The sequence below is a fragment of the Exiguobacterium sp. BMC-KP genome (assembly GCF_001275385.1).
In the GTDB taxonomy this organism is placed as follows: domain Bacteria; phylum Bacillota; class Bacilli; order Exiguobacteriales; family Exiguobacteriaceae; genus Exiguobacterium_A.
In genome coordinates, this window is sequence record NZ_LGIW01000015.1 from 56498 (window position 1) to 114168 (window position 57671).

Sequence of the window (57671 nt, forward strand, 5' to 3'; positions counted from 1 at the left end):
GACCGGAAATATGCCATTTCTGGTGCCCAACCAGTCGAAGCATTTGAACAAGTTTTCGCGAAGATGCGTCAAGAACAAACACTTGAAATCATCGCGGAAGGCGATGCTTGTGGTGTTGACGGCTGTAACTGATCGTATTTTGATTCCATTATAAAAGGAGCACGAATCCCCAATGAAATTCATCTTCCATCCTGAGATTCGCGATGCGCGAATCAATCTCGCTGTCGAAGAATTCATCTTGAACAACTTGAACGTCAATGAAGAAGACTATTTCTTGTTTTATATTAATGGTCCGTCCATCATTGTCGGAAAAAATCAAAACACGAATGAAGAAGTCAATTTGAAGTATGTCGAAGAAAACGGCATCCACGTCGTCCGTCGTCTTTCCGGCGGTGGTGCTGTTTATCATGACGAAGGAAACTTGAACTTCAGTTTCTTGACGAAAGATGATGGCGATTCTTTCAACAACTACAAAAAATTCACGGAACCGGTTGTACAAGCATTGCATAAGCTCGGTGTCGAAGCAGAGCTTTCTGGTCGCAATGATATCCATGTCGGAAGCCGAAAAATCAGTGGTAACGCTCAGTTCACGACAAAAGGACGGATGTTTAGCCATGGTACATTAATGCTCGATTCAAACATCGAAGAAGTCGTCAATGCGCTTGTCGTTAGCGAAGAAAAAATGCGCTCAAAAGGCATTAAATCAGTTCGGAGCCGCGTCGCGAATATCTCGGAATTTCTAACAGAACCGTTGACGATGGAACAATTCGTCGACCATCTTCTTGCCTCGATCTATGAAGGGAAAGAGATTGAACGGTACATCTTGACAGAGGAAGACTGGGATAAAGTACGCGCCATTTCAGCAGAACGTTATGGCAACTGGGACTGGAACTTCGGGAAATCCCCGAAATTCGACGTCATCCATAAGAAGCGTTTCCCGATCGGGACGATTGACTTCCGATTGAACGTCAAAAAAGGCATCATCGAAGATGCAAAGATTTATGGCGACTTCTTCGGGGTCGAAGACGCGGAAGAAATCGCACGGGCGCTAGAAGGTTCACGTTATGATCGCGCGTCACTTCGTGAAGTTCTGGGTCGTTATGAATTGAAAAAATATTTTGGAGCTGTCGAACTCGACGAGGTCCTAGACGTTTTAGCATAAGTCTTTATGGGAAAACTCCTTCTATCAACTGCATAGGGGGAGTTTTTTTCATGGGCTACAATAAAGATAACTTTTTAGAAGGTTCTTTGACGGACTTTATTAATTTTGAACGCATTTCTGAAGAGTTACCAAAGACTGAGGACGAGCAGCCGTTACCATATTATGAACGTGATGATTATAAAGCAGCGGGAAAACTAGAAGGCAAGGTCGCAATCGTCACAGGAGGTAACTCTGGGATTGGACGCGCTGTCTCAATTGCTTATGTCCGAGAAGGGGCAAAAGTCGTGATTGCCTTTTATGGCGATCAAGAGGGGGCGGAAGAAACGAAGGCGCGTCTTGAAGAATTGGGAGGCGAAGTCCTACTTTCTAAAGGAGATATTGGGGACGCAGACTACTGTGAAACACTTGTTCAAAAAACGATCGACCGTTTTGGTCGCTTAGATATCGTCGTCAACAATGCGAGTATGCAAAAACCAGAAGATAGTCTGAAGGACATCACGGATGAGTCGATGGAGAAGACATTTAAAACGAATATCTTCGGAATGATGCGTCTTGCGCGTGCTGCTTTACCGCACCTTTCACTTGGCTCTGCTATCATCAATACGACTTCTTCGACAGCATACGAGGGGAACGCATTATTGATCGACTACTCTGCTACTAAAGGAGCAATCGTCAGCTTCACGCGGAGTCTTTCAATGAATCTGGCAAAAGAGGGCATTCGTGTCAACGCCGTCGCGCCAGGTCCAATCTGGACACCGCTCATCACGGAGACGTTCCCGGATGAATCAGTCAAGACATTCGGAAAAAACACGCCAATGGATCGTCCAGGTCAGCCGGCTGAGATGGCATCTGCTTACGTGTTCCTCGCCTGTAATGATTCGAGTTACATGACAGGACAGGTCCTTCATTTAAATGGCGGTGTCATCGTTAACGGTTAAAAAGAAACTCGGTGAAAACGTTTCCAAAAAGTGTTACACTATCCATACGGTCGCTTTTGACTACGTATGGATTTTTTTTACGTAAAAAATGAATAGTCATTCATTCGAAAGGGGAATTTTGCTCATGCTTGGATTGATTCAATCCGTTGAGGAAACAGCTCGGACGCATCCGGACTCAACGGCGTATGTGTTTGAGGACACGCAAGTCAGCTATCGTGAGTTCGTCGAGAAGTTTCACCGGGCAGCCGGCGCGCTCGAAGCGAACGGAATTCGAAAGGGTGATCATGTTGCGCTTATCTTAGGAAACAGTCCATCCTTCCTAGTCGCGTACTATGCCATCATGAAACAAGGAGCTATTGCGATTCCGATTAACCCTACATACACGCCAGATGAAATCGGGTATATCCTGATGAACGGTGATGTGAAAGGGATTTTAGGAATTGCGCCGCTCGTCGAAGCAGCAAAAGATCGTCTTGTCCATTTACCAAACCTCAAGATCGTCGTATCTGTTCCTTACGCGGGTCAGGAAGGACCAAACGAGACGCATCAACAAGTGACATTCATTACACTTGATCGCTGGCTCGAAATCGAGCATCCATTGACTGAAGTAACAAATGAACTGGACGATATCGCTGTCATTCTCTATACGAGTGGGACGACAGGAAAACCAAAAGGCGCGATGTTATCGCATCGAAATCTGACATCAAATGCGCGCTCGATCGGCGATTATCTACATGTATCGAGTAGCGACCGGACACTTGCTGTGTTACCGATGTTTCATGTCTTTTGTTTGACGGTCGTCGTTAATGCTTCACTCGCACATGGGGCATCAATCATCATTGCGTCACGTTTCTCGCCACAAGAGACATTCGAGTTAGCGAAAAAAGAACAGGTCACAATCTTTGCAGGTGTTCCGACGATGTATAATTTCTTACTGCAAACTGTGAAAGCACATCCGGAATATGCGACTTATTTTGAGTCGACGCGTTTGTTCGTCTCAGGGGGAGCAAGTCTTCCGGTGCCGCTTCTTGAAGCATTCGACCGGACGTTCCAGTGTCATATCCTTGAAGGGTACGGTCTGTCAGAGGCGTCACCTGTTACTTGTTTTAACCCGGTCAATGGTGTCCAGAAGCCAGGCTCGATTGGGACATCGATCGTTGATGTCGAAAATAAAGTCGTCGATGAACTCGGACAAGAATTACCAGATGGTCAGGTCGGAGAATTGATCGTTCGTGGTCCGAACGTCATGACGGGCTATTATAAGATGCCAGAAGAGTCACAAGCGACGTTAAGAGATGGCTGGTTGTATACGGGTGATCTAGCACGTCGAGATGAGGATGGCTATTTTTATATCGTAGATCGGAAAAAAGACATGATCATCGTTGGTGGTTATAACGTCTACCCACGCGAAGTCGAAGAAGTGCTCTACCAGCATCCGAACGTCATTGAAGCAGCGGTCATCGGCATACCAGATGAGGAGATGGGAGAGGCTGTTAAAGCGTTCGTCGTCGCCCGAGAGCCCATGACGGAAGAGGAAGCACAGACGTTCTGTGCGACATCACTTGCCAAATATAAATGTCCGACACAGATTGAATTCATCGAACAATTGCCTCGTAATACGACCGGTAAAATTTTACGGACCGTGTTGAAGAAACAACCGACGAATTCATAAGTGGCTTAAGAACTTCAGGTTTCTGAAGTTCTTTTTCTGTGCATAGACAAGAAGGAGGGGATACAGATGAATATCGCTTTGATCGCGCATGATGAAAAAAAAGACGAGATGATGGGCTTTACTCGAGCTTACGCAGAGTTTTTCAAGAAAAATACATTGTATGCGACAGGAACGACTGGGCAACGAATCATGGAGGCGACAGATTTGCATGTCCATCGCTGTAAATCAGGTCCACTTGGCGGTGATCAGGAAATCGGAGCACTCGTGGCGCAAGGAAAGATTGATATCGTGATTTTTTTACGCGATCCGCTGACGGCGCAACCGCATGAACCGGATGTCTCGGCACTCATTCGATTATGCGATGTGTACGATCTGCCGCTCGCAACGAATGTCGGGACAGCTGAAATTTTAATCAATGGACTCGAACAAGGGCAATTCGATTGGAAGGAAATCATCCGAAAACGTCATGAACTGGAACAAAAAAAGTTTTTAGACGATTAATTTTATGAGAACGCTTCTCATTTTCGTTTAAGCATGCTATAGTCAGGTTGAGGATGATACTGATTATCAATTGCGATGGAAAAGGTGGCGAAGAAAATGGAGATTCTATTAATGACGGGTGTAACGGTATTACTAGGAGGCGGCGTCGGATTTTTGACGCACGTCGTAAAAATCGAACGGCGTCAACAGGTAACACCTGTGACTTCAAAGAACGAGCAAGTAGCGTATCCAGCGCTCCGTCTCGTCAAATAATAGAAAATTTATGACTTCGCCTTTCTTTTCTTTTGAAAAGAAAGGTTTTTTTGAATTATTATCCACTCTCCCATAATTTTGCGGAATTCCTTTGATACACTGAAACAAAGCACATTAGTCGAGGAGTGAGAGCCATGCATACAATCTATTTGGTTGATGATGAAGTGAACTTGAATCGTGTACTCGTGAAGTACTTGGAACAAGAAGGATGGCAAGTTAAATCGTTTACGTCTGGTGAGGCAGCAGCCTCTGCCATCGTAGAGAAGCCAGATTTATGGATTTTAGATATCATGTTACCGGATATGGATGGTTTTCAATTGATTAAACGAATCAAGGCACATGATGAAACGACACCCGTCATTTTCATCTCAGCGCGTGATGAGGATATCGATAAAATCATTGGTCTCGAGATGGGGTCGGACGATTATATCGCGAAGCCGTTCCTTCCGCGTGAACTGGTCATTCGTGTCAAAAAAATCTTGGCACGCACGTATGCGACACCGAAAAGTGGCGTCATTCAATACGGCGATTATATGATTTATCCTGAGAAACGAATCATCGAGGAAAATGGTCAAGAAATCGATCTAACGTCGAAAGAGTATGATCTTTTAATTTTATTTGCGACACAAATCGGGACGCCGATGTCTCGCGAGCAGATTCTAGTCAGTGTCTGGGGTGACGATTATTTCGGTTCGGACCGCGTCGTCGATGATCTTGTCCGTCGTGTCCGTAAAAAATTATCGAAACTAGAACTCGAAACGATTTACGGCATCGGCTATCGCCTGGTGTCTGCATGAAAAATCGCAGTCTCGGATTTCAGATTTGGGCGATGTTTCTGCTCGTCATCGTCACGCTTTCTGCAGTCATTCTCCTTGTCATCCGTTCATCGATTGGAAACTTCATCGATGAACAAGTCTATGCGACGCTCGAGAATAGCGAAGTATTCTTCTCAAAGGATGCCTCTGTCATCGAGATGCTACAAGATAATCCGATTGAATTCGATCGTCGAAAACAAGAATCCCGTTCCGTTAATATTCTTCTCCTTTCAAAAAACGGAAAACTTTATTACGGTGGGGCGCCGCAACAACTGATTAATCAGATGTATCGTGACGCGATTGATCAAAAAACGATTACGGCGAAATATACGACACGTCTTGATAAAGAAGATGTCTATTATAGTATTCGTAAAATGGAAGAAAGCGGCGAAACCTACTATCGTGTCTCATACGTATGGGATGCTTATCGACAAGAATTGATTACACAACTCTTTTCAAAAATCGGCTTTGTCGTGATCATTGGTAGTATCTTTACGTTATTCATTGCTTTTTGGTTGGCGCGTCGTCTGACGCATCCGCTCGTCGAAATCGAAAGAGCAGTTGGAAAAATCGCGGCTCAAAAATGGGATACACCACTACCGCTCGATCGTGGGGATGAAATTGGACGACTGGCACGATCCGTCGATGCGATGCGGATGGATCTTGAAAAACAAGATAAAGCACAAAAATCACTACTTCAAAACATCTCGCATGATTTGAAGACGCCAATCATGGTCATTCGAAGTTATGCTCAGTCCATCTCAGATGGTATTTACCCCGACGGTGATTTAACCGGATCCGTATCGGTTATCGATGAGGAAGCGGAACGGTTGGAGAAAAAAGTCGCAGCACTTCTTTACGTCACGAAACTCGATTATTTCGAACTCGACCGTTCGACGTGGGATAATGTTGATATTGACCGGATGATCCATCTGTTGCAAAATCGCTTTTCCGGAACGAAGTCACTAAAATGGCATGTCAGTGGAGAAGCTGGAATTGTTCTTGGGGAAGGGGAACAATTAAGAGTTGCACTCGAAAATGTCATGGACAATGCGATTCGTTATGCCGAAACACAGATTGACATCCGATTGTCTGGAACAGCAGATCACGTTCATATTGAAATTGAAAATGATGGACCACCGCTCGATGCCTCTTCACCACTGTTCCATCAATTTTCACGGGGCAAGGAAGGGAAGTTTGGTCTTGGTCTCTATATCGTCAAACGAATCGTCGAACGTCATGACGGTACGGTAGCAATTGAGAATCGGTCTGCGGGAAATGGAGTCGGAAAAGTTTGTGTGATTTTTAATTTTCCACGTCATTTTATTGAACAGAATGAAGAACAAGATGAAAAAAATAGGAAAGAATACTAAAAACGGGATCTTTTGATCTCGTTTTTTTGAGTAGGAAATAATCGTCATATTCATGCAGAGGCAACGGAAATTTGATATAACCAATTTAATCCAAGAAGGGAGCGAAGAATATGTCATATCCGATCACTGAAGAGACACTTGCCCTCATTCCACGATATGGTCAGTACGGAGAACCACAGACACTTGTCATCAAAGAGCACTCTGAAAGTATTTTAGAGGGACATCCGATTAAATTGATTGAAGAATCGTGCTTATATTTTGGTTCATCAATGCGTGGTAGGATTGAAGCGGCAAGACATGTTCTTGGACCAAATCGAAAAACACCTGTTTTAATTGATTGGCAGGCGCAGACAATCTTTTTTCCGACGACAGCTAAGGAAAAAGAAGAATGTGTGTGGATTAATTTCAAGCAGATGAAGACTGTTCAGAAAAAATCCGGTAAAGTACAGGTCGAATTTCAGACTGGTCAATGCATTGATACGGACGCATCTGCTTACAGCATCGAACGACAACGGATTAAAACACTTGAGTTAGCGTATGAAATGCAACGTCGTTTTCAGATATCTGAGTTTAAGAATCGATGAAAAGTGGAATCACATAACAGGAATCTTACTTACGTAAGGAGAAACAGTAGAGAGAGAAATCATAGGGAGGTGAAGCGGTAACTTTTACCGCGACACAATGAATGAATCATATGAATGGTTAAATCGCCGGAAATTACAGCCTGGATTTGGTGCGACAGGTGGCAGACGCTTTATCAGTTCCCGCATCGTGCGTCCAGAAAATACACCGGGTAAACGAATCAAGGGAATTAAACGAGCACGACAATTGGTCGTTGATGATGGTGGAAATCGTCGCTGGGTCACGAAACGAATCGTCGTGACAGATGCTGCGAAACACGTCACGATGAATCGTCGGACATCAATCGCTTTAAAAGAGACGAACACATCGCGTCTCGAACAGGTCAAACAAAAACTTACATCAAATAAAAAAGTCTTATTCCCAATCTTGGCAGCAACAGGAATCGCTGTTGCTGGTGGTGTTTTGGCTTACGTCCTCCGTCGTAAGAAAAAGCAATCCGAGCAATAAAAAAAGAAGCCGTTCTCCCTTAGGAGTGCGGCTTCTTTTATGCATTAAAGGAATCGCTTCCGTAAAGAAGTCGAGAGTGCTTTTTCTGCGATTTCTTCTAGTTCCGTCAAGTTTGTCGGATCAAAGCTATCATTGTAGAAACGACCTACGAAGTCTACACGATCGTAATCAAGTTCCTTGAAAATCAGATGTTTATGGTCGTCATAAAAAACGACACGATAGTAATCAGATCCGCGTTCAAGTGTTACGAGACCTTTAATATGGTCTAACTTTTTTTGTTCCTCGGTTTGCTCTTCTTCGAGTGTATCGTCCTGGTTCGTCGATGCTTCTGCTTGCTCGATCGCATTCTTTACGAGTTCCGGTCGTTGTTCTTGTTCTTCCGTCATGTTTTATCGCCTCCATTTATTATTTTACATGGAATTGGACAGATGAGAAAGGAAAATCCCTCAATCCATCTGGTGTGCTTCACAAACGCGCAACACATTCATCGCACCAATCCGTAGTCGCTCCATGAGTTGTCCCCGTGCCTCTATATTTGGAATCGCATCGACGGAAGCGACTTCCATCAATTCTAACCATCGAATGGCGTGCTCTTCATGAATCGGTAAGAGACGGTGAATCATTGCTAAACTCGTTGGTTCTTGATCCGGATCACGAGGACCGCCCGTCAACTGGGTCAAGAAAGAGAGCTGTGCTTGTTCGACACGATGTCGATCGTCAGGAAACAACGGACGCAACAACGAATCATGGTAGACTTGATGATAGAACGAACGAATCAAGGATGCGAGAACGTGCTCGCCGCCGATCATTGCATAGAGTGACATGGACCATCACCAACTTTACATAAGATTTGTCCTGATTATAGCAAATGCGGATGGAAAAGACATTCGTCAGAAACAGTACATTTGTTCTTGTTTATGCGATACTAGATGTAGATAAAACGAAGAGGAGGTTTTCTTGATGAACCATATGCACATTGGACGTGCCGGTAGCGGGAAAACGACACAGTTGATCGAACGCGTCGTACAAGAACTCGAGCAACGACCACTCGGTGAGAAGATGTATTTTATCGTTCCAGATCAGATGTCATTTGAAATGGAGCGTCGGATTGCGACGGACGAACGGATTGCTGGTCTTGTTCGCCTCGAGGTCATGAGTTTACGTCGGTTTGCGTTTCATATTTTACGCGATTACGGGAATCAAGCCATTCCATTTCTTGATGAGACGGGGACGCAGTTATTACTCCGGCAAGTCGTCGAGGAATCAGAAGACGAACTGAAAATCTTTAAACGAACGAAAAATATGCCGGGATTCTTCCAAGGACTCGATGAACTGATTGCATCATTTAAACGTTCGTTGATTGAGCCAGACATGTTACGCCAAGTGAGTGATCGCTCCCTCGAACGATCGCCAAAATTAAACGATCTCGCTTTGATTTATGAACGCTTTACGGAGCGTATTGTGAATAAAGCACTTCATGCAGACGACTACTACACGACGTTACTCATGCTACTTCCTAAAGCACGACTGAATCAAGCGACGATCATCGTTGATGGATTTTACGAGTTTTCGCTCCAGGAACAGCAAGTATTGCTTGCCTTAATGCAACAAGTATGTGAGATGCACATCAGTTTTACGATGGACGCAACGGATCCATATGCGAAGCAAACCTCGTTTGGCGTTTCGCAGCGGTGCTATATGCAGTTGATTGGTCAAATGCAAGAACAATCAATTCCATACGAAGAAGTATTGTATGAACAGCCGGTTAAGTTCCGCTCTGAAGGGCTAAGACATTTGGAGCAGGCACTGTTAAAGCCAGGATATCCATCTGTCGATCACGACGTCGACGGCTTTCAGATGACAGCTGCGGTCAACCGTCAAGTTGAAGCAGAGGCGGCTGTTCGGAAGGCCATTCAACTCGTGCGGCAAAAAGGATATCGCTTCCATCAAATGGCATTCGTCGTGCGACACTTAGAGCCGTATGCGGATCACTTGGAACGAGCCTTCCAAATGTATGATATCCCGTATTTCTTGGATCAACGTGAGTCGATGGTACATCATCCGCTCGTTGACCTCATTCAATCCGCTTTAGACATTGTGACATCGGGATATCGGGAGGAAACGGTATTTCGTTTGCTCAAAACGGAGCTACTACCAATTCCAGCAGTAGATGCGCGTCTAGCGCTCGATCGTTTCGAGACATTCGTACTCGAACGAGGAATCAAAGGATCGATGTGGCAACAACCGTGGCAATTAAAGCGGCGCTTAGCAGAAGAAGTTCGCTTGACGGAAGAAGAACTCGTACAAGAAGAGGAATTGAATCGACTCCGGACTTTCGTAGTCGAATTGATTGAACCGTTGCACCGTCGATTAAAGCAGGCGAAGACGATGAGTGCCTATACGAAAGGTCTCTATCAATTCCTTGAAGAACAAAAAATTGCAGAACGTTTGATGGAGTGGCGTAAACAAGCACTAGAGCAAGACCAGCTTCTTGCTGCCCGAGAGCATGATCAAGTGTATGAAGCGATGCTGCACCTATTTGAACAGTTGGAAGCTGCTGCACCCGAGCATACGTTATCGACAGACCTATTCGTTCAAATGGTCGAGACAGGACTCGAGAGCCTTCGTTTTGCGCTTGTTCCTCCATCGCTCGATCAAGTCATCGCGACGGACTATGTCCGTGGACGGCTCCAACGGGTGAAAGTCGTCTTTTTACTTGGCGCAAATGATGGACTGGTTCCGTTTGTTCAAGATCAATCGAAGTTACTGTCTGAAAGTGATCATGACTTTTTACACGAACATGGGATTCCGGTCGGAAAGGCGTCCCTCGACGTGTTTGATGATGAGCTGTTTTATCTCTATCAAGGAATGATGGCTCCAAGCGAAGCATTGTATGTTAGTTATGCACTTGTCGATGAAGAAGGAAAGGCGCTTCAGCCAGCAGCCATCACGAAACAATTAAAGCGACAACTGTTGCTGGACCGTCCGATTAAGACACACTTTGCGGAGGCTGGTGAACACGTCCCGCAAGAACAACTCGATTTCGTGACGAGTCCGGGTCGTGCAGCAGCAGCGACAGCAATCGAACTCCGTCGTCTTCAACGACGTTATCCGATTCAGCCGATTTGGTTCGAAGTATACAATACGCTTCTTGAGAACGGTCAGGGACGCGAACGAATGGGACTATTCTCGAGCGCATTGTTCTATCAAAATCAAGCAGAAGCCTTGCCAGAAGGGTTAGCGCATCGTTTATACGGTGATTCGTTACAAGCGAGCGTTTCGCGTTTTGAAACGTATAACGCCTGCTCGTATAAGCATTTTGCTCGGTATGGTCTTCGTTTACGCGAGCGGAAGCTGTATAAATTCGAAGCGCCGGACATCGGGAATTTGTTCCACGGTGCACTAAATGATCTTTCACTCAGTATCAAGTCTTCGGGACGACATTGGAAAGACATTGATGGAGAAACATGTGGAACACTCGCGAAGGAAGCTGTCGAAAAGGTGACACCGGAAATTCAGAACGCGATCTTGATGAGTTCGAGTCGGTTCGGATATATCAAGAAAAAATTGACGGATGTCGTGGAGCAAACAGCAAAAATGCTCGTCGAACAAGCAAAACGAACAGATTTTGAACCTGACTTATTTGAAATCAGTTTTGGGAATGCGACCTTCCCACCATTACGCTTTACGTTACCGGACGGAACCGAAATTGAATTCACGGGTCGAATCGACCGGATTGATCAGGCGACGATCGGTGATCAGTTATACGTTCGAATCATTGATTATAAGTCCAGTGCACGAGGACTAGATTTCGCGGAAATCTATTACGGGCTCGCCATTCAAATGTTGCTTTATTTGAAGACGGTCGTAGAACAGTCGGAGTTACTGTATCAACAGCAGGCAAAACCAGCTGGTGCACTCTACTTCCACGTCAAAAATCCGATGTTGCGGGGCGATCTATCTGCTGACGAAGAAGAGCGCAATCGATTGTTACTCGAGTCCTATCAGATGCAAGGCGTCATCCTAGAAAATGACGAGGTACTACGAGCGATGGATCATATTGCGTACGACGAACGAAAAAAATCACCGCTTGTCAAAGTGACGTTTACGAAAAATGGACTTCATAAGACACAAACGAAAGGTGTCGTACAAGAGGAAGACTTATCGGCATTGATGAATCATGCGTGGGAGGCATTAAAAGAGAGTAGTCAAGATATTTATGACGGAGATATCGCCATCAATCCATTTGATTATCAGGAGCGGACACCATGTAGTTTTTGTGAGTATCGCTCAGTTTGTCAGTTCGATGAATCACTCGGTAATCACTATCGCCCACTAAAACCGATGTCTGAAAAAGAAGTACTGGAACGGCTGAAGGAGGAAGAAGAATGAGTGTACGTTGGACGGAAGAACAACAACAAGCCATTTCAGCAAGAGGTGGACATATCCTAGTCTCAGCGGCAGCAGGGTCAGGGAAGACAGCCGTCCTGGTCGAGCGACTGACACAACGATTGATTGATCCTGAAGATGAGTTATCTGCAGACCGGATTCTTGTCGCTACCTTTACGAATGCGGCAGCACGTGAAATGAAGACTCGGGTCATCGAGGTCATGGATCAGCGTATTAAAGAGGCACCGGACGATCTATATTTAAAAAAACAACGTCAATTGATGAACCGAGCCCAAATCACGACGATCCACTCATTCTGCTTATCGATTCTACGCGAAAACTATTACCGGATCGGTCTGGATCCGGCGTTTCGAATCGCTGATGAATCTGAACTACTATTATTACAAGACGATGTTTTAGAAGCAGTCTTTGAGTCCTTTTATGCCTCTGAGGATTCAGGATTCTATGATTTGATCGATAGTTATACGTCAGATCGAGATGATCAAGCAATGTTGTCACTGATTTCGAATCTTTATCGCTTTTCTCGTTCCTTACCGGATCCAGAAGCTTTTTATGCACACTTAATCAGTCAGTACGATCAGCCGATTGACCCGGATGATTCTCCACTCATGCAGCGACTGGTCGAACTAGAATGGGAGAGTCTCTCGAATTTATTAGGGCGTTACCGAGAACTGGCGTTTGAGCTGGAGCAATCTGGATACGTGGAAATGGGAAACATGATGCGACAGGATATTGCGCCTTTTACCTCACTTGAGACGTCGGTACGACAATGGTCGATGGTTGCACTTGCTTTTCAAGCATTAGAATTTGGTCGCTGGAAGAGTCCACGCGGAGATGAAGGCATCAAACCGTTTCAAACAGAGCGAACGCGACTTGTTGCAGAGTTTAAGAAAATGAAAGAACTATTCGTTCAAAAAACTGGCGTCGATTATTTAGAGGACTTACGGTCTCAGCTCCGACATGTGGAAACGATCGTCACACTCGTACGTCAATTCGCAAGCGATTATCTCGAAGCGAAACAACAACGTGGGATCGTCGATTTTTCGGATTTGGAACATTTTGCACTAGAGATTTTGACGGAAGAAGATCAACCGTCAGATGTAGCAAAACTTCTCAAAGAACGCTTCGTTGAGGTTCTCGTCGATGAATATCAAGATACGAACGAAGTCCAGGAACGAATCATTCAATTGGTCTCGAAAACAGATGAGGCGACAGGAAACTTATTCATGGTCGGTGATGTCAAACAATCGATTTATAAATTTCGTCATGCTGAACCGGGATTATTCCTTGAGAAATTCAAACGATTCCAGCAGACCGATGTCGGAACACGCATCGATTTAACAAAAAACTTCCGAAGTCGTCTTGAGGTGCTGGATGGAACGAATCAAATCTTCCGCCAAGTCATGGATGAGACGGTTGGCGAAATTGATTACGATGAAGCGGCGCACCTTCGACTCGGGAATCTGAGTTATCTAGAATCGGAGCAAGTAGCGCCAGAGTTGCTATTGATCGATCCACTTGATAGTGAAAAGGAAGAGGTGGAAGCACGAGCGATTGCGACACGAATTCTCGAACTTGTTGATTCGAAGCATCCGCATCTCATCTATGATGCAAAAGCAAATCGATTCCGAACCTGTGAATATCGTGACATCGTCGTGTTAGCACGCTCACGCGGCAAGCGCGTTCAGGCACTCGTTGAAGTACTCGAACAGTATGAGATTCCTGTTTATGCAGATACAACCGGTGGCTATTTCCAAGCGACGGAAATTCAAATCATGATGGCATTGCTCAAGACGATCGATAATCCACTCCAAGACATTCCATTTGCGAGTCTACTCCGATCTCCGATTTTCGGAGTGGCGGATCGTGATTTGGGACGGATTCGTGCCAAACAAAAAGAGGGAAGCTTTTATGAGGCAGCGCTAGCAATGGCGACAGAGGAGTCTTCTCTCGGTCTCCGAATCGATGAAATCATCCGTCAGATTCAAGCATGGCGAACAGAAGCACGTGGAAGTGCACTGCCTGCTTTCATTCGTTCGCTCTTTGATCAAACTGGGTATTTTGAATATGTTGGTTGCCTCGCCGGAGGGAGAAGTCGACAGGCGAATTTGAATGCCCTGTACGAGAGAGCAAAGCAGTATGAGACGTCCGGTTATCGTGGACTATATCGTTTCCTTCGTCTGATCAATCGATTGATTGAACGAGGAGAAGATTTTGCTGAAGCTCGCTCACTTGGAGAAGACGAGGACGTTGTTCGAATCATGACGATCCACCAATCAAAAGGGCTTGAGTTTCCAGTAACAATCGTCAGTCAATTGACGAAACAATTTAACAAACAGGATCAACTGCAGGCGATTCAGTTGCATAAGACATATGGTATTGCCTTAGACGCTATCGATCCGATTCGTCGTTTGCGATCTGGGACACTTTTGAAGGAAGTCATTCGCCGCGAAATGGATCGAGAGATGAAAGCAGAAGAGATGCGGGTTCTGTATGTTGCGATGACGCGAGCGAAGGAAAAATTAATTCTTGTCGGAACCGTCAAGGATCTAGAAGATCAAATGGTAAATTGGCAGATGACGCCACCGGATGAAGTTTTACTACCTGAAAATGACCGAAGGCAAGCTAAAAGTTACGCGGAATGGGTTGTTCCGGCAGTGTTACGCAGCAGCTTATTGCGCCCAGATGAGACGGATTGGTCCATTCGTGTGATGTCCCTAGAAGAATTGGCACCGTATCAAGAAATTTCAACACTTGTAGAGCAGCTTGAACATGTCCAGAAGCTTGAAAAAATTGATGTGCCAGTTAATTCTCAAGTGAAAGAACTTGTCGAATCGGCGTTTGCGTATCAGTATCCACACCTACTTGCGACGGAAACGGCAGCGAAGCAGACCGTTACGGAACTCAAACGTGCGGAACAGCTTGAGCGTGCGGCATTTGAAACGACATATCGTCAGACGACGTATTACCGAACACCACAATTCCTCGGACCTATTTTAAGTGGGGCGGAACGAGGAACGGTCTTACACTTAGCGATGCAATTGTATGAACCGGATGAAGCGATTGCGCTACAAATTGATCAATGGGAAGCGACTGAGCGGATCACGCCAATCGAAGCGACGACGATGCGGGAGGCAACAGTGCAATTACAAGGATTCCTTGATTCAGAAATCGGTCAGCTGTTCTGTGAACGATTGCGGACGAACCAAGTCTATCGAGAGTTGCCATTTACCTATAAAATCGAAGCGTCACGTTTCCGGAAAGATTGGGCAGGGCCGTCAGATGATGCTGTCATGCAAGGAATCGTCGATTGTTTGATTCAGGATGGAGAATCGTATATTCTACTAGACTATAAATCGGATCAAATCGTTACGACTGAAATCGGACAGACACCTGCTGACATGTTACGGGAACGGTATGCGACTCAGTTGAACCTGTATCAAGAAGCATTAGAAGCGATTCTGCATATTCAAATTTCACGCAAAGTCATTTATGCGTTTGCTTTAAACGAAACGATTGATTTAGTTTGATTTAGTGTTGCTACTATCGAAACCTCCTTCGTCCTCCTACTTAAGGTAGAGACGAAGGAGGTTTTAGTATAGGTCGAAAGAGGGATGAGGAATAAAGGGATAAAATCAGATTCTTAAGTGATTTCCATTTCTTATTGTGAAGGAACTGTGTAAAATAAAGAAGATATGTCACTTTGATGATGGATAATTTTGGGAGGTTTTAATAGATGGCACGTATTTTATTAGCGGAAGACGAAGATGTCTTACGAATGTTGGTACTCGATACACTAGAAGATGAAGGATATACAATCGATGAAGCGACTGACGGAGACGAGGCGTATCAAAAAATTATGAACGCAGAATACGATCTCGTTCTACTCGATTATATGATGCCTGGAATGACGGGAATTGAAGTCATCGAGAAAGTACGACAACATCCGGATAAGCAACATCTGAAAATCATGATGCTGACTGCTAAGAGCCAACAATCAGATCGAGAACGAGCAGAAGAAATCGGTGCGAACTATTTCTTCTCAAAGCCATTTAGTCCTTTAGAACTGATTGATGTCGTGGGAGGAATACTGAGTGATCACCAAGTGGATTAATCGAAAAATCGGACGCCAACTCATGGCATCCTTTTATGTCGTATTAGCTACATTGATGATTTCATCATTGATCGTCTACAACTATACTGACACGAAATTGCAGGCGACACGGGCGAAACTAGAAGACATTCGTGATCGGAGCGCGCGTGCGGGTGCATTATGGGAAGAATGGCAGGATGTCCAGTTCAACATGCGTGGATATGCCTTGATGGGAAATGGAGAATTATACAATCAAGTCATGACTCAACAAGATAAGATTGATCAACAGACAGCGTGGTTCGAAGAAAATGCCATTTATGCTCAAGGAAAGGCATTCGCCCAGTCCTCGAGAGAATTGTATCAGTATTACTTCGATGCCATCTTGCCGCTGATCCAATCCTACGTTCAAGCGAAAGAGTCAGGAGACGTCACGGAATCATTTTTAAAAGGAACAACGCTTGCTGAGTTACCGCTCGGTCGGCAATTGTTAGCTGAAGGTCAAATTCAATTAGATGCTCAAGGAAACATTGACGTACTGTCAGAAATCAATAAAAGTGAGTTAGCGCTCGGTGGCTATCGTGAGTTCTTGGAAGATTGGGCCCAGCGGACAAGTGATCAGTTAGAACAGGAAATCCGTACGACGCAACTGATTTGGTTAGCGAATATCGTCGTTTTGATTGCTGTTTTGATTTTCTTTATCTATCCATTCATTCGCCGGATTACGATGGAATTGCTATCTCTCGTCAAAAATAGTCAGCGGCTTGCAAACGGTGAGGACGTTTCGAGTGTAAAAGTGCCAAATCGTAAAGATGAAATTGGTATTCTCGCGTTATCCTTCAATCAGATGGCAAGTTCGATTTCTGAGAACAAACAGCATTTGTTAGCGAAAAATGAAGAATTACAGGCGCAACAGGAAGAATTACAGGCGCAACAAGAAGAACTTCAAGCACAGCAAGAGGAGCTCGAAGAAGCACTCGAGTTGACGATGCGTAATGAGCAACATCTTCAATATCGTAATGATTTGACGGAGACATTAGCGGCACGTGAGTCGTTGACTGCCTATCCGGAAATCATCGAGAAGCTCGTCACGATCACGGATTCTGAGATTGGTGCATTAGTATTTGTTGATGAAGAAGATAGTTATTCTGTCGTTACGTATGGAATGACGGATGAATTGGCAGAACAATTACTTCAAAACGATGCGTCACTCTTAAAACGAGCCGAATCGCTGAAAGCGCCTGTCCATTCTTCTAAACAAGTCGCAAGTAATCATCCCTTACCTTACCCGTACTATATGTACGAAACGGCGGTACCGATTCTTGAACCGACGTCAGGTGATATCATCGCCTACATCTATTTAGTTCGTTATCGTGATCAGTTCACGAACGAACAGATGCGTGATGTCATGTCTTTCTCCCGGCAATTATCGCTATCCCTTTTACGGATGCGGTTATTTGACGAAATGACGAAAGAGAAAACAAAGACGGAGCGGATTCTCGATTCGATTCGAGAGGCTGTCATCTATCTTGAACCGGGTAAAGAAGAGGTCTTCGTCAATCGACCTTTATATGATTTATTCCCGGAATTACGCTATGGTGTTGAGACTGAACAGGAGACATTGCAATCGTGCTTAGAAGTCATTCGATCCGTTGTCGACGAACCGGAAGTCTTCAGTCGATACGTCGATTCAGTTCTTCGTGGAAAATTACCGACGGATAGTTTACAGTTCTCGATTCGAAACGAAACAGTATTCATTCAATTTTATGTCGAGGTGATCCAAATCCATCACGTGCATAAAGGAACGATGCTCGTCATGCGAGATGTGACGAAAGAGACTGAGATGGATCGATTGAAATCAGAACTCGTTTCAACTGTATCGCACGAACTTCGGACGCCACTCTCTTCGATTTATGGTTTTACAGAGCTCATGCTCAACCGCGATATCGAAGAATCGCGTCAAGATCGATATTTACGAACGATTCATTCGGAAACGGAACGTCTTGCGAATCTCGTCAACGATTTCTTAGACGTCCAGCGTATGGAGTCAGGGACACAATCGTATAAAAAAGCAGCGGTGAACGTCTATACGATTGCTGAAGAAACGACACAGTTTTATGCCGCTTCGACAAAAGCACATCAGATTACATTCCGTCATGAAGGAAGTCAGTTGCCTGTCATTGAAGCAGATGAAGAAAAAATCAGACAGTTGCTCAATAATTTATTGAATAATGCGGTGAAGTATTCACCGTCTGGTGGTGCGATCGATGTTGTACTGACGACATCACTTGATCAAGTCATTCTTCAAGTTCAAGATGAGGGAATCGGAATTCCAGAACAGTCGCTCAGTCGTCTATTTGAAAAGTTCTACCGCGTCGACAACTCAGATAGTCGAAAAATTGGTGGTACTGGTCTAGGTCTAGCGATTTGTAAGGAAATCGTTACCGGTCATGGTGGAGAAATTCATGTGGAGTCGGTTGTGAAGGAAGGCAGTCTTTTCACTGTCAAATTCCCACTCGTCCAGTCGACACATGTGACAATCTCCTGAAAAAACCATATATCAACAAAATAACACTAGGTGTTCGCCTTGAAATCAGATACGATGAAATAGGAAAAGAAAGGAGGAAATGAAATGCCAATCACAGCATTCGTTCACACACACGTCTTACTTTGGGTACTTTTATTGGTCACGTTCTTCGTTGCATTTTCGATGTACAAGAACAATAAGAAAGCCGCAAAAGGCATTCATATGGCGTTCCGTCTTCTACTTTTATTGACGTTCGCAACAGGTCTTTATCTGTACATCAAAATCATGGGGATGTCTGAAAATCCAGATCCACTCTACCATGCGAAGATCACAGCAGGATTATTGACGCTCATCTTCGGAGAGTTGACACTTGTTCGTGTTAAAAAAGGAAAAGCTTACTCCGGTTTCGTCATCGGTTTCATCGTGCTCGTCCTTGTTACCGTATTCCTCGGTTATTCACTCCCATACGGTATGAAGTTCTTCTAAGTTCATGCGGGATCAAAGAGTCCTTTTCGACCTCACAGGTTGGAAAGGACTCTTTTTGTCGTGTCGCTTAGTAATTTTTGTTTACAAGTGGTTGTTATTTGGGAAAAGGGATGTATTACACAGTAGAGAGGGGAACGCTTGTGGCACAGTTGAAGGAATGGACGAAAGTTTTCCGGGCACGAAAATGGATGAAACGCGCAGAACCGGTGTTACCACTTTGGCATGGGTATATCGGTTATAAATATGGATTATTCGATGCTCTTCAAACGGGAGCGACACAAGCAGAGGCGCAGCTACGGATGCAGCGTCCGCTGACACAGGAAGCATTATCCCGCTGGTTCGAAGTTGGGGTTGCAGTCGGTCACTTGAAGAAAAAAGACTTACGATATACGGCGACGCGCCAAGTTCTTCCGGAACTCTCTCAATCAGACGATCGAAGTATTGGATTTATGTTATCTGAAATGATGGAACTACATTTACCAGCACTCTTCTCTTATCCACAGTTTTTAGAAGATGGTCAACAGAAGACTTTTAATGGAGAGGAACATGGAGACATCGTAGCTGAAACTTCAGCTCTCGTTGAGACTGTTGCTTTTCCAGCCGTACGCCATATCATTCGGAGTCGCAATCTAACATCTCTGCTCGATATCGGTTGTGCGTATGGTGGATATCTTCGCAAAATTCACGAGGCGTTGCCTGACTTGCGACTTGCCGGAATTGATATCGAAGAGTCAGTCATTGCAGAAGCAAAACGACGAGACACGAGCGAGGAGATTGATTTTGTTGTCGGTGACATCAAGACCTATGATGTCAAAGAGACCTATGATGGAGTCATGATGAATAATATTTTGTATTATTTCCCGCAACCGGAACGACTTGCGCTATTAGAAGGAGTTCGTCGTTTCGTCAAGGATGATGGTACGGTCATTCTCGTCACACCATTACGTGACAGTTCACATGGCGCACCGTTCTCGGCAGCTTTCAATGCATTCATGACGTTGCATGAGAATCTGTATCCGTTACCAAGTAAGGAAGAATTGAAAGAAGATTTATCAAAAGCTGGGTTTGAAAACATTTCGATCACACCGTTCTTAAAAGAAGGTGCCTGGTATATTGTCACTGCAAACGCCACTTCCTAAGCGAAGTCTGGCGTTTTTACAGTTAGAAGACAGTTTAAATTTGTTGCTTTTACTATGTGCTTAGTATAATAGTTGAAACGATGAGAGATAAAAAGGAGAGATTTGGGTGAAGCGACGCGTAGCAGTGATAGGAGCAGGACCTGGGGGACTTGCATGTGCCTTGTTATTAGCAGGAAAAGGAGTAGACGTCACCGTTTACGAAAAACAAACGCAAGTCGGTGGACGAACTTCTGCCGTCAAGCTAGGTGACTACACGTTTGATCGAGGACCAACGTTCCTTAATATGCCGCATATTTTAGAAAATGTTTTTCGTGAATCTGGTCTACAGTTAGAAGATTATTTAAATCTAAAGGCACTTGATCCAATGTATACGCTCTATTTCAAAGGCGGGACGGAGCATTTCACGATGACGACGGATCGGGATCGAATGAAAGAGACGATTGAACAACACTTCCCTGGAAATGGAGAAGGATACGATCGATTCATGGCAGAGCAAGCACTTAAGCTTGGAAAACTCATGCCAATCTTGCAGACGCGTCACGATCGGCTGACGGATTACTTATCATCGCGTGTCTTAACGGCACTTCCGCGTCTTTCGCTCGGTCGATCCCTCTATGACGTTTTATCCGATTATTTCACGAGCGAAGAACTGAAGTATGCCTTTACGTTCCAAGCGAAGTATTTAGGCATGTCAGCTTGGGAATGTCCAGGTGGCTTTTCTATCTTGTCATATATGGAACATGCTTACGGTGTCCACCATCCGATTGGCGGGATGCATCAAGTACCGCTTGCAATGCAACGCGCAATCGAAGAGCTCGGTGGGACAATCCAGTTAGGTGCGGGAATTAAACAGTTGATCTTAGACGGGAAAGCCGTTGAAGGAGTCATCCTCGAGTCAGGTCAACATGAGTTATTCGATGAAGTCATCATCGGTGCTGATTTTGCACATGCGATGAATCATCTCGTTCCAGAAGGTGTGTTGAAAAAATGGTCCCGACCAAAAATCGATCGTAAAAAGTTCTCGTGTTCGACGTTCATGCTATACCTTGGTGTCAACCGAACGTTTGATGCACCTCACCACACGATTTATTTTGCGGAAGATTACGAGAAAAACGTTCGGGAAATGACACAAACCTTAGAACTCTCAGATGACTTTTCATTTTATGTCCAAAATCCATCCGTCCTTGACCCGACACTAGCACCTGAAGGTAAGTCTGCTATGTATGTCTTAGTGCCAGTGCCAAACAATTACTCTGAACTCGATTGGTCGATTGAAGGACCAAAACTACGTCGTCGTGTTCTTGATGCGCTCGAGACGCGCTCACCGTATCAAGGCATTGAAGCGGCAATCGAAGTTGAAGAGATGTTTACACCGGACGACTGGGAAGCGATGGGGATTCATCAAGGGGCAACATTCAATCTCGGTCATCAGTTGACACAGATGATGTATTTCCGACCGCACAACAAATTCGAAGAGCTCGATCACTTGTATCTCGTTGGCGGGGGCACGCATCCTGGGAGCGGCTTACCGACGATATTCGAATCCGCTCGCATTACAGCAGAACTCGTGCTCAAAAAAGAAGGGGTGCGGACATGAATATAGGATTCGTAGGAGCAGGCGTTGGTACATTGCATGCAGCGCTTTTGTTGACAGCAAGACACCCTGGAGTCGAGATTACGATTTTTGAAAAAGAATCACGAGTCGGTGGACGATTACAATCCGTCGATTTTGAATCGGGTGGACGAATCGATGAAGGACCAACAATCGTCTTGATGCCAGGTAAGTTAAAAGAACAGTTGGCAGAAGCCGGTGTAACGGGAGTACAACTTGAGCGAGTTGATCCACTATATGATCTTCACTTTGATGATGGAACAGTCGTTACGAAAGTAGCGGATGTCGTGGATCAAGCCATCGCGATTGAACGCCAATTTGGAGAAGGTCGTGGATTTTACGAATTCATGCATCAAAAAGAAAAGGATTATGAGACGAGTGTATCGAAATTTTTAGAGCGTGGATATCATCGCAAAACGGAGTTGTTGCATCCAGAAATGATGCGTCCATTATTACAGATGCATGCTTTAGAAACAGCACATGACCATTTGAAGCGTTATTTCAAAAGTAAATATTTACGCATGGCATATAGCTTCCCAACCTTCTATATCGGTGGGAACCCCTATACGACTCCATCGATTTATGGTCTGATTCCATACCGGGAACAAGCAGAAGGTGTTTGGTATGTAAAAGGCGGTTATTTCTCGCTTGCTGAGCGTATGTATGACACGTTGGTCGAGCGCGGTGTCCGATTCGTCTTTGAAACACCAGTCGAACGGATCGTCGTCGATCGAGGACGGGCAAAGGAAATCGTCTTACAAGATGGAACACATGAGGCATTCGATCAAATCGTACTAAACGGTGAGTTTCCATTGATGGAGCGTCTTGTGGAAGGTAAGAAACCAAAAACGTATGCTCCTTCAGGCGGCACGTTGTTGCTGTATTTCAAAATGAAGGGGAAAGTCGATTTGCCGGTGCATCGTTTCTTGATGCCAAATGATTTGGAACCACTCATGACGAACATCTTTAAAAAAGGACGTTTACCAGATTATCCGGCAGTATACCTATTCCACCCGAGTCAGATTGACTCTAGTTTGACAGGGACTGAGGATAGCGTCGTCTACTCATTGATACCTTCTCCGCGTGGTTACGGCATAGAAGATTATGAAAAAGTTGGCTTCATCGAGACTGTACTTGGAAAAATTGAGCATCATCATCCGGGATTCCGGGAAAAGATACAAGAAATGAAGGTTCGTACACCGAATGATGCACAGGCCTTTGGATTATATCAGGGAGGCAGTTTTGGGATTGCTCCGACGATTCGTCAATCGGCTGCATTAAAGACACAGGCAAAACCGTATCCTGATATTGATCGACTGTATGCCGTTGGTGCATCGGTGCATCCGTGTGGAGGGGTACCAGTCGTCATGATGGGTGCAACGATACTTGTAGACCGAATGGAACAAGAGATGGGGTGGAAACATGAATTCAGTGACGATCCAGAACGCGTATATCAAATGTGAGGAAGTCATTCAATCCGGATCTAAGACGTTCTATAAAGCCTTTTCACTCTTACCAAAAGCAGATCGACAAGCTGTTTATGCCATCTATACATTTTGCCGATTCCTCGACGATACCGTCGATGAATCGGACACACCAAAAGAAAGTTTGATGGCTTTCTTGAATGAATTCAAACGATTCCGTAATGGTGAAGTACTCGATAAGCCATTATGGATTGCTTTAGCAGATGTATTTGAACGCTATGAAATGGATGAGACACCTTTCCTCGAACTTGCGGAAGGCATGCGCTGGGATATCGAGAAGAATCGCTACCAGACGCTCGAAGAGACGGAGCAATACAGCTATTACGTAGCAAGCACCGTCGGTTTGATGCTATTACCGATTCTTGCGCCGCAACAACCAGATCTCCGAAAGTCTGCCATTGATCTTGGAATTGCGATGCAATTGACGAATATTTTGCGAGATGTCGGTGAAGATGCCAAGCGTGGTCGTATCTACTTACCACATTCTTGGATGGAAACGTATGGTGTCACACCAGAATCGTTACTCGCTGGTCATCCGTCGGGAGACTTCATTGGGCTCTGGGAAGAGGTCGCACTCCGAGCAGAGCATCTATACGATGCGGCAATTCCATCGTTTGAACGGTATCCACGGGAGAGCCGTCGCGCTCTAAAAGCTGCTGCATTCCTCTATCGTGGTATTCTTGATGCGGCGCGGGACAATCACTATGATGTTTTTACGAAACGTGCTTATGTCAGCCGTTGGCAAAAAATGAAGTTACTCGCAACGATTTAATCTCAGACCATAGAAAAAAGACCTCGGCGGGGACCAAGGTCTTTTTTCTATGGTCTGAGACCGGGGAGTCTCAGATTACTTCTACACCAGAGCGAACATCTGGACTACGGAGATAGGTCTGTTTCGACCACGGGGATGGTCTTTTCTTTATCGAGCTATCTGTGGTCCATTCGGATGAGACGATCTAAGGGGGAACGTCGTAAGTCATGCGAATGAACACACGATGAGTCACGTGATGAAATGGGTGGGTCCCATTTGATTTCGCTGGTTAGAAAAAGTAAGTTCTTCAACGCTCTTGACTCGGGGAAGTCACCTTGCGCTTGATTGAGGATGTGGGGTCAATCACTACCTCTTGAACTCGAAGTAATCGTATCAAATCTCAGTTGTCCGTACAAGTGATTGATATGCAATTCACATAACGTTCACAGGGTAGCGGCGACAGCAGATACAATTCGTTCACTCGCTAATTTTCCTGAAAGCGTCACCATTGGACTACCACCACCAGGATGCGTTGATCCACCAACAAAAAACAAATTGTGAACATTCTTTGAACGGTTGCTAGGACGAAGGAAAGACGAGCGTATGCCATTGGAAGACAAGCCGTATAAAGAACCGTGATAGGCAAAGAAGGTTTTTTCGATATCCTGTGGTGTGACACGTTGTTCGAAGACGACATCAGACGAAATATCAATTCCAAATGACTGGAGTCGTTGATTGATGACTTGGTCATACGTATCAAAATCAATCGCATTTCCAGTATCTGTTGCCGGTGCATTGACGAGTACGAATAAATTGTCACCCGCTTTTCCCATTTCCGGTGCTGTGACGGAAGAGTTTGAAATATAGATCGTCGGTTCCTCCGCGTAACGTTTTTCATCAAATAGAGCCTTGAACTCAGCTTCATAATCAGAAGAGAAGAAGACGTTATGATGAGCAAGGCCTTCAATACGCCGCGAAAGACCAATACAGCGGACATAGGCAGAAATCGAAGGTTCCACTTGAGCAGGCGTTGGGTTTTTAAAGTCAGGTCGTACTGTTTCTGAGATGAGACGTGGATATTGTGTCAACAAATCGCCATTCATGACGACAAAGTCGACTGGTAGATATTCTAAGTGATTCAATTCAATTTCCGTCGCTTGTCCATCGACGACTTCGATTTGTGTCACCTCATCTCCGAGTCGGAAAATGACTCCGAGTTCTTTTGCACGCCGAGCGAATCCTTCTGCGATTGCTGTGTTGCCGCCGTTCGTGAAGTAAACACCATCATTCAGCTCTAAATGAGCGATTAAACTGAAGGTAGCGGGCGTTTGATATGGACTACTACCAATATACGTGGCATAACGATCAAGTGCTTGAATCAATCCTTTATCCTTAAAATAATGTTTATGAAGACCGTGAAGGGTTTGGAATGGATGCACTTTCAACATGTCTCGCCAAAGGGAAGGGCGTAGAAACGAATCGATATTCGTAAAGAATTGTCGTTTCGCAATCGTATGCAACTTTGCTACTTCCTCTTGATAACCTGTAATATCATTTTTCGCTAACTGACCGTTCGTAAAACGATCTACTTCCGTTCGCATCGCTTCGCGTCCAGACGAAAAGGTTAAGGTGCGTCCGTCTGAAAAATGATTAACCGTATGGCGCTCGAGTTTCGTAAATGTAAAGTATTCATCGGGATCCGCGCCGGATTCGAGAATGACAGACTGAAAGACTTCCGGCATCGTAATCGTGTTCGGACCAAAATCGAAACGATGTCCTTCCGTGACGATCGGCATCATCTTACCGCCAATGTGTGTATTTCGCTCGATGACCGTAACGCGGAACCCTTTTGCCGCTAATGAAATTGCAGCGCTTAGTCCACCGAGACCGGCTCCGATGACAGCTATATGTTTCATGGTACTGATTCCTCCTTATGAATAGGTCCTACCCTTCCATGTGATTTCCCGTTTCCTGAAACTTCGAACCATCGCACTTGCTAATAAGACAACATACAAGAGTGTCGCTAGCGGATGGAGCCACCAAACATGCCGAATCCTTGCAGCAGCATCGATCCGGAATCGAGCCAAGTAAAGAAGAATCAGTGCTCCTCCCATTTGCCAAGAGGGCTGAATGATGAAAAGAGGAAGAACGCTTGCTTGTATAAGGTAAAAGAAAAGAAAGTACAAACCGACACTATAAGAATCGTTCATCCCACGAAAGACATTCTTTAAAAAACCTTGCCAGACTTCTTCGTTCGTCGCGTACATATCACAAGACACTGCTGGAGCGACTTCGACAAGTGTCGTCGTCAATCCGTGCCGTTTAAATGTACGACAAAGTTCTAAGTCGTCAACGAGAGCGGCTTGAATACTTTTGTGTCCACCGACTTGTTCATACGCCCGTCGTTCGACGAGGACGACCATCCCGTTAGCAGCAGCAAACGCTGGATGCTTCACTTTACGAAAAGGAATCGGGAGATGCTGTGCTATGAGAACATGTTGCATCGGAATCAGACATTTTCCGAGAAACGTCGGTACAGGAAATGATGGGAATCCGGAAAGAAACACGGCTTGTTCTGCTCGTAACGTTCCGTACAAGCGACAAATCGCATCAGATTGCAAGGTGACATCCGCATCAAGAAATAACAAATGATCTTCTGTTGTCCGTTGCGCAAGCTGATGGCATGCATGAACCTTTCCAGCCCAGCCTTCCGGTAAAGGGAGACCGTCAATGATCGTAAAACGATCGTCTTGACCAATCCGTTCTATCAGTAGCTCACGCGTTCGATCGGTCGATCGATCTTCATATAAATAAACGTGCATTCCTTGAGTCAGTGCAGGCGCTAATGAGTCTAATAACTTTTGTACATTGCGTTCTTCATTACGTAAAGGAATACAAATCGCTAGACTGTCTGGTTGGACTTGGTCCACTAACCGAGGCAGGAAAGCCAAGTTAATCCATGTGTAGAGACAGACTGCTAGAGCGAAGAAAAGAAAGAACCAACTCATGGACGGAGTGCCCGTAACCAGCGCTCCGTTCGAGCGGGGAGTGGCTCCCTTCGTGTAGTGACACGACGATATAAATCAGTGCGTTCCATGATGGCATCCGCCCGAATGTCGTCGTACAAGGCAGTTAGTTCAGCTGTCAGACGTTTTGCCTGATCGCTCGAGCGTTCGTTGGGCATTGGGTGAAATCGTCGCGTCCGGATGTAGACATCCGGTTGCTGTTCATGTCCATAGGAATAATAAAAAGCGACGAGAGACACGTGATCCGTATGTCGTGTCAAATGTGTCGCGCCACTCGCTAAGCGAAGTGGACGTTCCTCTTGATGGCGCTCTTCACCTTGAGGAAACATCCAGACGCTACTACCGTTTAGCAGTTGTTCTTTTGCATAATGGAGGCTTTTCTTAATATCAGCGAACGATGTTCGATCAACAGAGAATGCGCCTAAGCGTGAGAAGAAAGGAAAGCGAGCAAGACCCGCTTGGTCAATCATGACATATGGATCTTGACGAAGACAGGTCTGGTCCAAGTGAAATAAAATCATGCCATCCCACCAAGAACCGTGAGTGGCAAGCATAAGTCCCGGAAGTGGTAAATCGTCTGCACGATATAAGACGCGATGAAAGTGACGACGGATTAAGGCATGATCCACATACGTATGAAATACGGACTCAGCTAATTTGCTTTTGTTTGCTTCTTTCAACGATAACCCCTCGTTTCACAATGAAATAGATGATGAATGCACTTAAGCTGACTAGGGTGACACCATATAGACCGGCAACACCTGCCGTCACGCCAAATAAGGTGTGCAACATTAAAAAGAGATACTGATTGTTTTGCTCGAGTACGTTGTCTGTCGCTCTTACTTGATAACGATGGATGAAAATCGAAAAGACAAGAGCCGTTCCGTACCATCCGAGAAAGTTTTGTGTTGGAATATCGTAATACCATCCACCGTCTTGCCAGAGCCAATAAGACTTTACGTTAGCAGCAACGGGATCGATCGCTAAATCGAGCCAGACGGCAAACAGTGGGACAAGAATCAGCGTACTATAACGAAACGAGAACAAACGAGAGAAGGCGAGACTCGCGCCCATGACAGAAAGCCATGCTGCCCCAATCGTAATCGGTACACCGAGTAATTGCACCCCAAAATCAGACTCATAACGATACGTTCCAAACGGCCAACCGGTATGAACACCAATCGATTCGATGATGATGGAACCGAAGAAGATGAATAGGATGACGAGACGTCCTTTCGGTAAGACATGCCAAAAGTAAAGTGCTGCGTATAATCCGGAAGCGAATAGAAAGACGGCATTTGCCCACTCAAGCCAAGGGGGGAGTAAAGAAAAACCGACTAGGATCAAACCGATGGCGAACCAAATCGAGAAAAAAATCCAAAGACGTTTATGGAACTGTTCCATGCGTGACATTCCTCCATTTCAAAGATAGCTTCTGTCATAAGTATACCCATATATCTTAAAAACGAGCGAGGGAGAAGCGGTCCTATTAAAAAAGTGGTCTAGCTTCTCATGCGAGGAACTAGACCACTTGATATCATCATCCGTTTGAATGTTGTTTTTGTTTCTTCTTTTTAATGAACGAGAAGAGAAGAAACGCGATGTACAATGGAACAGCAACGAACCAAAACGTTGACCATTCATTGTTGCGAGCAATCATGACATACGTTACATATAGTAGCGTAAAAGTAATGACGAATGTATGACGTGGAACGGGAATGTCTTTGAAGCTCGGAATCTTGACACGACTGACCATCAAGAAAGCAAGACCTGTGAAGACGAGTGGAACCATCAAGTCATTCATTCGTCCACTGAACAAAGTGACGACGGCGAGGATACCCCCAGCAGCCGTAATCGGTACGCCAGAGAAGTAGGCGGAAGCGACATTCGTTGCCGATAAATTAAACCGGGCAAGACGAAAGGCACCGAACAGTGGGAACAGGGCTGAAATCAGTAAACCAATTTCTCCGAATTCATAAAAATACGTATAGTAGGCCATCATCGCTGGCGCGACACCAAATGTCACGATATCTGCCAATGAGTCCAGTTCTTTTCCGAAGTCGCCTGCTACACCAAGCATACGAGCTAGGCGTCCATCAAGACTATCAAGCATCATCGCAATGACGATCAGTAAGGTGGCGTTTTGAAAATCACCTTTTGCTGCCATGACGATGGCTAAAAAACCACAATACAGATTTCCGAACGTAAATAGATTAGGTATTGAATTACGAACACGATCTTTCCACAAAATGATTCCTCCTGCCACTTCATCGATACTACTCATCATATCATAGTTAGGAGGTGGAATTCAGCCGTTCGTAAAGAGAATCCCTTGAGTAAAAGCTAAAAAATCATAAGGACTCAACCGAACTTGATGTCCACGCTTGCCGGCAGATAGGATGATGAATGCTTCATTCATAGCACGATCCGATAGGAGGACCGGAAAGTTCTTTTTGGCACCGATGGCAGAGACGCCACCTCGAACATAACCAGTCAATCCTTCTAAGTCTTTCATCGGAACGAGTGCGACTTTTTTCGAGTGCAATGCTTTAGCCGCCGCTTTCAAAGAGAGTTCTTCTTCCCCCGAAATGACGACGAACGCATATTTATTTTCGACCATTTTCAAAACAAGGGTTTTAAAAATGGTCGAAAGCGGGTAATTAATCTTTCTAGCTACAGCTTCAGCAGATAAATCATCGAGATCAACAGGGTAAGTGAGAGATTCGAAGTCAATTTTAGACTGCTTCAGTAGCCTCTCGACGTTCGTTTTGCTCATGTGTTTCTCCTTTGACGAGTGAGTATTGGACCCATTTCCGTCCATGCCAACGTTTCATGGCAAAAACGCCACGGAACCATTCGTCAGCAGAGAAGGCAATCCAGATTCCAAGTAAACCAAGACCGAAACCGAGACCAAGCGTGTAACTCAACACGACTGCGATACCCCACATCGACAAAATACCAATCGCGACAGGGAAACGAACATCTCCTGCAGATTTAAGAGTTCCCATAAGCACGATATTCATTGCACGTCCTGGTTCAAGAATGACGCTTGCCCAGAGTAATGGAATACCGATTGCGATGATTTCAGGACTCGATGTGAACGCTGATAAAATCGACGAACCGAACGAAGCGAGAGCGACAGCTGAGATGAAGCTTGCGAAGACAGCGATTTTTAATGTCTTCACAGCACGTCCGTATGCTTGTTCGAATTGTTGAGCACCAACTTGGCGTGCGACGAGGAGTTGCGTTCCTTGAGCAATCGCAAGTGTAAATAGGAAACAAAGCATCGTGATGTTTGATACATAGACACGAGCCGACAATGCTGCTTCACCGATTGTTGCGATGAATCCAGTGATGATGAGTTGTGAAAATTGATACGAAATCCCTTCTCCTGCAGATGGAATTCCGATGTTCATGATCCGTTTTACATCTTCACGATCGAAATGAATCAAATCTTTTACTGTAAAACGTAATGAAAGTTTGCGGTAAACGACAAAAAACAAGACGAGGACAGCAATTGTCCGAGCGATGACGATCGACCAAGCGACACCGGCAACACCGAGAACCGGGATGCCGAAGAGACCGAGAACGGCGATGACGTTACCAAAGGCACTGACGAAATTCATGAGTAACGTGACGTACATGGCGTTTTTTGTGAATCCGTGGCTTCGAAGAATCGCGCCAAGTGTCAGTGAAATTGCTTCTAAGAAAAGGAATAGACCAACGATCTTAATGAACGTTTCGCCATAGACGAGTGTCTCTCCTTCTAAAGAGAAAAATCCAAGGAGTTGTCTTCCGAACAACACGACGGTCAGAGAAACGATCAAACCAGTATACAAGTTAATCGCAAAAGCAGAACGAGCAGTTTGACGAGCGTTTTGCGTTTTTCTTGCACCAAGGTACTGACCAATAATGATCGTTGCACCGACCGAGGTGATGTTAAATAGAATAATGAAGATGTTCAAAATTTGATTAGATACGCCAACTGCGGCAGCAGCGCTATCTGAGTAATAACTTAAAATCAACGTTGCAATGATCCCGAGGCTCATGTGCAATGCGATTTCAATAAATAATGGCCACGTAATGTGGAATAAGCTAGGTTGCTTGACTGTTTTCATAAATAAATCCCCTTTGTTTCATAAAACGAATAGTGTTTCTTTATCTTTTTGAAACTATACGCCTTCGATTTTCATAATGAAAGAGGCTTTTTTGTCTTTCATTAAAAAAAAAGAGATTTAAAAGGATTTTCATAAAATATCACGAATACATCATAATGAACAATCATTCATTTTTAAAAGGTAGGGGAATCCGATGAAACGAGAAATGAATTATGTCGTCAAGGATCAGGTCGCAACACTCACCCTTGCTCGACCAAAACAACTGAATGCCTTAACTTCGAACTTATTAGAAGAACTCGCAGACGCCTTAGAAGAAGCGAATCAGGATGAGGAAGTACGTGTCATCGTTCTGACCGGAGAAGGACGAGGCTTTTGTGCAGGGCAGGATTTAAAGACGGTTTCACCTGAACTTGATCACGGTGAATACCTCAAACAGTACTACCATCCGGTCGTCCGTGCGTTAGCTAAATCGAAAAAACCAACAATCGCTGCCATCAATGGCGTTGCAGCAGGAGCTGGTTTATCCTTAACGCTAGCTTGTGATTTTCGACTAGTCCATGTGGAAGCAAAATTGTCGCTTGGTTTCATTAATATTGGTCTTGTCCCAGATGCAGGTGCGCCGTATTTCTTGCCTCGTCTAATTGGAGCCGCCAAAGCAATGGAACTTGCGTTACTTGGGGACACGATTTCAGCAGACGAAGCCGTTTCGCTCAATCTTGCGACACGTCGCATTGAAGCTGATCGCTTTGACGAGGAAGTCACGTTGTTTGCTCAATCGCTTGCTAATCGTCCGACGAAGGTGATTGGATATATTAAGCAACTTCAAGCAGCGAGCTATGAAAATAATTTAGAAGAGATGCTTGCTCAAGAAATCATCTACCAGTCACGTGCAGGAAAGACAGAAGATCATCGCCATGCGGTCGAATCGTTCATTGAAAAAAAGCGACCTGTTTTTGTCGGACGATGAATTGAAAAACATATATAGAAGAAAGACGTCGGAAACGCACATGCGCCGACGTCTTTTTAATTCAATTTCTTTTTGATTTTTCGTGCAGTCGCATGTGTACGATTCGTCAATCCCGTAGAGATACGGAATAGTAGAATTCCGAGAAAAGCGGAAACGAAAATATATATCCCGGTCAACGTCACGAATGCGCCACTAGCGAGTGTAATGAAGAGAATTGAAAATTCACCCCGTGGTCCAAGACAAAAGCCTGATTCGATCGCATGATAATTGGATAAACCAAAGGACCTTCCGCCGAGGTAACCGACTAAGAATTTAGAGACGACTCCCCAAATGACAAGAGCAAAGAAAAAGAAATCAATCGGTAATCCCTCAGTTAACTCGAAGGACATTCCGAACGTGATAAAGAACAATGGTAATAATAAGTCTTGGAACGGAGTGACTAGCCGTTTAAGATAACGCGTCTCATCCAGTTCGGTTAGCAGAATACCGATGATGAAGGCACCGAGTACTTCCGATAGACCAAATAAGATTCCAATTCCAGAAAACAATAAGATCAAGCCGATGATCCCGATCCCAGCATCGGGATGTCGATAGAGGGAGTCGACTAACCGCCCACGTCTTCGGATAAACAACGTCATGATCATCAGAGCAATGAAGAAGAAGGCGAACCCGAGAAAGATGATACTGATTTTGGCAACTGAGAACGTCGCAGTCCCTAAAACGAACGGTGCCGTCGTCAGTAGGATTGGTGCCATCAAATCTTCGAAGACGAGTAAGGACAGCACGAAGCGATTCACGTCTTGGTGTTTATCTGGTTCACGGTCGAGCAGCCGAGCAGAAATCGAAGAACTCGTCGCATACAAGACACAGCCGATCAAAAACGATTCGGCGACTGAAAAGCCAAACGATAGGGTCAACAGGATTGTTCCACCAAACGAAAGTAGAATATCGATGACTCCCGCTTTCCAAATGGAACGGAGCTGAATCAGCAAGTCCGCCACTGAAAATTTTAGACCGAGTAAAAAGAATAAGACGATGATTCCTGCTTCACCACCGAGCTTTAGCTCTTCTGGTGGATCATAGTAAAATCCGAGAACGATACCAATCAGGATGAAGGCAAGAATGCTGGGAACATGGAAACGCTCACTTAAATAACTAATACTAAACAAGCCGATCAGAATTAAACCGGCGTAAAAGAAAATTTCCATGGAGGATGTCCTCCTTTCTGTACCCTATACCCTAATTCACTGACATTCATTAACTCGTTTCTATCCTAGAGAACGGATACAGAAAAAACCTGGACACAAAACTTCTATATTAGAAGGTAAGTGTACAGGCTTTTAGATGGTTATAAGACTTGAACAATCGTTCCTGAATACGCAGGGAGAGAGACATCAAGCGTCTGCTGATGTAAATTCGTTAATAAGTCGAGTCCACGACCGGCTTGTGGGGCAGTCAAGGAAACGGCAACATCTGAATTGTTAAAGTAGATGTAATACAATCCGTCCTGACTCATGCGGCGCATGATGATTGTATTTGTCTCGTCATTAGCATGAACAAACGAGATATGCCCTTGATTCGCAAGCGTCTTATGTTGCTTGCGAAGCTGTAATAAATGTCGCGTATAGGCAAACAATTCTTGATCCTGATCCTCAGGATCCCATGGCATACATTTTCGACATCCCGGATCTTGATCTCCATCCAGACCAATCTCATCACCATAGTAAACGACCGGACTACCGGAGAATGTCAGCATCGAAAGTAATAAGAGACGTAACTTACTCTTATTATTCCCTGCACGCGTCAATGCACGCGGTGTATCGTGAGAACCAATCAAATTAAAGGTCACTTCATTAACATTCATCGTGTTTGAGAACAACACGTGTGACATATCATTCGCATACGAGGTTGCTTTAGTCTTATCTAATGCAAAGAAGTTCAAAGCAGCATTTGTAAATGGATAGTTCATGACAGCGTCAAATTGATCTCCAAGTAACCATTCCTGTGAATCGTGCCAAATTTCACCAAGGATATAGGTTTCAGGATTAACGTCTTTGACGACTTGGCGGAAGTCACGCCAGAACGCGTGATCAACTTCATTGGCGACGTCGAGACGCCAACCGTCTATTCCAAATTCTTCGACCCAGTAGCGCGCGACATGGAGTAAGTATGACTTTACTTCATCGTTTTCGGTATTGAATTTCGGCATCTCAGGTACGAAAGCGAATGTATCATAATTTGGGAGTGGCTCGGTCACGAGCGGGAAGTCGCGCAGGTGGAACCATTCTTTATAGGTGGAATGACTACCATGTTCACGGATATCAGCAAATGCTTTATGGTGGAAGCCGGCGTGATTGAAGACCGCGTCTAGCATGATTCGAATGCCATGTGCATGTAATAAATCAACCATTTCTTTGAATTTTTCCTTTGTGCCGAACTGTGGATCAATTTCTAAGTAATCAATCGTATCGTATTTATGATTCGACTTTGCTAAGAAGATTGGACAGAAGTAGATTCCGGTGATACCGAGCTCAACGAGGTAATCAATATGGTCGATGACACCTTGAAAGTCTCCACCAAATAGATTTGTCGTCGTCGGTTCGGTACTGTTCCATGGAAGCGTACCGGCTGGATCATTCGCAGTATCACCATTTGCAAAGCGATCTGGGAAAATTTGATACCAGACCGTATTCTGGACCCAATCTGGTGCAGTAAATACATCGACTGCGTTAAGAAAAGGGACACAGAAATAGTATCCTGTATCATCGAGTGGTTTTTCATCGAACCAGCCACGCTCCGTAAAGACTTGGCTGGTTGCACCGTCATGGAGGCGGAAACCGTACCGTAAACGACGAAACGGAGGAACAACATCGATGAACCAGTAATCGTATAACTCATCTGAGCCACTACGCTTCATCGGTGTTTCAAATGTATTCCAGTAGTTTGATTTCGAAGGGTCAAAGTTCCAGTCGGCAGCATCTGGATTTTCAGTATGCCAATCATACGGATCACCCCAAATCAAATCGACGCGATCAACGTCATTTTTTTTCGTTTGTAGGCGGATGTGGATTGTTCGCTCATCGTACTTGTAGACGAATGGAGACATCGCACGGTGGAACACAGCTTCTTTGAACATGGCAGTCACTCCTTAACGCAATCGCTTGCATCGTATTGATTATGTCTTCGCTCTAAGAATAGTAAAGCGCTTTCTTAAAGTCAATTGCAATCCTATGAAATCAAGGATTCCTGATAAAAGTCGAGAGTATGATGCAATCGTTTGCATCATGTTGTGCAAACATTAAAAATGAAAACGTTTTCTTTTTGCTCACTTATTCAAGATAGCATTTGATTCAAATAATGAATTCAGAAATAAAAAGTTTTTGAAATGTAAGAAAATAATTGATCAAAAGGTCTTGTCAAAAGGATTTTAGATTGTATAATAAAAATGTAAAGGTGATGCAAACGTTTTCATAAAACGCTTACAACCTCTCGGTTGTTATCATGAGAAAATGGTTGTGCCTTTATGCAAACGTTGTGCATTAAAACTTATCATTTATAAGTTAACTTGGGGAGGAAATTTCAATCATGGAAATGAAAAAATTCGTAGCAGGTCTTTCTGTATCTGTCATGGCAATCGGTGCTCTTGCAGCATGTGGCGGTGGATCAGATTCTGATTCTTCATCTTCAGAATCAGGTAGCAAAAAACCATCTAAAATCGTCGTTTGGGAAGATACTGATAAAGCTGAAACGACAAAAGCGGCAGCAAAAGCATTTGAAGAAAAAGAAGGCGTGAAAGTCGAAGTCAAAGAAGTCAAAATGACGGATCAGCAGAAGAAAGTAGCACTTGACGGACCAGCAGGTAAAGGACCAGATATCATGCTTCTTCCACACGATCAGATTGGTACAGTCGTCGACCAAGGGTTGATCGCTGAACTTAAAGATGGTGAAAAAGCACTTGACCCGTTCATTGATACAGCGAAATCAGCAGTTACGTTTGACGGTAAAGTCTACGGATATCCAAAAGCAATTGAAACACCAATCCTCCTTTTCAATAAAGATGAACTAAAAGAAGCGCCAACTTCAATGGATGACTTATACAAACTGTCTACTGAAAAGAAAAAAGACGGTCAGTACGGTTTCCTCGCACTTTGGGATAACTTCTACTTCGCACACGGTCCAATTGGTGGATACGGTGGTTATGTCTTCAAAGACAACGGTGGTAAATTGGATCCAGCGGATATCGGCTTGAATAATAAAGGTGCAGTCGAAGGAATGGATTACATCGGTAAATGGTACAAAGAAGGTCTCTTCCCGAAAGGGCTTATCGGTGGTGGCGGTGGTCAAGCTATGGACCAACTCTTCGGCGATAAAAAAGCTGCAGCTGTTATGAACGGTCCTTGGGCTGTCGCAGGGTACAAAGAAAAAGGCATCAACCTTGGAGCGTCTGAGCTTCCGAAACTTCCTAACGGTGAGCCAATCAAAACATTCGTTGGTGTAAAAACGTACGCGATTTCTGCATACTCGGAAAATGCAGAGTGGGCTGAGAAGTTCTTAACTTCACTTACTGGTAAAGACAATGCGAAAGCAATGTTTGAGAAATACAACGAGATCCCACCAGTTACTGAGCTCCAAGAAGATGCAGCAATCAAAGATAACGAAGTTGCAGCAGCAGTCTTCGCACAAGCGAAAAACGGTGTACCAATGCCGAACATCGCTGAAATGGGTCAAGTTTGGGAGCCAATGGCAGCAGCACTCCAGCTTGTTGCAACGAACAAACAAGACGCACAAAAATCAGCTGATGACGCTGTGAAACAAATCAAGCAACAAATCGAAGCAAACAATCAATAAGCGTAAGTGGAACGCGTGAATCCATGACAAAGAGATAAAGAGAGGGGGATCTTGGATTCCCCCTCATCTTTATGGTTGGAAGAGAAGCCTGAGGTCAGACATGACCTTTGGAAAGGAGAACGGACGATGGCTGCGATTGCAACACCACACCCGACGAATCCAACGCCTGAAAAAAAGACGAACCACCGCACGATTGCGGCGCTGATGTCGATCATTCCAGGAGTGGGACAACTATACAATAAACAATTCCTTAAAGGCGCGACATTTTTTGTCGTTGTACTTTCATATTTCCTCGTCAATTTTGAATTGTTCTTTAAAGGAGCCGGAAATGGTCCTGGCGATCGCGGAGCGATCTGGGGCTTGATTACACTCGGTGAGGTACCAGGCGTAAGAGGGGATCACTCGATCTTTCTAATGGTCGAGGGCATCATTGCCTTGATTTTACTTATCTTTGGTATCGCCATTTACGTCTGGAACTTTATCGATGCGTATCGAATCGGTAAGTTACGTGATATGAACCTTGAAGTACCTTCTTTGAAAATGCAACTTCGCAACTTCCGCGATAACGGATTCCCATACGCGATGTTGATTCCTTCGTTAGTACTTTTAGTGTTCACGGTCGTCTTACCGTTGATTTTTACTTTCTTGATTGCCTTTACGAACTATAAATTTAACAACTCACCACCAGCGAAGTTGGTCGAATGGATTGGGATTCAAAACTTCCTGAACATTTTTACGGTCGATATTTTCCGTGATACGTTCGTCAGTGTTCTTGGTTGGACGCTTGTCTGGACTGTCGCTTCAACGACAGGAGTCATCGCAATCGGGATTGGACTTGCTGTCTTACTGAACCAAAAAGGACTCAAAGGAAAACGATTCTTCCGTTCAATCTTGATTCTTTCATGGGCAGTACCAGCCTTCATCACGATCTTGATCTTCCGCTCGATGTTCAATGAAACATTTGGTGTCTTCAATACGACGTTACTACCAGCAATTGGTCTTAATAATGGTATTGATTGGATGACGGATCCGACCTATACGAAGCTTGCCTTGATCGGAATTCAGTGGTGGTTAGGATTCCCGTACATCATGACGTTGACAACAGGTATCTTACAGTCGATTCCAGAGGATCTCTATGAAGCTGCTACGATCGATGGCGCTACATCAGGTGAAAAATTCCGCTTGATTACATTGCCGATGATTTTGTTTGCAACGGCACCGATTTTGATCACGCAGTATACGTTTAACTTCAATAACTTCAATATCATCTATCTTTTCAACAACGGTGGACCTGCAGTACCAGGTCAATCGGCAGGTGGAACGGATATCTTGATTTCATGGATTTACAAATTGTCACTTGGCTCCAATCCACAGTATGGATTTGCAGCAGCTATCACGCTTGTGTTGTCGTTCTTCATCATGACGATTGCCGTCATTCAGTTCAAGCGTTCAAAATCATTCAAAGATGAGGATATGATCTAATATGAGAAAACAAAACCGAATCAATATGGCGTTGTCATATCTCATTTTGACGATCGCCTCCATCATTATCGTCTATCCACTTCTTTGGGTTGTGGGTACTTCACTCAACCCAGGGAAAAGTATTACATCGGATATCTTCCCAAGTAATCCGACATTGATTCACTACTTTGATTTATTTGATCCGTCGAAAACGGATTATAGCATGTGGTACTTGAATACGATTAAAATCGCTGTCATCACGATGGTCGTTTCTGTCGCTTTGATCACGTTAACGGGATACATTTTTTCACGTTACCGTTTCGTCGGTCGGAAAAACTCACTGATTCTGTTCCTCGTCTTGCAAATGGTACCGCAATTCGTTGCGATCATTGCGATCTATGTCCTGCTTAATATGTTAGAATTGTTTGATACGCATCTGGCGCTTATTTTGCTCTATTCAGGTGGCGCGATTCCAATGAATACGTATCTTGCAAAAGGATATTTCGATACGATTCCAAAAGAACTTGATGAGGCAGCACGGATGGATGGTGCCGGTCACTTACGAATCTTTTGGCAAATCATCTTACCGCTCGCAAAACCGATGGTCGCCGTCATCGCGTTATTCAACTTCATGGCACCATTCAACGACTTCATCTTAGCATCGCTTGTTCTGCGTTCTCCTGAGAAACAGACGCTTGCGGTCGGGTTGTACAACATGGTGTCGGAGCAGTTCGACAATAACTTTACGTTATTCGCGGCAGGTGCCGTATTATCAGCAGTTCCAATCGTTCTTCTCTTCTTCGCATTCCAGCGTTTCTTCGTATCTGGTTTGACAGCTGGTGGAACGAAAGGATAATCATAAGGGGGAAATCAGCGGCATGAGACGAGGCATAATGCTTCTCCTCTTGCCGCTTCTCTTGTCTATCGGACTTCAACCGATGACCGGAGAAGCAGCAAGTTGGGAAAAGGAACGGATGTATTTCATCATGGTCGATCGCTTTGAGAATGGTGATCCGAGTAATGATAAAGAGGCGGATCCTGAAAATCCAAAAGCCTTCCAAGGTGGAGATTTAGCAGGGGTGACGAAACGTCTTGATTACATTAAGGAAAAAGGCTTTACTTCGATTTGGTTGACGCCAATCTTCAAGAACCGCCCAAATGGCTATCATGGATACTGGACGGATGATTACTACGAGATTGATCCGCACTTCGGAACAAAAGAAGAGTTCAAGCGTCTCGTCAAGGAAGCGCATGAACGGGATATCAAGGTCGTTCTCGATCTTGTCGTCAATCACTTAGGACCGAATCACCCCATGGTCAAAGAAAAACCGGACTGGTTCCATAAAAATCAACCAATCATGAACTGGAATAATGCATCGGAAGTCGAAAATAATTGGTTATTTGATTTACCAGACTTCAATACGGAAAATCCGGAAGTCGTGGATTACTTAGTGGATGTTGCGAACTACTGGGTCGATGAAACGGGTATAGACGGTTATCGACTGGATACGGTTCGCCATGTGCCAGCCGCATTTTGGAAAACATTCATTCCTGCAGTAAAGGAAAAGCATCCAGACTTATTCTTGTTAGCAGAAGTCTTTGATGGAGATCCACGAAAAATCGCGTCTTATTCGAAATTAGGTTTTGATTCCGTGACGAACTTCCCGTTTTATTATGGCGTGAAGGATCAATTTGCTCGGAAAAATGGTTCGGCGGAAGAGTTAGATTCAGTTTATAATCGAGATACTACGTTTAACCCGAATGCTAAGAGACTTGCAACCTTCATTGACAATCATGATGTTAAACGTTTCATCACAGAAGCAAAGGTTGGTGGAGCGGATGAAGAGGAGCGTCAGTTGCGGTTAGCATTGTTCGCACTCTACGCTGCACCTGGTATGCCGATCGTCTATCAAGGAACAGAAATCGCGATGCCAGGCGGTGAAGATCCCGGAAACCGGATGATGATGATATTTGATCAAAACAAGAAGATGCAACAGTACGTCAAGACGTTGAACGAGATGCGTCAAGATTATCCAGCGTTTGCAACAGGGAAGCAACGCTTGATTGCAAAGACAGATCATATGGCAGTCTACTCACGGGAGACGAAACAACAACAAGTCGTTTACGCCATCAATCTTGGAGAGAAAAAAACGAGCTTGCGCGTATCTGCGAAAGAAATCGGTGATGACAAGCGCCTAAGAGGTCTATTGTTCTCAGACTTAGTGCGTCAAGATGGTGACGCTTATGAAATCACGCTCGATGCGAGTAGTGCGAACAGCTATGTCATTGAAAAATCACAAGTCAACTGGTGGTCGATCATCGCAATTGGTGCAATTGCTCCGATTTTAGCACTCGTTCTTCTTCTCGTTCATCGTAAACGCATGCAACGTCAAACAAAATAAAATACTCAAGTAGGGGAAATGGTGAGGTGAAGGGGATGCAAGTAACAATCAAGGATGTAGCACGGGAAGCGAATGTCGCACCCTCGACGGTATCACGCGTCATTGCGAACAGTTCACGCATCAGTCAAAAGACAAAAGAACGTGTTCGGCAGGCGATGGATGAACTCGGATATTATCCGAACGTTCATGCACGTAGCCTAGCAAATCGGACGACACAGGCGATCGGCCTCGTCATGCCAAGTGCAGCAACAAAAACGCTTCAAAATCCATTTTTTTCGGAAGTCATTCGAGGGATTAGTACAAAAGCACATCAAAATGGTTATTCATTGTACATGACGACAGGTGTTTCGGAAGAAGAAGTGTACGAAGGAGTCGTCTCGATGGTTCAGGGTCGTCGAGTCGATGGTGTAGTTGTCCTCTATTCACGTACGGATGATAAAGTCGTCCAATTTTTGCAAGACTCGAAATTTCCATTCGTCGTTGTCGGAAAACCATTCAGCGATTCATCACATGTCACGTATGTTGACACGGACAACTATCTAGCAGGACGTGAAGTGACAAAATATCTTCATCAACTCGGACACGAATGCATTGCATTCGTTGGAGGAGCACAGGACTTAGCCGTGACGCAAGAACGTGTTGGTGGGTACAAGACAGCTCTGATGGAAGAGGGCATTCCGATTCATGAATCCTATATCGTAAGTGCACCGTTCATGACGACAGGTGGCGCAGAAGCAGTTAAACGATTGATGTCACTTGAACATCCTCCGACTGCTGTCGTCGTCAGTGACGATATGATGGCACTTGGTGTCATGAGTACACTGAATGAGATGGGGATCAGTGTTCCTGATCAAATGGCCGTTGTCAGTTTCAACAATTTGTTCATCGCTGAATTTTCAAGTCCACCACTGACTTCTGTTGAAATCAATATCTTTGGACTAGGTTTTGAAGCAACGAATTGTTTAATTGAACAAATCAATGAGGATGCGACACCTTATGGAAAACGCGTCATCGTTCCACATTATCTCGTTGTCCGACAGTCATGTGGCGGAAAAGTTGAAGCATGAAATAAAGTCTATTTTTAAACCGAATGGTTTGGAAATAGACTTTTTTGCTTAAGTTTAAACGCGTATTTCTAGTAAAAGGAAGCGGTTGCAGAAAAAGAAATTTATTTTCGTGCAAACGATTGCATTGAATCTTTTTATGTGTACAATAAAGGATGTAGAGTATAGATGAAACGCTTACATGAACGGTGAATCCGGCATGCGTAGCATAAAAGGAGCGACTTGACGATGAAACGACTTTTTGAGGTCAATGAGTGGAAAATTACAGAGCTTGGTTTTCATCCAGAAGATAATCGACTAGCAGAGTCCATGACATCGATTGGAAACGGTCATATGGGAATGCGTGGTACGTTTGAAGAAGAATATACAGGTGATACGCATCAAGGAATGTATGTTGCAGGAGTCTACTATCCGGATAAAACACGTGTTGGTTGGTGGAAAAATGGTTATCCGGAATACTTCGCGAAAGTACTCAATGCTATTAACATCATGGGCTTGAAAGTATCTGTCAATGGTAAAGCTGTTGATTTGAATACATGGGAAGTCATCGACTTCAAACGTGAACTAGACATGCAACATGGCGTATTGACACGGACGATGCTATTGAAGAATGGTGTCGAAGAAACAAAAATTGAATCAAAGCGTTTCTTTTCGATTGTCGATAAGGAAGTAGCCGCATTGCAATATACAGTGACACCAGTCAATTTTGAGGCAGAGATCGTCATCGAATCGTATCTTGATGCGGATGTTGAGAATGAAGACTCGAACTATGATGAAAAGTTCTGGCTCCCCGTTGAACATGGGATCGAAGAGCGTTTCGGTTACGTCACATCAAAGACAAAAAAGCTCGATTGGCACGTAACAGCAGCGATGATCACAGATGTTGAAGGCGCACAGTGTGAAGTCGTCGATGGCAATACGCAATATGTAGCGAATCGCTTCACGAAACAAGCAGCAGTTGGCGAAGGCGTCACAGTCGAGAAATTCGTTGCGCTCGTAACGAATCGTGATCATGACATCGAGGCGTTACTCGAACAAGCGATGAAACGGGTTCATGTTGCTTTTGAATCAGGTTTTGAACCATTACTTGCGACACATGAAGCAGCATGGTTACACCACTGGGAAGAAGCAGACGTGAAGATTGAAGGAGATGTTGAAGCGCAGCAAGGAATTCGCTTTAATATCTTCCATATGTTCCAGACCTACACAGGTGAAGATTCTCGCCTCAATATCGGTCCAAAAGGATTCACAGGCGAGAAGTATGGTGGTGCGACGTATTGGGATACGGAAGCATACTGCTTGAATTTCTATCTTGCGACATCAAAACCAGAAGTGGCTTGGAACCTCCTTAAGTATCGTCACAATCAATTGCCGCAAGCGAAAGAAAATGCGGATAAGAATGTTGGAATGAAGGGTGCTCTTTATCCGATGGTGACGATGAACGGAGAAGAATGCCACAACGAGTGGGAAATCACTCACGAGGAGATTCACCGAAACGGTGCGATTGCACATGCAATCTATAATTACACGAACTACACGGGAGACACGTCGTATCTCGGACAATACGGATTTGAAGTATTGGTTGAAATTTCTCGTTATTGGGCAAGTCGTGTCAATTACGTGCCGCATAAAGACGTCTACATGATTCTTGGTGTGACGGGACCGAACGAATACGAGAACAACGTCAACAACAACTGGTATACGAACCTGATTGCGGCATGGTGTCTCGAGTATACACAGACCGTTCATCGTCATCTAGCACAGGAAGAACCAGGACGTCTACAAGAACTGATGCATCAATTAGCGTTGACGGATGAGGAACTGGCGAAATGGGCGGATATCGATGCGAAGATGTATTATCCAAAAGACGAAGCAGCTCCTGGCATCTTCATGCAACAGGACGGCTTCATGGATAAAGAACAAATCTTGGTCGCTGAACTCGATCCAAAACATCTCCCGCTGAACCAGAATTGGTCTTGGGACCGGATTCTTCGTTCTGTCTTTATCAAACAGGCGGATGTTTTGCAAGGTCTCTACTTCTTGACGGATCGCTTCAGTCTAGAAGAGAAAAAAGCGAACTTCGATTTCTATGAACCACGTACCGTTCACGAATCGTCATTGTCTCCATGTATCTATTCGATTATCGCAGCAGAAGTTGGCTATGAGGAAAAAGCAGTCGAATTGTATCAACGTTCGGCGCGACTAGACCTTGATAACTACAACAATGACACGGAAGACGGGTTGCATATCACGTCGATGGTTGGATCGTGGATGTCGATTGTTCACGGATTTGCTGGACTACGAGTAGCAAATGATACGCTATCCTTTAAACCAATGTTGCCAAAAGGATGGACGAGTTATACATTCCGGATGCAATGGCGCGGTCATCATATCCATGTCCATGTACAGCCGAATGCCGTCGAAATCGCTCAAACAGAAGGCGAGACATTTAGCCTAAACGTCCACGGAACGACTGTAGAAGTTCCAGCAGGAGGACAAATTACGGTTCCTGCTTCAATGACAGTGTAAGAAAGATAAAAAGAACCGATTTTTTAGTCGGTTCTTTTTTTGTGTAACAAGAATCAAGACACCTTTGTCACAAATGAAAACGCCATCATCAAAAAGAACATCAATCTTTGGAAATCTTGACTATCCGACGACATTTGAATGTGCTAAAGTGTTTCAAGATAGTTATGAATGAGAGGAGAACGGCGTGTGACAGCAGTAGTAAAGGAAAGTATGTTAAAAGTGATCGTGGCTTCAATTGGAGGATTAGTCATCGCCGTTGCCATGAACTGGTTTTTGATTCCTAGTGGTGTATATTCGACTGGATTTACAGGACTTGCTCAAATCTTGACGCAAGTACTTCAAAATACAGCATTTGCGTTTGGGGAGAACGTCTGGTTCTTAGCGTTGAACTTGCCTTTGATCGTACTCGCCTGGATCATGCTAGGTCGGAGTTTTACAATCATTACGTTAGTTTCGGTTTTAGCAACGACGATTTTTATCGGTTTGATTCCTCAATATGCTGTCATACCAGGTGACCAAACACTGAACGCAGTGTTCGGTGGGGTTTTGCTTGCGATCGGTACAGGGATTACGATCAAGTTCGGTGCTTCGACCGGCGGATTTGACATCGTAGCTTTAATCTTCGCCCGTTTCTCCGATCGTAGCGTCGGATTATACTTGTTCGTCTTGAACTTCTTGATCGCTTTATTAGCAGGCGCATTATTCGGTTGGTCGACTGCTTTGTATACGATCGTCTTCATCTACGTGACGTCTAAGGTCGTCGATGAGATTCATACAAGCAATCAGCGTTTAACGATCTTCATCGTCACGAACCATGCAGATGACATCACGACGGCGCTACATCAGCATATCATTCGCGGAATCACGCAGATTCCTTCGATTGGTACGTATTCACGAGCTGAAAAAGCGACATTGATGATGGTCATCGAGCGTCACGAATTGCGGGATATCGAACGAATTTGCCGGGATGCAGATGAAACAGTCTTCATCAACGTCGTGGCGACGGATTCAGTCGTTGGATATTTCCGAAAAGGATAATGAAAAGCACTTGCTCTGCGAAATGCAGGCAAGTGCTTTTTTAGTCTTTAAGCGAGTCCTAAGACATGTCTCAAGTAGTAAGCAATCCCGTCGTCCTCGTTTCGTTTCGTCGTACCGTTCGCGAGATGTTTTAGAGTAGGAATCGCATTCCCCATCGCGACCCCATGTCCCGCATATTCAATCATCTCTAAGTCATTTTCCTCGTCACCGAACGCGACGATTTGTTTCGAGTCAATGCCAAGATGGCGCGCAATGTGTGCGAGTCCGACTGCTTTACTTGTCCCTTTTCGCATCACTTCGACCATGAACTCGGGTTTGACCCATTGGCGATTGAGAACGGTCTCGGCATGGACACCAGATAGTTCAGAGCGAATCTCATCAACATGTTCACCCTTCGCATGAATCAGAAGAGACGTTGGTTCGTGAAGAAGTACCTTACGTAAATCACCTGTAGTGACGGATAGGGCATGGTCGGTATAAAATTCGTAGATACCGACTGGATCATATTGAAAATAGACATGATCCGTGACTTCACAAACAATATTTTGTGTCTTTGTTTCAGCGACCGATTCCAAAATATGTTGAACAGTCTTTAGCGGAATCGGATGATGCTGGACTTCGAAGTGCGCATCTTGCGGGTGATGGACGAGACCACCGTTAAAATTAACGATTGGTGTCGTCAAACCAAGCTGTTCATAGTATTTGCGAGCGTGACGAAATGGTCGTCCTGTTGCAATGACGACTTCGTGACCGTTCGCACGCGCACGTTGCAGCGCAGCGATGTTCGCAGCACTGATCGTTTTATCATCTTTTAAAAGGGTGCCGTCGAGATCGACAGCGATTAAGTGACGGGTCATGATGAAATCCTCCGCTTTCTTTTCGTTAATTCTACTGTAGCACATGAAGCGATTGTCCTTTGTATGAAACGATTAAGTTTTTCAAGTAAAAGAAAGCGCTTGAAAAAAATAGAGAAAGGCTGTTGCTTGGATTAAAAAATGGTATACTACAAATCGTAGGACAACACTATAGTACGTTATGGAAACGGAGGGGAAATCATGCGTTTTCTCGTTACATTCTTTTGGTCATTCTTACTCGTGAACACTGCTGTGTTCATCGTATCAGCGGTTGATGCAGTAACGTATAGCTTCGGATTCGCGACAGCGATGTCTGTCGTTACTTCACTTGTCGTCTTCGCACTTGATGCCGTCAATGAAGATTTAGGTCTTGGTCAAGGGACTAAGGCAGAATAAGGAAAAGCGAGATGTCGTCATATGGACGATAGGCTCGCTTTTTGTCTTAAGGAGGAAGAATCAATGATTATCATTGAACAAGTCTTGTTGCGGCAGACGCCCCAAGATGTTTACATAGCAGGAAATCAAATCATCGGTATCGGTTCCTATACCATCGATCAAGCGCTGATTACCCACCGAATCGATGGTCGTGGCAAACGGTTAGTACCTGGATTCATTGATGGGCACTTACATCCAATCGGTGGTGGTGGAGAGGGTGGTTTCGCAACAAGAACGGCACCTTTGACCGTGCGTGACATCTTTGAAGGTGGTGTGACGACGGTCGTCGGGTTACTCGGCACAGATGGCTGGACACGGACGGGAATTGATCTCCTCGCACACATACGCGGGTATGCCGCATCTGGGATCCGTCCGTTTCTATTAAGTGGAAGTTATGCTGTACCGCCGGTGACGTTAACCCAATCGACAGGACATGATATCGTTCTTATCAATGAAGTGATCGGTATTGGAGAGATTGCGATCAATGATCATCGGTCGACCCAACCGACTGCCCATGAGTTGGCGCGGTTGGCGTCAGAAGCCCGAATTGCTGGAATGGTCAAAGGAGTGTCGGGAACGATGAACGTCCATATCGGAGACGGCAAGCAAGGGCTCGATTTGTTACATGAAGTGATCGACACGACTGATTTACCAATCGGACAATTCCTGCCGACGCATATCAATCGAAGTGAGCGGATTTTTGAAGCGGGGCTCGCTTGGGCGAAACGAGGGGGGCGGATTGATTTCACGGCGTGTACGACAGAAAGCTTCATTGCAGAAGGCGAGATTCCAGCAGGTGAGGCAGTTTCTCGTGCTTTGGCAGAAGGAGTTCGACTCGATCAGATTACGATGTCGAGCGATGCTGGTGCTAGTCTTCCAGCGTTTGACGATGCCGGAAGACTAGTCCGGATCGACACGGGGAAACCGTCTTCACTGATGCAAGCCGTGCGTGATGCGGTGACGCATGGTGTTGATTTCGATAGTGCAATTGCGACGATCACGCGACATGTCGCAGATGCTTATGGTGTGTCAGGTGGTCAGATAGCGGTCGGAGAACGAGCCGATCTGTTACTGATTGATGACGCTTTGCAAATCGATACGATTCTTGCGAATGGTCATGCTATAATGGTTCAGAAAAAATGGCTAATACCAGAATGACGGAGGGATAGACGTGTCAAAGCAATCGAAACGTAAAAACACGAAAAAACCGCAATCTAAGGCGAATTGGATTACAGCGGGAGTCATCGCCTTGATTGTATTGGTTGGAGGATTACTTCTGGTCTTCACGGACCGAGAGGATTCTGCATCAAAGAATGGCAATTTAACGGCTACACAAGTCGCGGATAAAGTGAAATCCGGTGATGAATTTTATACGTATTTCTATCAAACAGGTTGTGTCCATTGTGAAAAAGTAAAACCATATCTCGTACCCCTCGGTGAAAAACAAGATATTCCGTTCGAACAGATTGACCTTGCTGTTGAACAATCGGCTTGGGATACATTTGGCATCGAAGGAACACCTACTGTTGTTCATTTCAAGGATGGTAAGGAAGTCGGACGAGTAGCAGGTGAGCAAACGGAAGACAGCTATAAAGAGTTCTTTGCTGGAAAACAAGTCGAGGATTCAAAAGAAGAATCATCCGGTGATCTTAATGATTAAAAAGTGGTTCTACTCTCGTGTGTTCGAATTAAATGGACACCCGTTCGTTGCCAAACAACTGAAACGTTTTGCGATGAGTGGGATCAGTCGTCCGTTCATCCGTCCATTCGTTCAAGCATATGATTTAAATATGGCGGAAGCGACTCGGAATCTAGAGGAGTATTCGAGTTTACATGATGTTTTCATTCGTCATGTCAAATCAGAAATGCGACCGATTGATCAAGCAGAAGGCGCATTCGTTAGTCCTTGTGACGGTGTGTTATCCGTCGTTGACGATTTGACTGCTGATATTCGCTTCACTGTTAAAGGACAATCGTATACGGTGTCAGAATTACTCGGTTCCCATCATGAAGCACAGCAATACGTCGGGGGACGTGTGATGATCTTTTATCTAAGTCCGCAAAACTATCATCGTGTCCATGTGCCAATGGATGGGACGGTTCGGACGAGTTATACACTCGGTCGCGATTCAGCACCGGTGAATGAAATTGGTTTAACGCATGCACTTCGTCCATTGACACGGAACTATCGTCGTGTGACGCGTATCGTTCAAGGAAAACACGCTTTAGAACATGTCATGGTTGGTGCACTGAACGTCAACTCAATCGTGCGGACGAACGAAGCAAAGGACCTTCGACGAGGTGACGAGTTCGGTTATTTCTCATTCGGTTCAACGGTTGTTCTGATTTGTCCGAAAGATGCATTGACGTTAGATACCCAAGCGATTGGACCAGTTTTGATGGGGCAACGCCTCGGACAATGGCATTCATGAAAGCGAGACGCCCGTTCTGGGCGTCTCCTTACGTTTAGGAGGAATGAATCATGCCGGCATTGGCATTAGCAGAAATCGGAAGCACGCAGGTCCAAACGTATATTGCGCTTATCATTTTTTTAGTGACCTATGGCTTCATCATTAGTGAAAAAGTAAGTCGAGCGATCGTTGCTTTACTCGGGGCGCTCGCGATGGTTATCATCGGTATTGTCGATCTTGAGACCGCATTGTTTGAATACATTGAATGGGGAACAATCGTCTTATTGATTGGGATGATGATCCTTGTCACGATTGCCAACCAATCTGGACTGTTCGAATACATCGCAATCCGAGCAGCTAAAACGACTAAAGGCGATCCGATTAAGGTACTGATTTTATTGTCCGCATTGACAGCTCTCGGATCAGCTTTTCTTGATAACGTCACGACCGTTTTACTGATCGTTCCGATTACGTTTTCGATTACGAAAATACTTAAGATCGCACCGTTTCCGTTTTTGCTGGCGGAAGTTCTATTCGCGAACATCGGTGGAACAGCCACTTTGATTGGAGATCCACCGAATATCATGATTGGAGCAGCGAATCCGCACTTGACGTTCAACGCCTTCTTATTGAATCTCGCACCAATCATTCTGATCATTACGGTCGTGACGATCGGCATTCTCTACTTCGTCTTCCGGAAGCAACTGCACGTCGAAGCGGAAGATCGACAAAAATTGATGGAAATCGATGAAAATAGTTACATTGTCAGTCGAAAGCTTGTCACACGGAGTAGTATCGTTCTCGTTAGTACGATTGCACTGTTCGTATTGCACCCGATATTTGATCGAATCGGGCTCCATCTCGAAGCACCGGCCATCGCGATTCTTGGAGCAACGATCCTCATGTTACTAACAATTGAGAACGATCACCAGCTCGAGGGCATCTTTGCTCGCGTCGAATGGACGACGATTTTCTTCTTCGCGGGATTGTTCGTGCTCGTCGGTGGGATTCAAGAAGCAGGCATCATCCGCTATCTCGCTGAAAAAACGATTGATTTGACAGGAGGAGACATTCAGACGACGGCGACTGCTGTCCTGTGGTTGTCAGGGATTGCCAGTGCGACAATCGATAACATTCCGTTCGTCGCGACGATGATTCCACTTATCAATGATGTCGCTGCTGGAATTGGATTATCCCCTGCGGATGCGAAAGTGGATGTCTTATGGTGGTCGCTCGCGCTTGGGGCATGTCTTGGAGGGAACGGGACACTCATCGGTGCGTCAGCGAACGTCATCGTTGCTGGTCTTGCAACACGACAAGGCGAAAAATTCACCTACATGCGCTTTTTAATTTACGGAGCACCGATTACGATCGTGACGTTGATTTTATCGCAACTCTATCTATGGATTCGCTATTATTAAGAAAACGGGAGGTCCGCCTTCCGTTTTCTTTTGTGCGTCGCTCTTACTATCTGATTGTGCTATAATCGAACGATAAGAACATAACTGTTTCTTAAACTTAACTATAGAGCTAGACCATTATCTGGAGGTTTTATTCTTGTTCAAACGACTTTATCCGAAACATTTCGTGGCTTCGATCTACGATATCGACCTTGAAATGCTCAAACGAAACGGTGTCAAAGCTATTTTGACCGATCTTGATAATACGCTCGTCGCATGGAATATCGCAGATGCTCCAGACGAATTGGTTGCTTGGCTGGATATGGTAAATAATCAATATGGTTTCGACGTCATCATCGTATCGAACAACAATGGAGACCGCGTTAAGAAGTTCGCGGATCCACTCGGATTGCACTATATTGCGCCGGCTCGAAAACCGTTACCTATCGGGTTTAAGCGAGCCCTAACGGAATTCGGGTATCACGCGAAAGAAGTCGTCTTTTTAGGAGACCAACTCTTCACGGATGTACTCGGTGCAAACTCCGTTGGAATCGAAGTCATCCATGTTCAACCCGTCGTCAAGACGGACGGTGTCGTCACGAAATTCAATCGCCTGATGGAACGTGTCATTTTCCGCCGGATGAAACGCAAAGGAATCTATAAGTTGACACAACGCGTCAAAGAAGATCCTTCAGCGCTGGAACATCCGATCGAAACACTTCGTCAGGATAAGCAACAATAACCCTGTCAGATCGGTAGATGAAAGGGAAGGCAGCAGTCGCAACACGTACGGCGAGAGGTCGGAAGTTACGCTCTTGGAGTAGCGAGCAGGGCGCTACGGTGAAAAGAGAAGGGAGAACGTTCCCGCATGCGGCTCAACATAATATGATCGAAGAAATCCACTGCGCTGGTTGTGGTGTCGCCATTCAAACGGAAGACACAAAAGCACCAGGATACGCACCTAAATCTGCACTTGATCGTGAAATGGTCATTTGCCAACGTTGCTTTAAATTGAAGCATTATAATCAAATCCAAGATGTATCGTTATCGGACGATGATTTCGTTAAAATTTTAGACGGAATCGGTCAAAAAGATGCTCTTGTCGTTAAAATCGTTGATATCTTCGATTTTAATGGAAGTTGGTTACCGGGATTACATCGGTTCGTCGGAAAAAATGACGTCTTACTCGTCGGGAACAAAGCCGATTTATTGCCGAAGTCATTGAACCCGAACCGTCTCATGAACTGGATGCGTCAAGCATCGAAGGAACTTGGATTACGTCCAGTCGACGTTCATCTGATCAGTGCGAAAAAAGGTCATGGTGTTGATGAACTCGCTGAAAAAATCGATTATTATCGCAAAGGGCGCGATGTCTATGTCGTCGGTTGTACGAACGTCGGAAAATCGACATTAATCAACCAAGTCATCAAACGTTTTGGTGAAGAGGATGAAGCTGTCATCACGGTCAGTCACTTCCCGGGAACGACACTTGATTTGATCGATATCCCACTCGACGATAACTGTAATCTGTATGATACGCCGGGAATCATCAATCATCATCAGATGGCTCACTACGTTGATGCAAAAGACTTGAAGTTGATCACACCGAAAAAAGAGATCAAGCCGCAAGTCTTCCAAATCCATCCGCAACAGACCCTCTTCTTTGGAGGTCTTGCACGATTGGACTATATGGAAGGGAACAAGCGTTCATTCGTCATCTACATGTCGAACGAATTGAAAGTTCACCGGACGAAGCTTGAAAAAGCAGACGATTTATATGCAAACCATAATGGTGAGCTATTATCTCCACCGAACGAAAAGACGCGTGAGATGTTACCGCCGCTCGTTCGTCATGAATTCAGTCTCCGTGACAACATGAAGACGGATATCGTCTTCAGTGGACTCGGCTGGGTTGCGGTTCATGGAAAAGGTGGACGTGTTGCTGCTTATGCCCCGAAAGGTGTCGCTGTATCTTTACGTGAGGCGCTCGTCTGATGCGCTTTGCCGTCATCGGTCATCCGATTGCCCATTCACTTTCGCCTGAGCTGCATACAGCTTGGCTGGAAGCGGCTGGGCTTTTCGGCTGTTATGACCTCATCGATGTAACGGAGCAGGAATTGCCGCAGATCATTACGAAATTACGCACGCGTCAGTTAGATGGAATCAATGTGACGATCCCGCATAAGACAGCCATCATCCCGTATCTGGATCGATTGGAGCCGGCAGCTCAAAAAGCAGGAGCCGTGAATACGGTGTACCGCAAAGACGGGCAGTTGATTGGTGCGAATACGGATGGGATTGGATTCGTCCGCGCGTTAACGGTGCGTCGTCCGTCATTTAAAAAGACACTTGTCCTTGGTGCGGGTGGTGCAGCGCGAGGCATCATTGCTGCGTTGCCTGGAGATGTGACGATCACGAATCGGACACAGGAACGCTCAGAGGCAGTTGCCACTGAATTTGGAGCACATGTTCTGCCTTGGCAACAAGCTCTTGATTTAACAAGTTACGACGTCATCATTAATACGACTTCTGTTGGGATGGCGCCACATGTCGAAGCACGCCCGATCGAATTGACCGAGACGCACGCCTTGATTTGTGATATTATTTATCGACCGACGCCGACCAGTCTATTGCGTGAAGCGACTGAAAAAGGTCTCGACACACTTGACGGCGTCCCGATGTTCGTCTTACAAGCGGCTGAAGCATTTGAACGCTTCACCGGCAAAGCGCCTGACCTCGCACTTGGCGAGCAGGTGATACGAAAGCAATTGGAGGAATTTTAATCATGTTAACAGGTAAACAAAAACGTTTTTTACGCGCGACAGCTCACGATTTAAATCCGATTTTCCAAGTCGGTAAAAATGGAGTCGGAGAAGCGATGTGTGCTGATTTGATGGATGCGCTTGAAAAACGGGAACTCTTAAAAGTACAAGTATTACAAAACTGCGCAGATGCACCGAAAGATGTTGCACAAGAACTCGTTGCAGGAACGAATGCTGAACTCGTTCAAGTCATCGGAAAAGTCATCGTTCTATATAAAGAATCAAAAGAGAACAAGACGCTCGAATTGCCACGATGAAAATCGGACTGATGGGCGGAACGTTCGATCCTCCGCATATCGGTCATCTCCTGATTGCCGAACAAGCGCAGGAACAACTCGAACTTGAAGAGGTCTGGTTCGTACCAGCGAATGTGCCACCGCATAAACAACGTACTGTCACAGAAGGATCGAAGCGTCTACGCCTTGTAGAAGAAGCGATTGCATTAAATCCAACTTTTTCCGTCTCAGCAATCGAGTTTGAACGAGAAGAGCCTTCCTATACGTATGATACGATTCGTGCATTGAAGCAACGATACCCAGAGCATGAGTTTCTGTTTCTAGTTGGGGCGGATTCACTTGTTAGTCTCGATACGTGGTATCAAGCCGAACGGTTATACGAGGAAGTCGTCTTTGGTGCAGTTGCTCGACCTGGAAGTCAGTATCTGATTCCGCGGGGTGCCCATGTAAAAACGGTTGATATGCCATTGCTAGAAATTTCTTCAACGGATATCCGGCAACGGGTTGCACGAGGACGGAGCATTCGTTACCTTGTACCGGAAGCCGTTCGACAACGGATTGAGGAGTGGAAGTTATATGCGCCTTGAAGAAGCACGTCAAATCATCGAGAACACGTTGCCTGAGCGGCGGTATTTGCACACGTTAGGTGTCGTCGAAACAGCACGACATTTGGCTCTCAAATATGGTGTCGATGAAGAAGAGGCGGCACTTGCTGCCATGCTCCATGATTATGCGAAATACCGCGATACGGATGAGATGCGTTCGATTGCTGTTGCATTGAATCAACGAATCTTACTCGATTATGATGACGAATTGCTTCATGCGCCAGTGGGCGCGGAGCTAGTCCGTCGAGAACTCGGTTTGGATTCGGACGTGATCTATCAGGCCATCGCAAATCATACGACGGGTGCACCTGGTATGCCGTTGCTTGATCAAATCATCTTCGTCGCGGATGCGATTGAACCAAATCGCAGTTATCCCGGTGTCGAAGTGCTTCGCGAAGTAGCAGAGCAGGATTTGACGGACGCTGTCATCGCGACGCTCAGTCAAACGATTCATTTTTTATGTACAAAACAAGCTATCATCTTTCCGCGAACGATTGAGACCTATAATGCCTTCGTCGCGGCCAAACGAAAGGGGACCGTCCTATGACAGTCGAACAAGAATTACAATTAATCGTAAATGCCATCGACGATAAGCGTGCTGAAGATATCGTCGTCCTAAATATGTCGAGCATCTCACCTGTTGCGGACTACTTCGTCATCTGTGAAGGAAATTCAGAAAAACAAGTACAAGCAATCGCACGTGAACTCAAAGAAATCGCGCACGAAAATAATCTACCAATTAAACGCCTTGAAGGATTCGATGCAGCACGTTGGGTACTAGCGGATCTTGAAAACGTCGTCGTTCACGTCTTCCACCGCGACGATCGTGATTACTACAACCTTGAAAAACTCTGGGCAGATGCTCCAAAGGTTGAAGTCGAGGTCAACTAATGGCATACGAACAGTTCGCCTACATCTACGATGAATTGATGCAGGACGTCCCATACGATCAATGGGTCGACTGGGTTAAAGCATATGTTCCGACTGGAAGTACAATTGCTGATATCGGTTGTGGAACGGGTACGGCGACGCTTGCGCTAGCAGAGCATTATGAGGTGCTCGGAATCGATTTATCGGAAGAAATGCTCGAAGTCGCGCAAGAAAAAGCGATAGAAGAAGGATTGAACATTCAATTCTGGGCGCAAGACATGCGCGAAATCGAACTACCGACATCTGTTGATGCCGTAACGATCTTATGCGACTCCTTGAACTATCTTCAGACAGAAGAGGATGTCAAACAGACGTTTACACACGTAGCAGCCATTCTTAAAGATGGTGGACGTCTCTTATTCGATACACATTCTCCTTACAAAATGGAGACATTGTTCAACGGGAAGACGTACGCGACGCATGCGGAACAAAGTTCGTACATCTGGTTCGCGGATCCAGGGGAGACCCCTCTTTCTGTCGTCCATGAACTGACGTTCTTCATCGAGGAAGAAGATGGTCGCTATGAGCGTGTCGATGAAACACATCATCAGCGGACGTATCCTCCGGCACAATACGTGACCTGGTTACGCGAAGCCGGGTTCCGAGTGCTCGCTGTCACAGGTGACTTTGGACCGGACGCTCCTTCCGAGACAGCCGAGCGGATTTTCTTCGTTGCTGAAAAAATGTAAAAGTGATCTCATCCGTCTTTTTTAAGCGATACACATTCGTGTTGCTTGAAGAAGGCGGATTTTTGTCATGAAACAGATGCTAATTCAAAGTAACGGCATAGATGACATGACTTTTATCCGATATAACGATGCAGGATCGTGATGCAAAGAGTAGATAGTGTGTATTCCTTCGTTTCCTAAAGCAGGTGGGGGACTGTTAGAGTCGTGGGAAAGGGAGGGATTCGTCTTGACCGTTCCACGTTTGCAACAGATTGCAGGTCTCGTCGTCGTCCTGCTACTTATCATTCTATTGTTCGTACCATTACCGTCTTGTTCGAAAGAAGCAATGGTCGATCAACCATCTCTAACGGATAAACAACAAGAGGCAAAAGCAGAGCCAGCAGAAAAAGACACCTCGATGCGCGATAAACTCATCATGGTCGACGTAAAAGGAGCGGTAGAAGCACCTGGACCCTATCAATTCCATTTGGGTGACCGAGTGAAAGATGCAATCGAAAAAGCAAAGACGACGGAAAAAGCCGATATTCGACAAATGAATCTTGCAGCACGCCTGATCGATGGACAAGAAGTCATCGTGCCAGTAAAAAAAGGGAAAGATCAGCCAAAACCAACGAAACGCTCAAAAGCAGAGGTACCTAAAGGAGTGATTGATCTTAATGCGGCAACAGCAGAGCAATTGATGGAAGTTCCGGGGATTGGTCCTGCTAAAGCGGAAGCGATATTAGCTTATCGTGAGGAGAAGGGAGGATTTGCGACGTACGAATCACTTGGAGAGGTAAAGGGATTCGGGGAAAAGACGTTAGAGTCGCTTAAATCCTACCTGATTGTCTACTGATGCCGCTTCATGCGCTATTTGTTTTCTTACTCGTTGTCGCTATCAAAGAATCGATTTGGTGGTTAGTAACGCTGATGCTGTTCGCTGTCTTAAAGTCGTGGTCTTTTTCGATTGGTCGTCTCTTCTTTCTGCTCATATTGAGCTTCCTATTCATCGGAATGGGACATTTGTCACCTGAACCGCATGACGTTTCTTCAGTTGATATTCTATCGGGAAAGCGCAACGGAGATCGTATCCGTTATGAGGCAGAGAGTAACAATCAACCCGTCCTTTTGACAGCGATGGTCGCAGAAGATGAGACAGGATATGAACGAATCGGTCACTCCTGTCGCGTAAAGACCGAATCGCTCGATATCCGCCAACAATCGAATGCGGGAGGCTTTGACGAACAGCAATTCATGCATACGCATCGTTACGGTGGAAAGTGGGAAGTTCGTTCGTTTGAATCTTGTCATCCGACACCAGGTTATGCGGCTGAAGGAAGACGGGTGCGTGAAGCTTGGTTAACGCGGGTTGAAGGACTGTTATCACAAAAACAAGCATTCTACGTCGAAGCGCTTGTTTTCGGTGAGGATCGATTAATGGATCAAGTGACGCTCGAACGGTTTAAGAAATTTGGCTTATTGCATGCAATCGTGATCTCAGGATCACATATCGCCTTTTTGATTTTCAGTCTGCTGTATGTCTTACGAAAAATCAG

At 45.0% G+C, this 57671-nt stretch carries 54 protein-coding genes (2 of these 54 running past the window's edge); 42 read left to right on the forward strand and 12 right to left on the reverse strand.

What is annotated here, in order from left to right; genetic code table 11:
* The 10 genes from ADM98_RS05855 to ADM98_RS05895 all read left to right on the forward strand — a co-directional run.
* Positions 1-132: the 3' portion of a DsbA family oxidoreductase gene (locus tag ADM98_RS05855; RefSeq protein ID WP_053452663.1), read on the forward strand. 549 nt of this gene lie to the left of the window's left edge; only the last 132 of its 681 coding nucleotides appear in the window; its start codon lies off the left edge, out of view; its stop codon occupies positions 130-132.
* Positions 133-172: 40 nt separating this feature from the next.
* Positions 173-1162: a lipoate--protein ligase gene (locus tag ADM98_RS05860; protein ID WP_053452664.1), complete on the forward strand. Its 990-nt coding sequence runs from the start codon at positions 173-175 to the stop codon at positions 1160-1162.
* Between the two features lie 50 nt (positions 1163-1212).
* Complete coding sequence (locus ADM98_RS05865) at positions 1213-2100, forward strand: glucose 1-dehydrogenase (protein ID WP_053452665.1); 888 nt, start codon at positions 1213-1215, stop codon at positions 2098-2100.
* A gap of 124 nt (positions 2101-2224) precedes the next feature.
* Complete coding sequence (locus tag ADM98_RS05870; RefSeq protein WP_053452666.1) at positions 2225-3772, forward strand: fatty acid--CoA ligase family protein; 1548 nt, start codon at positions 2225-2227, stop codon at positions 3770-3772.
* A 66-nt stretch (positions 3773-3838) separates the two neighbouring features.
* A complete protein-coding gene (mgsA, locus tag ADM98_RS05875; protein WP_053452667.1) occupies positions 3839-4273 on the forward strand; it encodes a methylglyoxal synthase in 435 nt (144 codons plus the stop codon).
* Positions 4274-4369: 96 nt separating this feature from the next.
* A complete protein-coding gene (locus ADM98_RS17455; protein ID WP_200904888.1) occupies positions 4370-4525 on the forward strand; it encodes a hypothetical protein in 156 nt (51 codons plus the stop codon).
* 134 nt (positions 4526-4659) lie between these two features.
* Positions 4660-5322, forward strand: coding sequence for a response regulator transcription factor (locus ADM98_RS05880; RefSeq protein ID WP_023467381.1), 663 nt, complete (start codon positions 4660-4662; stop codon positions 5320-5322).
* Positions 5319-6713, forward strand: coding sequence for a sensor histidine kinase (locus ADM98_RS05885; protein ID WP_053452668.1), 1395 nt, complete (start codon positions 5319-5321; stop codon positions 6711-6713). Before ADM98_RS05880 ends, ADM98_RS05885 begins: the two co-directional genes overlap by 4 nt.
* A 110-nt stretch (positions 6714-6823) precedes the next feature.
* Complete coding sequence (locus ADM98_RS05890; protein ID WP_053452669.1) at positions 6824-7297, forward strand: competence protein ComK; 474 nt, start codon at positions 6824-6826, stop codon at positions 7295-7297.
* Positions 7298-7394: 97 nt separating this feature from the next.
* The gene (locus ADM98_RS05895) at positions 7395-7802 is read left to right on the forward strand and encodes a hypothetical protein (RefSeq protein ID WP_053452670.1); all 408 of its coding nucleotides are present in this window, start codon (positions 7395-7397) and stop codon (positions 7800-7802) included.
* Positions 7803-7846: 44 nt separating this feature from the next.
* On the opposite strand, the gene ADM98_RS05900 is transcribed toward ADM98_RS05895, so the two are convergent.
* On the reverse strand, positions 7847-8188 hold the full coding sequence (locus ADM98_RS05900) for a hypothetical protein (RefSeq protein WP_053452671.1): 342 nt from the start codon (positions 8186-8188) through the stop codon (positions 7847-7849).
* Positions 8189-8248: 60 nt separating this feature from the next.
* Positions 8249-8626, reverse strand: coding sequence for a truncated hemoglobin (locus ADM98_RS05905; protein ID WP_053452672.1), 378 nt, complete (start codon positions 8624-8626; stop codon positions 8249-8251).
* 136 nt (positions 8627-8762) lie between these two features.
* Between ADM98_RS05905 and addB the strand changes: the two genes are divergently transcribed.
* The 9 genes from addB (at position 8763) to ADM98_RS05950 (ending at position 24322) form a co-directional block, all read left to right on the forward strand.
* Positions 8763-12194: a helicase-exonuclease AddAB subunit AddB gene (gene addB / locus ADM98_RS05910; protein ID WP_053452673.1), complete on the forward strand. Its 3432-nt coding sequence runs from the start codon at positions 8763-8765 to the stop codon at positions 12192-12194.
* Entirely contained in the window at positions 12191-15742 is a 3552-nt protein-coding gene (addA, locus tag ADM98_RS05915) for a helicase-exonuclease AddAB subunit AddA (RefSeq protein WP_053452674.1), read from the forward strand. Before addB ends, addA begins: the two co-directional genes overlap by 4 nt.
* A gap of 206 nt (positions 15743-15948) precedes the next feature.
* Entirely contained in the window at positions 15949-16326 is a 378-nt protein-coding gene (locus tag ADM98_RS05920) for a response regulator (RefSeq protein WP_023467390.1), read from the forward strand.
* Positions 16307-18850 carry a sensor histidine kinase gene (locus tag ADM98_RS05925; protein WP_082318508.1) on the forward strand — a complete coding sequence of 848 codons (2544 nt, stop codon included), beginning with the start codon at positions 16307-16309 and terminating at the stop codon, positions 18848-18850. The genes ADM98_RS05920 and ADM98_RS05925 overlap by 20 nt, the downstream gene beginning before the upstream one ends.
* An 84-nt stretch (positions 18851-18934) precedes the next feature.
* Positions 18935-19315: a DUF1516 family protein gene (locus ADM98_RS05930; RefSeq protein ID WP_035409357.1), complete on the forward strand. Its 381-nt coding sequence runs from the start codon at positions 18935-18937 to the stop codon at positions 19313-19315.
* Between the two features lie 188 nt (positions 19316-19503).
* Positions 19504-20454: a class I SAM-dependent methyltransferase gene (locus tag ADM98_RS05935; protein ID WP_235504836.1), complete on the forward strand. Its 951-nt coding sequence runs from the start codon at positions 19504-19506 to the stop codon at positions 20452-20454.
* A 106-nt stretch (positions 20455-20560) separates the two neighbouring features.
* Positions 20561-22051 carry a phytoene desaturase family protein gene (locus ADM98_RS05940; protein WP_053452676.1) on the forward strand — a complete coding sequence of 497 codons (1491 nt, stop codon included), beginning with the start codon at positions 20561-20563 and terminating at the stop codon, positions 22049-22051.
* On the forward strand, positions 22048-23529 hold the full coding sequence (locus ADM98_RS05945; protein ID WP_053452677.1) for a phytoene desaturase family protein: 1482 nt from the start codon (positions 22048-22050) through the stop codon (positions 23527-23529). The genes ADM98_RS05940 and ADM98_RS05945 overlap by 4 nt, the downstream gene beginning before the upstream one ends.
* On the forward strand, positions 23489-24322 hold the full coding sequence (locus ADM98_RS05950; protein ID WP_053452678.1) for a phytoene/squalene synthase family protein: 834 nt from the start codon (positions 23489-23491) through the stop codon (positions 24320-24322). Before ADM98_RS05945 ends, ADM98_RS05950 begins: the two co-directional genes overlap by 41 nt.
* A gap of 422 nt (positions 24323-24744) precedes the next feature.
* Here ADM98_RS05950 and ADM98_RS05955 read toward each other — a convergent pair whose 3' ends face one another.
* The 7 genes from ADM98_RS05955 to ADM98_RS05985 form a co-directional block, all read right to left on the reverse strand.
* Positions 24745-26217, reverse strand: coding sequence for a phytoene desaturase family protein (locus tag ADM98_RS05955; protein ID WP_053452679.1), 1473 nt, complete (start codon positions 26215-26217; stop codon positions 24745-24747).
* Positions 26218-26232: 15 nt separating this feature from the next.
* Complete coding sequence (locus ADM98_RS05960; RefSeq protein WP_053452680.1) at positions 26233-27309, reverse strand: glycosyltransferase; 1077 nt, start codon at positions 27307-27309, stop codon at positions 26233-26235.
* Positions 27306-28007, reverse strand: a complete 702-nt coding sequence (locus ADM98_RS05965; RefSeq protein ID WP_053452681.1) for a lysophospholipid acyltransferase family protein — start codon at positions 28005-28007, stop codon at positions 27306-27308. The genes ADM98_RS05960 and ADM98_RS05965 overlap by 4 nt, the downstream gene beginning before the upstream one ends.
* Entirely contained in the window at positions 27976-28731 is a 756-nt protein-coding gene (locus ADM98_RS05970) for a carotenoid biosynthesis protein (protein ID WP_053452682.1), read from the reverse strand. The genes ADM98_RS05965 and ADM98_RS05970 overlap by 32 nt, the downstream gene beginning before the upstream one ends.
* 136 nt (positions 28732-28867) lie before the next feature.
* Positions 28868-29614, reverse strand: coding sequence for a CDP-diacylglycerol--serine O-phosphatidyltransferase (gene pssA, locus ADM98_RS05975; protein WP_200904889.1), 747 nt, complete (start codon positions 29612-29614; stop codon positions 28868-28870).
* 21 nt (positions 29615-29635) lie between these two features.
* Complete coding sequence (locus tag ADM98_RS05980) at positions 29636-30103, reverse strand: aminoacyl-tRNA deacylase (protein WP_053452684.1); 468 nt, start codon at positions 30101-30103, stop codon at positions 29636-29638.
* Positions 30063-31445: an MATE family efflux transporter gene (locus ADM98_RS05985; RefSeq protein WP_053452685.1), complete on the reverse strand. Its 1383-nt coding sequence runs from the start codon at positions 31443-31445 to the stop codon at positions 30063-30065. Before ADM98_RS05985 ends, ADM98_RS05980 begins: the two co-directional genes overlap by 41 nt.
* A gap of 193 nt (positions 31446-31638) precedes the next feature.
* Here ADM98_RS05985 and ADM98_RS05990 point away from each other — a divergent pair, with 193 nt between their 5' ends.
* Entirely contained in the window at positions 31639-32412 is a 774-nt protein-coding gene (locus ADM98_RS05990) for an enoyl-CoA hydratase/isomerase family protein (RefSeq protein ID WP_053452686.1), read from the forward strand.
* Between the two features lie 56 nt (positions 32413-32468).
* Here the strand turns inward: ADM98_RS05990 and ADM98_RS05995 are convergent, their stop codons facing one another.
* Positions 32469-33620 (reverse strand): cation:proton antiporter, encoded by a 1152-nt coding sequence (locus ADM98_RS05995; protein WP_053452687.1) that lies wholly within the window; start codon positions 33618-33620, stop codon positions 32469-32471.
* Positions 33621-33760: 140 nt separating this feature from the next.
* Entirely contained in the window at positions 33761-35548 is a 1788-nt protein-coding gene (locus ADM98_RS06000) for a glycoside hydrolase family 13 protein (RefSeq protein WP_053452688.1), read from the reverse strand.
* A gap of 455 nt (positions 35549-36003) precedes the next feature.
* Between ADM98_RS06000 and ADM98_RS06005 the strand changes: the two genes are divergently transcribed.
* The 7 genes from ADM98_RS06005 (at position 36004) to ADM98_RS06035 (ending at position 45754) form a co-directional block, all read left to right on the forward strand.
* Positions 36004-37260 carry an extracellular solute-binding protein gene (locus ADM98_RS06005; protein WP_053454488.1) on the forward strand — a complete coding sequence of 419 codons (1257 nt, stop codon included), beginning with the start codon at positions 36004-36006 and terminating at the stop codon, positions 37258-37260.
* A gap of 126 nt (positions 37261-37386) precedes the next feature.
* Entirely contained in the window at positions 37387-38742 is a 1356-nt protein-coding gene (locus ADM98_RS06010; protein ID WP_053452689.1) for a carbohydrate ABC transporter permease, read from the forward strand.
* A gap of 1 nt (position 38743) precedes the next feature.
* On the forward strand, positions 38744-39577 hold the full coding sequence (locus ADM98_RS06015; RefSeq protein ID WP_053452690.1) for a sugar ABC transporter permease: 834 nt from the start codon (positions 38744-38746) through the stop codon (positions 39575-39577).
* 22 nt (positions 39578-39599) lie between these two features.
* Positions 39600-41123 (forward strand): alpha-amylase family glycosyl hydrolase, encoded by a 1524-nt coding sequence (locus ADM98_RS06020; RefSeq protein WP_053452691.1) that lies wholly within the window; start codon positions 39600-39602, stop codon positions 41121-41123.
* Positions 41124-41158: 35 nt separating this feature from the next.
* Positions 41159-42190 (forward strand): LacI family DNA-binding transcriptional regulator, encoded by a 1032-nt coding sequence (locus tag ADM98_RS06025; protein ID WP_053454489.1) that lies wholly within the window; start codon positions 41159-41161, stop codon positions 42188-42190.
* A gap of 225 nt (positions 42191-42415) precedes the next feature.
* Positions 42416-44716 (forward strand): glycoside hydrolase family 65 protein, encoded by a 2301-nt coding sequence (locus tag ADM98_RS06030; protein ID WP_053452692.1) that lies wholly within the window; start codon positions 42416-42418, stop codon positions 44714-44716.
* A gap of 186 nt (positions 44717-44902) precedes the next feature.
* Positions 44903-45754 carry a YitT family protein gene (locus tag ADM98_RS06035; protein WP_053452693.1) on the forward strand — a complete coding sequence of 284 codons (852 nt, stop codon included), beginning with the start codon at positions 44903-44905 and terminating at the stop codon, positions 45752-45754.
* Positions 45755-45801: 47 nt separating this feature from the next.
* Here ADM98_RS06035 and ADM98_RS06040 read toward each other — a convergent pair whose 3' ends face one another.
* Positions 45802-46611 carry a Cof-type HAD-IIB family hydrolase gene (locus tag ADM98_RS06040; protein WP_053452694.1) on the reverse strand — a complete coding sequence of 270 codons (810 nt, stop codon included), beginning with the start codon at positions 46609-46611 and terminating at the stop codon, positions 45802-45804.
* Between the two features lie 198 nt (positions 46612-46809).
* Here ADM98_RS06040 and ADM98_RS06045 point away from each other — a divergent pair, with 198 nt between their 5' ends.
* The 15 genes from ADM98_RS06045 to ADM98_RS06115 form a co-directional block, all read left to right on the forward strand.
* Entirely contained in the window at positions 46810-47004 is a 195-nt protein-coding gene (locus tag ADM98_RS06045) for a YjzD family protein (protein WP_023467415.1), read from the forward strand.
* 63 nt (positions 47005-47067) lie between these two features.
* Positions 47068-48201, forward strand: a complete 1134-nt coding sequence (gene iadA, locus ADM98_RS06050; RefSeq protein ID WP_053452695.1) for a beta-aspartyl-peptidase — start codon at positions 47068-47070, stop codon at positions 48199-48201.
* 13 nt (positions 48202-48214) lie between these two features.
* Positions 48215-48703, forward strand: a complete 489-nt coding sequence (locus ADM98_RS06055) for a thioredoxin family protein (protein WP_053452696.1) — start codon at positions 48215-48217, stop codon at positions 48701-48703.
* Positions 48696-49475 (forward strand): phosphatidylserine decarboxylase, encoded by a 780-nt coding sequence (locus tag ADM98_RS06060; RefSeq protein ID WP_053454490.1) that lies wholly within the window; start codon positions 48696-48698, stop codon positions 49473-49475. The genes ADM98_RS06055 and ADM98_RS06060 overlap by 8 nt, the downstream gene beginning before the upstream one ends.
* Positions 49476-49525: 50 nt before the next feature.
* Complete coding sequence (locus ADM98_RS06065; protein WP_053452697.1) at positions 49526-50875, forward strand: ArsB/NhaD family transporter; 1350 nt, start codon at positions 49526-49528, stop codon at positions 50873-50875.
* A gap of 136 nt (positions 50876-51011) precedes the next feature.
* Positions 51012-51596, forward strand: a complete 585-nt coding sequence (locus ADM98_RS06070; RefSeq protein WP_023467420.1) for a YqeG family HAD IIIA-type phosphatase — start codon at positions 51012-51014, stop codon at positions 51594-51596.
* A gap of 143 nt (positions 51597-51739) precedes the next feature.
* Positions 51740-52849: a ribosome biogenesis GTPase YqeH gene (gene yqeH / locus ADM98_RS06075; RefSeq protein ID WP_023467421.1), complete on the forward strand. Its 1110-nt coding sequence runs from the start codon at positions 51740-51742 to the stop codon at positions 52847-52849.
* On the forward strand, positions 52849-53637 hold the full coding sequence (gene aroE, locus ADM98_RS06080) for a shikimate dehydrogenase (RefSeq protein WP_053452698.1): 789 nt from the start codon (positions 52849-52851) through the stop codon (positions 53635-53637). Before yqeH ends, aroE begins: the two co-directional genes overlap by 1 nt.
* A gap of 2 nt (positions 53638-53639) precedes the next feature.
* Entirely contained in the window at positions 53640-53933 is a 294-nt protein-coding gene (gene yhbY, locus ADM98_RS06085; protein WP_023467424.1) for a ribosome assembly RNA-binding protein YhbY, read from the forward strand.
* A complete protein-coding gene (gene nadD / locus ADM98_RS06090; protein WP_053452699.1) occupies positions 53930-54499 on the forward strand; it encodes a nicotinate-nucleotide adenylyltransferase in 570 nt (189 codons plus the stop codon). The genes yhbY and nadD overlap by 4 nt, the downstream gene beginning before the upstream one ends.
* Complete coding sequence (yqeK, locus tag ADM98_RS06095) at positions 54489-55064, forward strand: bis(5'-nucleosyl)-tetraphosphatase (symmetrical) YqeK (RefSeq protein WP_053452700.1); 576 nt, start codon at positions 54489-54491, stop codon at positions 55062-55064. Before nadD ends, yqeK begins: the two co-directional genes overlap by 11 nt.
* A complete protein-coding gene (gene rsfS / locus ADM98_RS06100) occupies positions 55061-55408 on the forward strand; it encodes a ribosome silencing factor (RefSeq protein WP_053452701.1) in 348 nt (115 codons plus the stop codon). The genes yqeK and rsfS overlap by 4 nt, the downstream gene beginning before the upstream one ends.
* Positions 55408-56136, forward strand: a complete 729-nt coding sequence (locus tag ADM98_RS06105; RefSeq protein WP_053452702.1) for a class I SAM-dependent DNA methyltransferase — start codon at positions 55408-55410, stop codon at positions 56134-56136. The genes rsfS and ADM98_RS06105 overlap by 1 nt, the downstream gene beginning before the upstream one ends.
* Positions 56137-56362: 226 nt before the next feature.
* A complete protein-coding gene (locus ADM98_RS06110; RefSeq protein WP_053452703.1) occupies positions 56363-56971 on the forward strand; it encodes a helix-hairpin-helix domain-containing protein in 609 nt (202 codons plus the stop codon).
* On the forward strand, positions 56971-57671 hold the start of the coding sequence (locus ADM98_RS06115; protein WP_053452704.1) for a DNA internalization-related competence protein ComEC/Rec2. Its footprint extends 1462 nt past the window's final position; 701 of the gene's 2163 nt are visible here — the first part of the coding sequence; the start codon lies at positions 56971-56973; the stop codon falls past the right edge of the window. Before ADM98_RS06110 ends, ADM98_RS06115 begins: the two co-directional genes overlap by 1 nt.

Excerpts from the sequence above, each read along its gene's own strand:
- ADM98_RS06005 (WP_053454488.1), top strand. The coding sequence starts at position 36,004 with ATGAAAAAATTCGTAGCAGGTCTTTCTGTATCTGTCATGGCAATCGGT.
- rsfS (WP_053452701.1), top strand. The coding sequence starts at position 55,061 with ATGACAGTCGAACAAGAATTACAATTAATCGTAAATGCCATCGACGAT.
- ADM98_RS05885 (WP_053452668.1), top strand. The coding sequence starts at position 5,319 with ATGAAAAATCGCAGTCTCGGATTTCAGATTTGGGCGATGTTTCTGCTC.
- ADM98_RS06060 (WP_053454490.1), top strand. The coding sequence starts at position 48,696 with ATGATTAAAAAGTGGTTCTACTCTCGTGTGTTCGAATTAAATGGACAC.
- ADM98_RS06025 (WP_053454489.1), top strand. The coding sequence starts at position 41,159 with ATGCAAGTAACAATCAAGGATGTAGCACGGGAAGCGAATGTCGCACCC.
- ADM98_RS05955 (WP_053452679.1), bottom strand. The coding sequence starts at position 26,217 with ATGAAACATATAGCTGTCATCGGAGCCGGTCTCGGTGGACTAAGCGCT.
- addB (WP_053452673.1), top strand. The coding sequence starts at position 8,763 with ATGAACCATATGCACATTGGACGTGCCGGTAGCGGGAAAACGACACAG.
- pssA (WP_200904889.1), bottom strand. The coding sequence starts at position 29,614 with ATGATGAGTAGTATCGATGAAGTGGCAGGAGGAATCATTTTGTGGAAA.
- ADM98_RS05890 (WP_053452669.1), top strand. The coding sequence starts at position 6,824 with ATGTCATATCCGATCACTGAAGAGACACTTGCCCTCATTCCACGATAT.
- addA (WP_053452674.1), top strand. The coding sequence starts at position 12,191 with ATGAGTGTACGTTGGACGGAAGAACAACAACAAGCCATTTCAGCAAGA.
- ADM98_RS17455 (WP_200904888.1), top strand. The coding sequence starts at position 4,370 with ATGGAGATTCTATTAATGACGGGTGTAACGGTATTACTAGGAGGCGGC.
- ADM98_RS05870 (WP_053452666.1), top strand. The coding sequence starts at position 2,225 with ATGCTTGGATTGATTCAATCCGTTGAGGAAACAGCTCGGACGCATCCG.
- ADM98_RS05920 (WP_023467390.1), top strand. The coding sequence starts at position 15,949 with ATGGCACGTATTTTATTAGCGGAAGACGAAGATGTCTTACGAATGTTG.
- ADM98_RS05995 (WP_053452687.1), bottom strand. The coding sequence starts at position 33,620 with ATGGAAATTTTCTTTTACGCCGGTTTAATTCTGATCGGCTTGTTTAGT.
- ADM98_RS05960 (WP_053452680.1), bottom strand. The coding sequence starts at position 27,309 with ATGAGTTGGTTCTTTCTTTTCTTCGCTCTAGCAGTCTGTCTCTACACA.
- ADM98_RS05945 (WP_053452677.1), top strand. The coding sequence starts at position 22,048 with ATGAATATAGGATTCGTAGGAGCAGGCGTTGGTACATTGCATGCAGCG.
- yqeH (WP_023467421.1), top strand. The coding sequence starts at position 51,740 with ATGATCGAAGAAATCCACTGCGCTGGTTGTGGTGTCGCCATTCAAACG.
- ADM98_RS05950 (WP_053452678.1), top strand. The coding sequence starts at position 23,489 with ATGAATTCAGTGACGATCCAGAACGCGTATATCAAATGTGAGGAAGTC.
- iadA (WP_053452695.1), top strand. The coding sequence starts at position 47,068 with ATGATTATCATTGAACAAGTCTTGTTGCGGCAGACGCCCCAAGATGTT.
- ADM98_RS05865 (WP_053452665.1), top strand. The coding sequence starts at position 1,213 with ATGGGCTACAATAAAGATAACTTTTTAGAAGGTTCTTTGACGGACTTT.
- aroE (WP_053452698.1), top strand. The coding sequence starts at position 52,849 with ATGCGCTTTGCCGTCATCGGTCATCCGATTGCCCATTCACTTTCGCCT.
- ADM98_RS06045 (WP_023467415.1), top strand. The coding sequence starts at position 46,810 with ATGCGTTTTCTCGTTACATTCTTTTGGTCATTCTTACTCGTGAACACT.
- ADM98_RS05970 (WP_053452682.1), bottom strand. The coding sequence starts at position 28,731 with ATGGAACAGTTCCATAAACGTCTTTGGATTTTTTTCTCGATTTGGTTC.
- ADM98_RS06015 (WP_053452690.1), top strand. The coding sequence starts at position 38,744 with ATGAGAAAACAAAACCGAATCAATATGGCGTTGTCATATCTCATTTTG.
- mgsA (WP_053452667.1), top strand. The coding sequence starts at position 3,839 with ATGAATATCGCTTTGATCGCGCATGATGAAAAAAAAGACGAGATGATG.
- ADM98_RS06040 (WP_053452694.1), bottom strand. The coding sequence starts at position 46,611 with ATGACCCGTCACTTAATCGCTGTCGATCTCGACGGCACCCTTTTAAAA.
- ADM98_RS05860 (WP_053452664.1), top strand. The coding sequence starts at position 173 with ATGAAATTCATCTTCCATCCTGAGATTCGCGATGCGCGAATCAATCTC.
- ADM98_RS05905 (WP_053452672.1), bottom strand. The coding sequence starts at position 8,626 with ATGTCACTCTATGCAATGATCGGCGGCGAGCACGTTCTCGCATCCTTG.
- ADM98_RS05935 (WP_235504836.1), top strand. The coding sequence starts at position 19,504 with ATGAAACGCGCAGAACCGGTGTTACCACTTTGGCATGGGTATATCGGT.
- ADM98_RS05880 (WP_023467381.1), top strand. The coding sequence starts at position 4,660 with ATGCATACAATCTATTTGGTTGATGATGAAGTGAACTTGAATCGTGTA.
- ADM98_RS05930 (WP_035409357.1), top strand. The coding sequence starts at position 18,935 with ATGCCAATCACAGCATTCGTTCACACACACGTCTTACTTTGGGTACTT.
- ADM98_RS06105 (WP_053452702.1), top strand. The coding sequence starts at position 55,408 with ATGGCATACGAACAGTTCGCCTACATCTACGATGAATTGATGCAGGAC.
- ADM98_RS05895 (WP_053452670.1), top strand. The coding sequence starts at position 7,395 with ATGAATGAATCATATGAATGGTTAAATCGCCGGAAATTACAGCCTGGA.
- ADM98_RS05990 (WP_053452686.1), top strand. The coding sequence starts at position 31,639 with ATGAAACGAGAAATGAATTATGTCGTCAAGGATCAGGTCGCAACACTC.
- ADM98_RS06020 (WP_053452691.1), top strand. The coding sequence starts at position 39,600 with ATGAGACGAGGCATAATGCTTCTCCTCTTGCCGCTTCTCTTGTCTATC.
- ADM98_RS06010 (WP_053452689.1), top strand. The coding sequence starts at position 37,387 with ATGGCTGCGATTGCAACACCACACCCGACGAATCCAACGCCTGAAAAA.
- yhbY (WP_023467424.1), top strand. The coding sequence starts at position 53,640 with ATGTTAACAGGTAAACAAAAACGTTTTTTACGCGCGACAGCTCACGAT.
- nadD (WP_053452699.1), top strand. The coding sequence starts at position 53,930 with ATGAAAATCGGACTGATGGGCGGAACGTTCGATCCTCCGCATATCGGT.
- yqeK (WP_053452700.1), top strand. The coding sequence starts at position 54,489 with ATGCGCCTTGAAGAAGCACGTCAAATCATCGAGAACACGTTGCCTGAG.
- ADM98_RS06030 (WP_053452692.1), top strand. The coding sequence starts at position 42,416 with ATGAAACGACTTTTTGAGGTCAATGAGTGGAAAATTACAGAGCTTGGT.
- ADM98_RS05900 (WP_053452671.1), bottom strand. The coding sequence starts at position 8,188 with ATGACGGAAGAACAAGAACAACGACCGGAACTCGTAAAGAATGCGATC.
- ADM98_RS06065 (WP_053452697.1), top strand. The coding sequence starts at position 49,526 with ATGCCGGCATTGGCATTAGCAGAAATCGGAAGCACGCAGGTCCAAACG.
- ADM98_RS06000 (WP_053452688.1), bottom strand. The coding sequence starts at position 35,548 with ATGTTCAAAGAAGCTGTGTTCCACCGTGCGATGTCTCCATTCGTCTAC.
- ADM98_RS05980 (WP_053452684.1), bottom strand. The coding sequence starts at position 30,103 with ATGAGCAAAACGAACGTCGAGAGGCTACTGAAGCAGTCTAAAATTGAC.
- ADM98_RS05985 (WP_053452685.1), bottom strand. The coding sequence starts at position 31,445 with ATGAAAACAGTCAAGCAACCTAGCTTATTCCACATTACGTGGCCATTA.